This window comes from Microbulbifer elongatus (assembly GCF_021165935.1).
GTDB lineage: Bacteria > Pseudomonadota > Gammaproteobacteria > Pseudomonadales > Cellvibrionaceae > Microbulbifer > Microbulbifer elongatus.
Window position 1 is genome coordinate 115,343 of sequence record NZ_CP088953.1, and the last position, 56,469, is coordinate 171,811.

The window sequence follows — 56,469 nt, forward strand, 5'->3', positions numbered from 1 at the left end:
CGTGACGGGCGCGCAAGGCAAAGGAAAAACGCTCACCCACGGCTTCGATACCACCGAGACGGCTTTCAAACGCCTTCTCCAGATTCAGGGCGAAAGCCTTGTCGTCCAGCATCACCAGCTCGCGGGCAAGGCTGTCGTCCGCAGACCAGACCACCGCGCAGTGGCGGTCATCGCCCAGGCCGGACAGCGGCAGAAAGGCCAGCGGCCCGGTATCCAGAAAACGCTGCCAGGCAGTATTCTGATGAGACTTTTCACAGCGCGCCACACACACCAGCGCTGTCTGCTGATACTCCACGTCCCGCGTGCGGATACGCAGCAGGTCCCGCACCCGCGAGCGCACACCATCGGCCCCGACCAACAGGCGCGTGGTCAGCACCGGAGCCTGTTCCTCCAGCCCCTCGACCTGCCCGCGATTGGGGTTGCGCGACTGCAGATGCCAGAGGCCGCAATCGCGCCACCAGCTCTCCAGTTTGAAGCCGGTCACCAGATCCACGTTGGGCAGCTCATCGATACGCTGGCGCAGGGCCTGAAGGATTACGTTGTTTTCCACAATATGCCCGAGATTTGGCAGCTTCACATCGCGGCAGTCGAAATACACCGAGCCGGTTCCCTCCGCATCCCACACGCGCATCTGGGTATAGGGGCACTCGCGTTTACCGGCAATCAGTGACCAGGCGCCGGTCTCTTCCAGCAGTTCTCGCGAGGCTTCGGTGAGAGCCACAACCCGCGCGTCGTAAGTGTCGGGACGCACCTGCGGTGTCACCGGCGATGCTTCCAACAGCGAAATCCGCAACTGTGGATAACGCACCGCCAGCAGGGCCGCCTGTGCCATACCCACCATGCCACCACCGACAATGGTTACGTCCATTCGCTGTCTGTTCATACGCAGATCGTCTCCGGAATGAAGAAATATGAAGGTATTGAGTGACCGCTGCATCGGTCATACCGAGAATCCGAACCTTTATAGTGTGCGGCGCGCCTAAGGAGTAATTCCTGCTGCCTGGCGGGCAAATGCTCCACGGCCCGCCGGTGTCAGCGCCAGCCCCAGCAGCCCCAGCTGCCGCAACCCACTGGTCAGAAGACTGCGCGAGGCGAACAGTGGGGGAATCTTGTCGCTGAAGCCGATAGTGAGCTGCTGGTCATGTTGACGTTCGCGCCAATAGGCCTCCAGTAAGTCTAGCTCGCCCGGCCCGCTATGGGCGAAATCCGGGCCTTTCTCCGCCATTGCCCGACCAATGGTACGAGCCAGACCGTCGCAATCCCGCAGTGTCAGATTAAAGCCCTGCCCGGCCACCGGATGCAGGAAGTGGGCACTGTTGCCCACCAGTACCACACCGCGGCGCACCTGTTCACGGGCCAGGGACAATGTCAGGGGATAGTGATGCAATTTGCCCGTGCGAATGATTCTGCCCGCACGCCAGCCGAAGGTACGCTGCAGTTGCTGAATAAATTCAGTCTCCGGCAGTGTCGCCAGAGACGAGTACCCACCGTTCTCACAGGTCCAGACCAGCGCCGCGCGATGCATGCCCGCTCTTTTCGGCAGAGGCAGCAGTGCCATGGGGCCGGTTTCGGTAAAGCGTTCAAACGCGATGCCCCGATGATCTTTTTGCAGCCCCACGGTGGTAACCAGCGCCTGCTGCTGGTAGTCCACCTTTGACGTGGCGATACCGAGGCGTTCACACAGCGCGGAGCCCGCGCCATCGGCGACCACCAGCAGGCGGGTCTGCAGGCGCGCGGTGTTACCCGCACGGGAAACCTCCAGCTCGGCCCCCGGCGCGCGCATGGCTACTGCGCCGACTTCCGCATTATCCACCACCTGCACCGGAGTGTTTTTCAGCGCCCGATACAGCAGTGGGCCGAGCGCGGCGTTTTCGATAACCGCACCGAGCATACCGTCAAAACTCGCGGCTTTTTCCCGCCCCGCATCGAGACTGGCTCCAAGGCTGTGACCGCGATCGGAAACCTGCACCTGGCGGATGGGCGCGGCGAATTCCCGCAGGGACGGCCACAACCCCAGTTGCGAAAAAATCCCCAGGCTGCCGGCTGCGATAGCGGTAGCGCGGGTGTCGAAACTTGGCAGATTGAGCGGCGCATCCACCCCGCCAACCGGCTGACGTTCCAACAGGGTGACGCTCAGCTGCGGGCAGTGATGGGTCAGTAACAGTGCGAGGCTGGCGCCGGCCATACCGCCACCGACAATCGCCACATCCGTCGTCTGCATAGATGCACTCACAGCAGCGCCTCCTGAACAAGGTCACCCGCACGCATCAGATGTTCGATATCGCCAATGGTTTTCGGCGCTGCGGCAGAAAGCACGGTGTTCCCCGTGCGGGTTAACGCCACGTCGTCTTCAATACGAATGCCGATACCGCGGAATTTATCCGGCACCGAGGGCATGTCCACGCCGATATAGATTCCCGGTTCCACGGTCATGACCATTCCCGCCTCCAGCTGTCGCCACTGACCGTGCACCTTGTAGTCCCCCACATCGTGAACATCCATACCCAGCCAGTGGCCCACGCGATGCATGTAAAAAGGCCGATAGGCACCGGACTCGATAAGCCCGGATACTTCCCCCTGGAGCAGCCCCAGGTCCTTGAGTCCCTGCACGATAACTTCCACACTGGCGAGGTGTGGCTGATCCCAGTCATTGCCCGGCGCACACTGCTCGATGGCCGCCAGCTGGCTGGCGAGTACAATTTCATACACCGCTTTCTGCGGCCCACTAAAATGCCCATTCACCGGGATGGTGCGGGTGATATCCGCGGCGTAACCGCGGTATTCACAGCCCGCGTCGATCAGTACCAGGTCACCATTTTTCAGGGCCGCGTTATTGTCGATGTAGTGCATCACCAGAGCATTGCGGCCACTGCCAACAATGCTGGGGTACGCGGGCTCACGGGCACCGGCTGTGGCGAAGGTGTGCAACAGCTCGGCTTCCAGCTGGTATTCGTACAAGCCTGGGCGGCACAACTGCATCGCTCGACAGTGTCCCTGCGCACTGATTTCCGCAGCCCTGGCCATCAGCCGAATTTCCGCGGCGCTTTTGTACAGACGCAGATCGTGCAACAGCGGGTCGAGACTGCGCATCTGCGGCGCGCCACTGCTTCCGGGGGCATTTTCTATAGCGTGTAGATACGACTGCAGGCGCCGATCGAGCTGTGGAAAACGGCCCATGGTGTAGCAGATAAAGTCTCTGCCCTCCAGCAGTCCCGGCAGAATGTCATCGAGGTCGCCGATGGGAAAAGCATCACTCAGCCCGCACTGTTCAGCGGCCTGCTCTGGCCCGAGACGCGGGCCGTCCCACCGCTCTTTTTCTCCATCGCGCTCACGGCAGAACAGCAAGGTTTCCCCCTGAGCCCGCCCCGGAGCAAGCACCAACAGAGATTCGGGTTCATCAAACCCGCTCAGGTAGAGAAAATCACTGTCCTGACGAAATCGAAAATAGGTATCCCGGGAGCGCAGCTGTTCCCGCGCAGACGGCACAATTGCCACGCTGTTTTCCGGCATGGCGTCCAGCAGACGCTGGCGACGGCGGGCGTATTCGGCTTTGGTAATGTTCATTCGCAGACCACGGAACTTGAGTCAGGGAAAAGTCGCTAAGCGCCCCGCGGAGCTTCAGTGCAGGGTGGGCCCGGCAGCCCCATTATCCGCGGCTCCCGGCTTCCGGCCGGCGGCGCTATTGCACTCCACAAAAATATTCAGCGCTCCCATACGCACATATTCCTGCACTTCGAACAGCTGGCGCTCCTGCTCCACATCATTTTCCATACCTTCGGCATCCAGTTGGGCAATCTCAGCCATATCTTTCAATGCCTCACTGCTGGTGGGCAACAGTTCACCGGTATATTTACCGACACCGAAACCATGCAGAAATCCCTCGCACCAGAGGCACAGGGTCTGACCGCGCTCGGCCAGCTCATCGCTGTCGCTCAGCAATGGCTGAAATGAAAAATCTTTATCGGTGAAATCCGCCAGACTCTGGTCAACCAGCGACTGTATTGCGAGGTCGAGATCTGCAGGCACCGCCTCCAGATCGAGAAAATCCGCCGTCTCTTTCTGCCAACGCGACGCACTTGGACGGGCTCCTGCCGCCAGCACACCGCAAATAAATCCATGCAACTCGCTGGGGCCAATGTTGCCGCCGGCGGCGACAATCGGGTTTGCCAGGTCGTCGAACGCGATTTTCTTTACGGGCTTTGCAGATCCAGCGGACATAAACACTCCAAAAACATAGACGCTACGGCAAACGATATGCCGAAAATTTGAACGGCCGCCAAGAATTCGCACAAGTCTCACGGGATAATCCGACGACAACAACCGAATGTGTGATTATTTCACCAAACTGGTGAAATATTGGCTAGGCAACGGCCGGCGCGAACTTGAGTACGCACAAACCGTAATAGTAGGTAATTGACCCTAAAATTCACCGGCAATATAGTAGCGGAATCCCCCGGCTAAGGAACCTTTGTCAGGTTTTTGTCAGGTTAACGGAGCGGGCGGCGCACTGAATACGCAGGAATTATGGACAAGATACAGGCGTTAGAACTCAAGCTGGATACTCTGATCCAACAGTATCAGCAGCTGGCTGCCGATAACCGTGCCCTGCGCGAGCAGGAAGGTCAGTGGCAGGAGGAGCGGCAACGGCTGATTAAAAATAATGAAATTGCCCGCACGCGCGTGGAAACCATGATCAATCGCCTGAAGGGCCTGAGCCAAGAAAACGCATGAGCAGTAAACCCAATCACTCCGTCGCGGTCACCATACTCGATAAAGAGTACCGGGTAGCCTGCGCCGAAGACGAGCAGGCCGGCCTGCAGGCATCGGCAAAACTGCTCAATGAGCGCATGGCCAAGATTCGCAACGGCGGCACCGTGATCGGCGCGGAGCGTATTGCCGTAATGGCGGCATTGAATATCGCCCACGAACTGATCCAGGCCAAAGCCGGTCTGGCGCGCCAGCCAGTGGAAGAACAGATGCTCGACCGCCTGCATGAAAAAGTTCAGGCGGCACTGAGTAAATTCGACAAACCCTGAGTTACACAAATAGCCAATTGCCTTCCCTGAATTCGCTGCAGTTCGCTGCGTTTCGCTCCACTTCAAATGCTTTTTCTTCCATCGCAGTCGGCACCCTTGACGATTGCGAAAAAGACCGTTTTGGCGCGAAAGTGCGTTTAGCCAAGACACGCCTCAAGAGGTATACTGCTTACTCGCCCTGAAGTGTTGGCCAGTTGACTATGTCCTGAGCCGATAATTTCACCCTGGAGGTTCCCAGCGAGTGTTGGTGTGCAAGTCCGCCATGTAGCGGAAAGCCTTATGCATTCCGGGAACCGCCACCTTGAGCCTTACGGTTCAAGGCTATGTCTTCAGCCGCATCTTCGGGGCTCCTAATTCTTGATGCCATGACGGTGGAACCCACACCTCCATGACCGCACCCTCCGCGTCGTTTACGCCCGCATCCAAAGCCCAACTGCGCAAACAGATTCGCACCGCTCGGCGCGGGTTGACGCCGAATCAGCAGCGCCAGGCCAGTCGGCGCCTGTGCCAACGCCTGGCACGCAGCCCGGAAATACGACGGGCACGTCACATCGGCATCTATTGGCCGATGGATGGGGAAATCGATCCGCGCCCGCTGCTGGCCCGCTTTCCGGGCAAGCATTTCTACCTGCCCGCGCTCCCCCGCCCTGGACGCACCACCATGACCTTTATCCACTGGCCCGGAGCACAGCTGCGCTACCGCAACCGCTACGGGATTCCGGAGCCGGTAGTCGGGCGCGGCGCAATCCGCGCCCCGCAGAAACTGGATCTGGTGCTGGTTCCGCTGGTGGCCTTTGATCCCACCGGAGCACGTCTGGGTATGGGCGCGGGCTACTACGACCGTACCTTTGCTTTCAAACATTTGCGCCCCGGGAGCGGTCCGCAGCTGGTGGGCGTGGCGCACCAGTTACAGTGCGTGACTCGGCTGCCGGCCGAAAGCTGGGATATTCCTCTGGCGCTGGTTGCCACGGATCAACGCCTGTACCGCTGCCGCTGACTGACCCGACCGCCGATATTCGGATACAAAAAAGCCGGCCTCTGTTTCCAGAGTCCGGCTTTTTTGCTTGGCATAGAACGCCTGCGGGCGGAGTGGTCAGCGAGTGACCACTCCCTGCTGAAGGGCTGCCGGGACGTCGGCCTCTTCCTGGTCGGAGGAGAACACCTCGGTCAAGCCGCTGCTGCTCAGCAGTACGCCCGCAACAAAGACAACTACTGCGAGTGTCAATGCATCGGGTTTCATGGGGACCATCCTGTAGATCTGAATTCTTGTTGTTTTCGGTATCTTTTTTACGCCTGGTGATCTGCGCCACCAGTGGTGATTTGGACCATCGCCATTCGGAAAGTTCCACAACGCCAGAAATATCTGCGCCGTTGATTTACCGGTCCGAATATGACTACCAAGGGCCAATCACCGGTCAAAAGATACTCGATCAGTGGCCAAATAGTAACCCGTCAAGGGCTTTTTTTTGAGAGATCCCTCACAAATTGAAGACTGCAAGTTAGACAGAGCCAGTTTGGTGATCTACCCATCGCGAATATTGGCGACAGGCGCACATTTCTCTGCCGCATTCAGCCCTTCTGCGCCAGGAAAAAGCGGTACGCCGGGTTTTCCGTCTCATCCCAGAAGGGGTAGTGCAAGCGGTCGAGCAGCGCATTGAGCTCCGCGCGCTCGTCTTCCGCCACTTCCAGCCCCACCAGCACACGGCCGTAAGCGGCGCCGTGGTTGCGGTAGTGGAACAGCGTAATGTTCCAGCGCCCGGCCAGCTGCTCGAGGAAGTTTCGCAAGGCACCGGGGCGCTCTGGGAACTCGAAACGGTACACCACCTCGTTATCCACACCCGGGGCGCGACCACCCACCAGGTGGCGGATATGCAACTTGGCCATCTCGTTGTCGGTCAGGTCCGCGACCTGATAACCGTCGCCCTCCAGCTGGCTCACCAGCTGGGCACGGTCCGCATCGGTGGCAACCTGCATCCCCACGAAGATATGCGCTTCACCGGAATTGGCGTACCGGTAGTTGAACTCGGTAATCGCGCGATCGCCGAGATCGCGGCAGAACTGCAGATAGCTGCCCGCCTTCTCCGGAATGGTCACCGCCAGCACCGCCTCCCGTTTCTCACCGATTTCGGTGCGCTCGCTGATGTAGCGCAGGCGGTCAAAATTGGTATTGGCGCCGCTGCACACGGTCGCCAGGGCCTGGTTTTGCTCGCCACTCTGTTCGGCGTACTTTTTCAGGCCAGCGAGGCCCACGGCGCCGGCGGGCTCGGCGATGGAGCGGGTATCCTCAAAAATGTCCTTGATCGCCGCACAGATCTCGTCGGTAGTCACCGTAATGACACCGTCGATGGTCTCCCGCAGCACCCGATAGGTTTCCTCGCCAATCTGTGCCACCGCCACGCCATCGGCAAACAGGCCTACCTGGGGCAGACGCCCGTCGCGGCTGCCCTGGTCCATGGCGAGTTTGAGACAGGCGGCGTCTTCCGGCTCCACGGCGTACACCTTGATCTCCGGGCGCACATACTTGATATAGGCCGCCATACCCGCGGCCAGACCGCCGCCACCGACCGGAATGAACACCGCATCCAGATGGCCCGGCTGCTGCCGCAACAGTTCCATCGCCACAGTGCCCTGGCCGGCGATCACGTCCGGATCGTCATAGGGGTGGATAAACACCAGGCCGCGCTCTTCCACCAGCTGTCTGGCCAGGGCCGCGGCCTCGTCAAAGGTGTCCCCATGCAACACCACTTCCGCGCCGCGCATGCGCACCGCGTTGACCTTGATCGCCGGTGTGGTGGACGGCATCACAATGGTGGCGCGCACGCCCAGCTGCTGCGCCCCCAGCGCCAGCCCCTGGGCATGGTTGCCGGCGGAAGCGGCAATCACTCCTTTGGCCCGTTGCTCTGGAGGCAACTGCAGGAGTTTGTTGTAGGCGCCGCGAATCTTGAAGGAGAACACGGGTTGCAGGTCTTCCCGTTTCAGCAGAACACGGTTGCTGAGACGATGAGACAGCTGACGCATGGGCTCCAGCGGGGTTTCGATGGCGACATCGTAAATGCGCGCGTCTAAAATGCGCTTGATATAGGACTTGGGCATGACAGAAATCAGCAGCCGATGGATGTTTACAAGCCCGCCAGTCTAATCGCTACACAGCAGCAAAGCCACCAACGAGCCACTTTTGCGCGCAAAAATATTCATTCGCGGGCATTTTGATGGCAAAAATTGCACAAGGACGCATATTTCCTTATGAATCAGGATCAACTCAAGCAGGCGGTCGCCCGCGCCGCGGTGGAATACATCACCCCCATGCTGGAATCCGACACCATTGTCGGCGTCGGCACCGGCTCCACCGCGAACTTCTTTATCGACTATCTGGCGGAGAAAAAGGGCCTGTTCGACGGTACCGTCGCCAGCTCCGAAGCCTCTGCCGAGCGTCTCAAGTCCCACGGCATCCCGGTGTATGACCTGAATGCGGTCGACGGCATCCGCGTGTATGTGGACGGTGCCGATGAGACCAACCCACTGCTGCAGCTGATCAAAGGCGGCGGTGCCGCACTGACCCGGGAAAAAATCGTTGCCGCCTGCTCCGAGGAGTTTGTGTGCATCGCCGACGAGAGCAAGTGGGTAGAAGTATTGGGCAATTTCCCCCTGCCGGTGGAAGTCATTCCCATGGCGCGCTCCTATGTGGCGCGGGAAATCGTCAAACTCGGCGGCGACCCGGTGTATCGCGAGGGTGTGACCACCGACAATGGCAATGTCATCCTCGACGTGCACAATATGCAGATCGCCAAGCCTCTGGAACTGGAGGACGCCATCAACAATATTACCGGTGTGGTGACCAACGGACTGTTTGCCGCGCGCCCCGCGGACGTACTGCTGCTCGGCACCGCCGACGGCGTCAAGACCGTAACGTCCAAGGTCTGACCGGCCCCGAAATCTGTAGTTGCAAACGCATGATTCAAAACAATAAAAAACGCGCGCTGGCACTGCTCGCTCTGCCCATTCTGCTGGCAACGGGCTGTGCCACCACACCGCCGAGTAATACCGACGACCTGTGCGCGATCTTCCGCGAGAAGGATGACTGGTACCACGAGGCGGCGGAGTCCGCGCGCAAGTGGAACACCCCCATCGCCACCATGATGGCCACTCTGCACCAGGAATCCCGCTTCGTGCACGATGCCAGACCGCCGCGCACCAAGATCCTGTGGATAATTCCCGGACCACGCCCCTCCGATGCCTACGGTTATGCCCAGGCCCTCGGTACCACCTGGAAGGGTTATCAGCGCTCCACCGGCAACTACCGCGGGGATCGCGACGACTTCGAGGACGCAATCGATTTTGTCGGCTGGTACCACAACACCAGCCAGCGCCAGTGCCGTATCAAGCCCAACGATACCTATCATCTTTATCTCGCCTACCACGAGGGCCAAGGCGGATTTAACCGCCGCACCTTTCGCAACAAGCAATGGCTAAAAAATGTGGCCAAAAAGGTATCGGCGCGGGCACAGACCTACCAGCGGCAGCTCAACAGTTGCGAGGCCTCGCTGAAAAAACGGAAAAAGTTCCTGGGGCTGTTTTGACCCGGTGATTACCAAGCCGAGAAAATTCGCCGGTCAGCGGAGGAAGTGGCGGCGAATCTCCCAACCAGCCCGGAATAACAACTACCCTTTGCAGACAGTGCTTTGCCGCACACCCTCGATGAATTTCGATGCCAAGGCTCTGTAGCCCTCACCTGACGCTGGGCGTGCAATTCCGCACAGATGCGTTTTACCCCGATAATGAGAGGTGCTCATGAAGCCGACCGTCATCTTTTCCGCCGCTCTCGCATTGGCTCTCGCTGTTTCCAGCGCCTTTGCCGAAACCGCCATCTCCGAAGCGCAGCTCCAGAAGTTTGCCGATGCCTACCGCTCCATTGTGACCCTGAGCCAGGAATACGCGCCGAAAATCAAAGCCGCCGCGGATGCCGCCGCCGCCGAGGCAATCAATGTAGAAGCCCAGAGCAAAATGGTTGCCGCGGTACAGAGCGCGGGCCTGAGCAAAGAAGAGTACCAGGGTATCGCCACCCAACTGCGCAACGACCCTGAACTGCTGAAAAAAGTGAATGCCATTCTGCAGAAGGCCGCGGCGCCACAATAACTGGCACACCAGGCCCCGAGCTCAATCCGGCGCCGGGATCTGCTCCGGCGCCAGTGCCAGCACCTCGGCAATCGCCACCAGGTTGCTCCGCACCCAGTGGCGGTCGATCGACCCCCAGTCTTTCAGTTCGTAGTAGCCATCGTTATTGCGCACCCCCTGTTGTACAAACGCTACCTGAGTCCCGTGCCCCGGCAAGCCCTTGGCGATCACATCCTGAATAGTGCGGCGAGGCCAGCCAGTCACCTCCTCCAGTGCGGGATTGTTCGGTCGCGGCAGACGCTCGATCAGATACGCCACCAGTAACCGGCGACAGATGGTGGGGTTGAGACCGCTGTTCAGGGATTGAGACATAACGCTTCCTTGTAAAGGTCGATCAGGGCGCAAACCACTTGCCCGCCTTCCCCCTTTGTAGCACACCGGCCACACATTCAGCCACGGTCCCGGCCCGCACCAAAATCGATCACCTACCCGACAGGCGCGACTTTTTATGCACCTTTTTGCATAATCCAGCCACAAGTAACCAAGTAGCCAACAGCGGGAAGTGTGACCGTGGAGACAGAAGAGAAGCCTCAGGAAGTCGAGCAGCACCAGGAACCCGGTATCCTGGCCGCCGCCGTGTATGCCCATCTGGCCGGGCCGCGCGCCGCCGGTGTGGACTGCGACCAGCTGTTGCTGGGCGCCGGCATCGACCCGTCCACTGCCGCAACCCCCGGCGCCCGAATCGGCCGCGAGCAGCTGGCGCACCTGTTGCGGCAGCTGTGGGATCAACTCGAAGATGAATCCAGTGGCCATCTGGCGCGTCCCTGGCTGCCCGGCACCTTCGCCATGATGGGGCACGCCACCATCACCTGCCCCAGCCTGCGCCGCGCGCTGCGGCGCGCTGCACGCTTCGTGGCCATGGTCAGCGACGATCTGCACATCAAACTGGTAGAAGACGGTGAAGAAGCCCGGCTGATTTTCCATCACGAAAATCGCAAACAGCTGCCCAACCAGAACTTTGTCGAATCCCTGTCGGTCATCTGGCTGCGCTTTTTCAGCTGGCTGATCGACCGCACCATCCTGCTGGAGCGGGTCCATCTCGCCTTCCCACCTCCGGATTACCCGGAAGAGTACGCCGACATGTTCCCCTGCCGGCACTACTTTCACCAGCAGGAAACCTGCCTGGTGTTCAACACCCGCTACCTGAGCATGCCCCTGGTGCGCGACGCGCAGCAACTCAACGAATTTCTCGCCCGCGCGCCAGAATGCCTCCTCAGCCAGTACAAGTCCGATAACAGCTACACCGGCCGAATCCGGCGTATGCTGCAGAGCGATAACAGCATCGAGAATCTGTCGCTGGATGATGTGGCCGAGCGCCTGCACACCTCGCCCCAGACCCTGCGTCGGCGCCTGAAAGACGAGGGCAACAGCTGGCAGGACATCAAGGATTCGGTGCGCCGGGACATGGCCATGTACCAGCTGAAGGGACAGGACACCGCCGTGGCAGAAATTGCCGAGCGACTGGGCTTTTCTGAACCCAGTGCGTTCAACCGCGCCTTCAAAAAGTGGACAGGACTGGCGCCGGGCGCCTACCGGGAAAAATACCGGGGGTAATACGCACGCGCTCTCCCCCGGGGCAGCGAGGCTCAAACAAAAAACCGCGGCTGGCCGCGGTTTTTTTTCTCCGGGAATTACCCGTCACCTCCTCAGGCACCCTTACTGGGTAAACGAGTCCACCTTGACCACAATGCGGCGGTTTTTCTGTTTGCCCTCTTCGGTGCTGTTATCCGCAATCGGGTTGGCCGGGCCCATCCCCACCGCTTTGACACGGCTCGTATCCACACCGGCGCCGGTCACCATCAGCATCACCGCCTGCGCGCGCGCCTCGGACAGTTTCTGATTGGCTCCGGCATCGCCGTCACTATCGGTGTAACCCTCGATAACGATATTGAGCCCCGGGTTTTCCTGCATGACTTTGATCAGCGCCTGCACATCCGGTAATGAGTCGGTATTGGGCATGCTTCCGTCAGCGGGAAACTCGATGCGCAGAGGGAATTCCTTGCCGGGCTCCCGGGTCGCGTCTGCCAGATAGGCACGGAAATCCGTCGCGAAATCTCCGCTGGCGGAATCCATTGGTATTTCTTTCTGGGTGTCCGGCGTCGTCATGGGGTCATCGGCAGAACCTGCGGGAGCCTCTTCGACCACCACCTCATCCTGCTCCATCACCACCCCACCGGTGCCATCGTCCACCTTCTCTTTTTTTGCACACATATTGAGAGCCCACAGTACCCCCAGGGCAATCAGCAGTGGCCACAGCCATTTGCCAATGCCACTCCTGCGCGCCGGCGGCGAGGTGTGAGCCGCGTGGGCTGTCTCACGGGGGGTGGTTTCCACCACCGTGCGTTCGGCCATTTCATCCAGACTGTCGGCACCGAGTTCATCCAATAGCCCAGGCGGTATCTGATCTTTGATATGGGTTTTCTGACCCAGCAAGAGCGCGGCCAGGCCTTCCATATTCAGCCCTTTGCTTTTCACCAGCTTGCCCACCAGCGACATCACCACCGGTGCGGCAATTCGCATCAGGCTGGCGCTTTTGGTGCTGTCCAGCCCAAGCGCATTGGAAATCACATTGAAAATGCCATCTTTCTTGTCGCCGAACAGTGCGCCCAGAATGTTGCCACCGACATCCTGCAGACTCCTCATCCGGTCCGGGTCGGAGAAAATATCTCCCGGTGCAGAGAGATCCATACTGGTGCTTTTGGTGGCCATGTTGAGCAGCGAACCCAGGCCACTTTCGCTGCCGGCCTTATTCAGCATACCGGCCAGAACCGAGGCGGCACCGGTGGAAAAAGCAGACTCGGATTTGCCCGCTGGCAGCCCCAGCGCATTGCCCAATGCACCGAGCCCCGAAGATCCAAGGTGGCGTACCGCCATATCCAGAATATTGTCAGCCATGTGTACCTCTTTGCCTGATTCGCCTTGCTGCGACTTGCTCGAACGACCGCCCTGGTACGCTGCGCGGGACTCCGGCGGCGGTCGAGCGTATTCATTCCATCACTCCACTCAGTGTACGGCAGCAAAAACCACAGGTTAGGTCGATTCCGAATAAGAGGCAGAGAGCGCCATCAGCATTCTGAATGGCCTGCGGCCGGCGGTGGCGAGGCTTCAGTAGTCAACAATCTGGCGCGTGCGGCAACCATACAGCCTTTATAAAAATTTCACTTTCTGGTCATAATTCCGCAACGCAACGCTTGTTGCGAACGCCCCTCCCCTCCTGCGGAGATGGGCATATATTCCAAGGACTGAAACAGGGACGTTTCATGGGAATCGACATTGCGCCAAGGTTGCCGCAAAAGGTGGTGATCGATGGCATCTACGAAACCAATAAGGTTCTGCTCAATATCGAGCAAGACCGAGTGGTGAAGCGCTTTAAAACACGCTCGAAAACCCACCGACGCCGCTATTTTACCGAGAAGGAGGCGCTCCACCGCCTGCGCGGGATCCGCGAAATACCGCAGCTATTGGACAGTGACGATCGCCGGTTCACCCTGCAGATGTCGCGCCTTCCGGGAGAATCCACAGCGCGCCTGAGTTCCGAAAACCTCAATGACCTCGGCAGGATTGTGGAGCAGATGCTGGACGCGGGGGTCGCCCGTCATTCAATGCCGGTGCGCGATATCGTGATTGACGCGCAGGGCCGGCTCGGATTGGTGGACTTCGAACGCGCCAGCCTGCGTCCCCGCTACTGGCGGCCGGACTGGCCCGTGGCCAGGCTGGTTGCGCGCTACCACCTGTACCGCCTGATCGCCGAGCACCAACCCCATCAACTGACCGCCCGGCAGGCGCGGCTGGTGGCGATCGGCGCACGACTCAGAGGCCTGGTAGCCTTTATCCACTCGCTCACCAAGCGCAGGCCACGCAAGCTCAGCTGACGTTCTGATCCCGGTACTGTTTGGGGCTCACCCCAAACTGCTGGTGGAAACGGCGGCTGAAATGACTGAGGTGACGATACCCGAGATCAAAGCACACCCGGGTCACCGATTCGCCCCGCGCCAAGCGGTCTTTTGCCGACTGCATACGCAGGTGCTGCTGGAACTCAGCCGGCGTACACCCCAGGTGCTGCTTGAACTCTGCGTAAAACCGGCTGCGACTCATACAGGCAATTCTGCTGAGTTGCTCCGTGTCCAGCGGTTGATCCAGATGGGACTGGATATGATGGATCACTGCCCCCAGGCCATTGACCTCGGGATTGTTGGCGCAGACCTTCAGTAAAAAGGTACGCATCTGCTCCCGCAGCATCCGCACCACCAGTTCACTCACCCCCAGATCCACCAGAAAATCCCGGTCGCTGGAATTCTCCGTAAAGGTGGTGACCAGCCGTTGCAGCAGCTCCTGCGTCGCGGGACTGTGCCGGGTATGGATCAGCGAATCCGGCCGGTAGCGCCAGTCTTCAAACTCCCGCTGCAGAGGCGCCGCGCTGTTCAGACGCGAACAGATATTCTCCACCCGATCGCGGGCAATCTCGATGGTGAGACAGGAGGTGGGCGACTCCATACGCGCATCGGGAAAATCAATTTCCACATGCTCTCCGGGCGCCATCACAAAGGATTCCCGCGGCAGAAACTCGGCGGCGTAATTGTTCTGGGCATGCATGATTTTGCGACCGGTGATCATGCCGCAATACAGTAGCTCACCGGCAGAAAGTCCAACACGCTCCGCCGGCAGGTAGGTGTCGTAAACACTGAGTTCCGAACTGGGGCCAGCGAACGACACCCGGTTCTCGATCAACTCGCGGGGCTGTTGCCGACCGCGGACCATCGCTTCAGTCATATTTTTATTGTCGTAGTAAATTGTCGTTGCAGGCGCTGGACTGTGGGTCAACGAATCTGTACTCAGAGGAAAGTACCCCCCCTCCGGAGCCTCTATTTTCATTCCTCGACAGCACAACAACAGGAACAAGCAACCGGACTCAGCACCGGACTTCCAGATTACTCCCCGCACCCCCGGATAACAACGCTACACCGGCCCCCGGGGAGCAGAATAATCAGCCCAACGAGGAATTCAGCGATGATCTATGCACAGCCCGGACAGGATGACGCCCTGGTCGACTTCCACCCCCGCTACGAAAATTTTATCGGCGGTGCGTGGGTTCCCCCGGTGGAAGGGGACTACATGGAAAACATCTCACCGGTTACCGGCGAAGCCTTCTGCGAGGTCCCGCGCTCCGGTGCCGCCGATATCGAACTGGCGCTGGATGCCGCACATGCCGCCAAAGATGCCTGGGGCAAAACCGCCGCCGCGGAGCGCGCCAACCTGCTGCTGCGGATTGCCGACCGCATCGAGCAGAATCTGGAGGCCCTCGCCGTTGCGGAAACCTGGGACAACGGCAAGGCGGTGCGCGAAACCCTCGCCGCGGACATTCCCCTGTGCGTCGATCACTTCCGCTACTTCGCCGGCTGCCTGCGCGCCCAGGAAGGCAGCATGGCCGAGCTGGACGAGCACACAGTTGCCTACCACATTCACGAACCCCTCGGTGTGGTGGGCCAGATCATTCCCTGGAATTTCCCGATCCTGATGGCCGCGTGGAAACTCGCCCCGGCACTCGCCGCCGGCAACTGCGTGGTACTGAAACCTGCCGAGCAGACTCCGGTCTCGATTCTGGTCATGATGGAAATGATCAGCGACCTGATTCCCCCGGGGGTGATCAACATCGTCAATGGCGTTGGCGACGAAGCGGGCCAGGCCCTGGCCAGCAGCAGCCGCATCGCCAAAATCGCATTTACCGGTTCCACCGCCGTCGGCGGGCATATTCTCAAGTGTGCCGCAGACAACCTGATCCCCTCCACCGTAGAGCTGGGCGGAAAGTCCCCCAACATCTACTTTGCCGATGTCATGCAGCAGGAAGAGGCCTACATCGACAAATGTGCCGAAGGCCTGGTGCTGGCGTTCTTCAACCAGGGGGAGGTGTGCACCTGCCCATCCCGCGCACTGATTCAGGAATCCATCTACGACGATTTTATGCAGCACGTGCTCGCCCGCACCCGCACCATCGTGCGCGGCAATCCGCTGGATACAGAAACCCAGGTCGGCGCCCAGGCATCGCTGGAGCAGTTTGACAAGATCATGACCTACATCGAAATCGGTCAGCGCGAAGGGGCGCAAGTGCTGTTTGGCGGCGGTGCGGAAGATCTGGGTGGAGAGCTGCAAAAGGGGTATTACGTACAGCCCACGCTGCTCAAAGGGCACAACCAGATGCGCATTTTCCAGGAAGAGATCTTCGGGCCGGTGGTAGGTGTCACCACCTTCAAAGACGAAGCCGAAGCCCTGGCCATTGCCAACGATACCGAATACGGCCTCGGCGCCGGCGTATGGACCCGGGATATGAACCTGGCCTACCGCATGGGGCGCAATATCCAGGCGGGCCGGGTGTGGACCAACTGCTACCACCAGTACCCGGCGCACGCGGCCTTTGGCGGCTACAAAAAATCCGGTATCGGGCGCGAGACCCACAAGCGCGCACTGGAGCACTACCAGCAGACCAAAAACCTGCTGGTCAGTTACGACACCAACCCGCTGGGTTTCTTCTAACCCGGCCACCAGTCCCCACGGCGGGACCCATCCTGTGAGACATTGCGGGGAGCATCAGCTCCCCTTTTTTATTGCGGATTCCCCTTCGAGGGCCAGCCAAAACGCGCTTACCACGGTTGTTCACACGCCCACTCAAACGGTGAACGGCGAGTCTCTTCGGTGCGGGTCCGCCTGTAAGCAATTTGTGCCAGGGAGATAGAGCGTGCGCCAAAGATGATTCACGCGACAATAATGAGACATTCGTTGCATTTTTACTGCCAACCAAAGCACAGCAATTGATTGCCTTATACGCCTATTGGTAAAACAGCTCGCAATACGAATTACAACCAATTTCACGCAACCAGCCAAACCAAGAATGGTACACGAGTACCACCCAGCACACTCTCAGGATCAAACAGTGTTCAAACCGAAACTCATCATTATCCACGGTATGGGTCAACATACTGCGGACAGCTTCAAGGAGGAATTTGTAGAGGGCTGTCGTGCCGCCTTTAGTCTCTACGATGGATTCAGGGGGAGCTCGCCCGAACATTTTGTCGAAATCATTCCGGTCACTTACAGCGATCTGGTAGACGACTACCGACTGCCGGTTGCCAGCTTCCCCGGATCGTTTCGCGAGGCCATCGAATCCATTCCGGAGATCCGTACGCAATTACTCCCCGGTGCAGAGGCGGCATTCATTGCACTGGAAAAAGACCCCAGTAAAGCCGCGCTGCTGAAAACCCACGGACTCGATGCCTTCCTGTACCGCTATTCCCGACTCGGGCAGATCGCCAGAGAACGCCTGGGCCGTGCTGTTGCCCAGGCGGCGCGCAGCATCCACGGCGGCGTACAGAATGTGCATCTGCTCGCACACGCACTGGGCACCTCGGTACTCCACGACACCCTGAGCCAGCTGTACACCCCGCCACCTACCCTGGCGGATCTTGGCAACCTCGACACCAGCCACCACAAGCTCGGCAGTGTGCATATGGTGGCCAATATCAGCCGGCTGATGGCGTCCTCGATCAAGGTCAATCAATCCCTGGTAAAACCGTCCAACAGTGGCTGTATCTACAATTACCGGGAATACCGCCACCGTTACGACCCCATCACCTGGGCACGGCCGTTCAACCCCAAAAATGATGGACGCTGGATCTCGAGTGGTGACTGGCAGTTTGAGGCCTACAAACTGCTTGAGTTTGACGACGTGACCGACGAATACGGCAACACCCACAGTCTGCACAATTATCTGAACAACCCACGGGTGCACCGGGAGCTGTTCCGGCTCGCCTTCGGTATCGAGTTCGACGAAGAGCAGACCGCCCAGGGAGACGACCGCTACTTCTGCCAGACCCGCACCCAGATCACCGAATATATGCAGGCGGCATTTTCCCATCTGCGCAATCTCAACAGTCTCGACGGCATGATCAGTGCCGCCGCAGAACTGAAGGACTTTGTAGAACAGCGCGGCGGGCAGTTCCGCCTGTAACGCGGTTTACCCCCAGACGAACACCGGCTCCCGCACCCTTTCACTCGGGCACACGGGAGCAGGCTGTTCATCAGGGCTGGCTGCGCTCCAGCAATGTGACCTCACCGAGCTCCAGAGACTCAAGTGGTGCGAACTGGGTCGCACGATCTCCAACCATCAGCCAGATCATGGAGTCCGGCAGCAGATATTCTGCCGCGATCTCCTGAACTCTCGCGACCGTCATGTCTTTCGCAATGGCCTCGCGCTCACGTACATAATCTGCAGGCCAGCCATAATCGCTCATATTTTCCAGCAGCCCCAGCTTCGCCCGCGCCGTCTCGAACGCACGGGTGTTGGCCCGCACCAGGTAAGAACGGGATACCGCCAGATCATTTTCCGTATAGGTCGGCCCGTATTGCTGGAGAATCTCCTCGATCAACTGTAGCGATTCCGCGGTCACATTGGCACGCACCCCGGTGCCAATGGAAAACTGGCCGCCGGTCTTGTCGCCACTGAAACTGGAGCCAACCCCGTAGGTGTAGCCCTTGCTCTCACGCAGCTCCTGAGTCAGGCGCGAGGCAAAGCCGCCACCACCGAGTTTGTAGTTGGTAAATACCGCCGGGTAATAATCTTCCGACACCACCGGCATCGCCAGCCGGCCAATGCGCAGTATCGACTGCTTGGAACCGGGCACATCCACAAAGTAAATACCCGGCTTGGCGGGCTCGGATTTCGGGTCGGGAATGCTCACCGGCTTTGCCGGCCAGCTCTTCGCCAGCTGCTCCGCCACCGCGAGAAAATCACCCTCGGCGATATCCCCCACCACATGTGCCCGTGCCACCGAGGGTGACAGGTAATCTCGGTAATAGGCCTTGAGATCATCCATGGTGATGGCCGCCACCGACGCTTCGGTGCCGAGACCGCTATATGCGCGGATACTGTCTTTGCCATACAGCAGTTTCGCGTAGGCGCGACTGGCAATGGCATTGGGCTCCGCCTGCGCACGCTTGATCTGGCTGGTAACACTCTTCTTCGCCAGTACCAGTTCCTTCTCGTCCCAGCGGGGTTCCAGCAACATCTCCTGCAACAGCGCAAACACCTCACTGAAATTGCGCGCCAGGGTGGTCACATCAAAACGGAAGGCATCCCCCCCGGCGGACACACTGATATTCGCACCTAGTTTCTGCACCGCGGTTTCCAGTTCTTCCGGTGTGCGGTTTTTGGTACCGCGCTCCATCAACATGGCCGTGAGATTGGCCACCCCGGTTTTATCGATACGCTCCTGCAGCTGACCACCGTCGATCACCAGACTGAAAGTCACTGTGGGCACCTCACTGTTTTCGATACCGAAAACCTCGATGCCATTGGATAAAGCCCCCTGCCACACATCAGGCACAATCGTCTGTGCCGGCTCGCCATAGTCGGGCTCTTTACTGCGGTCAAAGCGCGACGGGGTTTTTTCATATTCGGCACTGGCGGACGTATCGAACTGCCCCTCGGCACCGCTCACGATTTTCTCTTCCACCACCTTCGCGGGGCTGGAATCCGACAGGGCAAGCGCTTTCTCCCCCTTGGGCACAAAACTGGCCGCCACATAGGGCTTGCCCTTGATGTACTTGTCGTAAACCCGCTTTACATCCTCCGCGGTCACCGCCAGTAAACGGTCAATATCCTGGCTCACGTAACCCGGGTCATCCGCATAAATCTGGTACTGAGCGAGCTGAAACCCCTTGCCCAACACGCTGGACAGGCTGTTGTAAAACGCCACCTCCTGCCCCGCCTTGATGCGCTCCAGGTCTTCCTCGGCGATGCCCTCTTTTTCAAACAGCGCGAATCCTTTTTCGATGCCCGCGTACACCGCGTCCAGATCGCCGCCGGCAAAGGCCTGCACCGTCAACTGCAACTGCCCGGCCAGTTCCGACTCGTAGGCAAACATGGAGACACTTGCGGTGAGCTGCTCATCCTCCACCAGCACCCGGTACAGGGGCGCGCGTTTGCCATAAGCCAGATATTGCAAAAGCACCGCCAGGGGATAACTGTCAGCGCTGTAACGGGGCACCGTGGGCCAGGCCATGGTCAGCTGCGGCAGGCGCGCGAAATTGTCCTCGTAATACAGCCGCCGGGTCTCCTTCAGTTTGGCCGGCTGCTTGGGCGCCCGCTCCACCGCCTCCCCCCTGGGGATCTCATCAAAGTATTTCTCTACCAGCGCCTTCGCCTGCTTCGGATCGAAATCTCCCGCCACCACCAGCGTCACATTGTTGGGCACATACCAGCGGCGGAAAAAGGTCTTCACATCGTCCAGCGTGGCGTTCTGTACATCCTCCAGTGAGCCGATCACCTGCCAGCTGTAAGGGTGCCCCTGGGGGTACAGATTGCTGTCGATCACATACTGGGTATGGCCATAGGGCCGGTTATCCACACCCTGGCGCTTCTCGTTCTTAACGACCTGCTTTTCCTTCGCCAGCACCGGCTCGGTCACCGTATTGATAAACCAGCCCAGCTTGTCCGCCTCTGCCCACAGCATCTTCTCCAGCGCATCCTTGGGCACCGTCTGGTAGTAATTGGTGACATCCCGCGACGTAGAACCATTCGCCCCCGCCCCGCCAATCCGCGCACTCATCGCATCCAGCCCGCCCTTGCCCAGATTCTCCGACTCCAGAAACAGCAGATGCTCGAACAGATGGGCAAAGCCGGTACGCCCCTCCTTCTCCCGCGCCGAGCCCACATGGGCGGTGAGCGACACCGCCACTACCGGGTCGGAGCGGTCGATGTGGAAAAGAACGTTGAGGCCGTTGTCGAGCTGGAACTGTTCGTACTCGATGGCGAATTCAGGTTTTGGGACGTCTTTAGAGGGAGTGGCAGTCTCGGTGGCTGACTGGGCCTGTTGCTCGGGTTCCGGTTGCGAGCGGTCGCAGCCGGACAGGGCCGCGATGGAAAGTGTGATCACAATTGCCAGGGAGACAAACAGATTGCGGGGCATGGGGCATTCCTTAAAAACGCGTCACAACCAACATGCGACACATATCACACTGCGTGTCAGTACCTAAACAAGAATTTATAGAGCTTATGCGTTGCGTAGAACAATAATGTGGAAAGATGAGAGTAGCAGCTACCGCTCTAAGCCAACATAGCTACCACTGTTCTATGCATTTCAGATCGACTACATCTAGAACCAAAGACAGAGCGCATTTAGCGAATCTGTCTAAATATAGGCATCAAATTTCCAGATCTAGAGATTATCTCTACATCTGTGATCTTTTGAATAAACTGTTAAATTTAGCAAGGATTGAGCATGTATACCGGTTTTTGGATTGATGATGGATTTATTTGGGGGCCTACTGAATCTGGAAAGTTCTGGATAGACGATGGCTTTGTCTGGGGTCCATACAATTCAGGGAAATGGTGGATTGAAGATGGCTATATTTGGGGACCATCGGAAGGAGGAAAGTTCTGGATTGATGACGGCCACATCTATGGTCCTTCAAAAATTTTACCTTGGATAAAAGGCTGAGGAAGAGCGCCAAATGATAGAGTGGAGCCATGTACAGTCATCTGCAATTCGCAGAGTTGGGTATAACTCTAAATCAATGCAGATGTATATTGATTTTGAGGATAGTGACCCTGTCTACACGTTTTGCCATGTACCCGAGTATATTTTCAGAGCATTTATCAATGCTTCCTCAGTGGGGCAATACTACCATCAGTATATCAAAGATCGGTATGACTGCTGAGCGCGGCACTCCATTCCAAATTTAATAAAGTGCTGCAGCCGGCGCCTTACTTTATGCGCCTTTTACGCGGCCGTCACCCTTCCATTTTTGCCCAAAAGGCGCATAAAGTAAGCCGCCGCTGCGCATGTCGTTAAGCACCAGCGCTAATAAGGAAAATCCATTTTAATATAAAGGAGAAGAAAATTGAGTCTTCCAAAGTCCTATCTCACTTCAACGAAGCGGCTCCCTGAAATTCTAGAAGCTATACAATCCGCGCAGGCTCCTGACCAATTTACAGTTCGTTTTTTGGAACAACTGGGTTTTAAGTCAAAAGGAGACCGCTTGATTATCGGGGTACTGAAAGATTTAGGGTTATTAGAGGAAAATGGAACTCCAAGAAAACGTTACTATGAATTCCTTGATCAATCTCACTCTGGCGCCGTTCTGGCGCAGGGGGTGAGGGAAGCTTGGTCTGACCTTTTTGCAGTAAATGTAAATGCGCACCAGCTATCCAAGTCTGATTTCATAGGAAAGCTTAAAACTCTGTCAGAAGGCAAGCTTTCGGACAGAGTGCTCGATAGCCACTATATGACATTTAGTGCATTAGTGAAAAATGCAGATTTTACAAGCCACACTCCCTCACCCAGTAAACCAAAGGTTGAGCACAAAGGTGCGGTGCAGCCCCCCTCAGAGGAATCGAGCAAGAAAATTGACATTCCATCAAATGCAGGATCAAAAATTGGTGGTTTAGTCTACAACATTCAGATTGTCCTTCCAGAGTCAAGAGACCCCTCCGTCTACGACGCATTATTCAGAAGCCTTAAGGAACATATTCTATGAAAGGTGCTTTTGGAGAAGTATATGATTTTGTCTTCAAGGGCTTATTAACTGAAGAGGCCCTAGATAGAGCCGGACGAAAAAACCGCAGTAGCCTTTTGCTATCCGACGAAGAGATTGCGAATACTCTATCAATATCCTCATTGCCTGACGATCTAGTAAATGAAGCACGTCAAATGGCAATGGTTTATACGGCTGTGGCTGCCTTTGAGAATGCTGTGCGTGAATTGATATCTGGGGTACTTTTAGAGTCAAAAGGCGAAAGTTGGTGGGAAGAATCAGTATCTCAAAAAATACGAGAAAGGGCTGAAAAAAGAAGAGATGATGAGTTGAAAGTAAAATGGCATACCCAGCGTGGAAGTGCCTCGATAAATTATACAACCATGTCCGATCTCATAAATATTATGCGAAATAACTGGGATGATTTTGAGGCACATATTCAATCGATTGATTGGGCTGCTAACGTATTTGACGCAGTAGAACGTTCTAGAAATGTCATTATGCACAGTGGAACGTTAGAAAATGGTGACATTGAGCGTTTGGGCATATTTATACGAGACTGGGTGAAGCAAGTTGGCACTTAACAAGACCACAAAGCCTGGGGTCAAATCTTGCAGAACAGTATAAAACCATGAACTTCGACCCACTTATCAGTCAAGTATTTCCACTAGCCCAATGGCTTATCCCTATCGCCCTGATCGCCGCGATTATAAAATCCCCTTGGTTCAAAGGTCTCTGGGGCGAGGCGCTGGTCAGTTTCTTCGGCTGGCTACTACTGCCATCCAGGACTTACCGGCGACTGCACAACGTAACGCTTCGCACGCCGGACGTGCACCACACAGATAGATCATATCTTCGTATCCCGCTTCGGAATTTTCGTGGTGGAAACCAAGAACATGCAGAGCTGGATATTTGGCAGTGAACGCCAGGCGCAGTGGACACAGAAGATCTACAAGAAATCATCTAGATTCCAGAACTCGCTCCAGCAGAACTACAAACATGTTAAAGCGCTGGAGACACTGCTTGATGTAACACCGGATGTTGTTCACTCGGTGGTGGTCTTTGCTGGTAACTGCACCTTTGAAACACCGATGCCCCCCGATGTCACTTAGGAAGGCGGGTATATCCGCTATATCAAATCTTTCACCACCCCGGTTCTTGCTGAAGAGAAAGTCGAGATAGTTACCGGCAGAATTCAGTCGAGGCGGCTGGCACCAACGCGGGAAACCCACAGGCAGCATGTAGAACAGCTAAAGGCCCGCAGCCATCCGGATGCCAAAAGGCTCTGTCCGAAATGTGGCACCAAGATGGTCAAGCGGGGACCGAATGCGGGTAGCCAGTTCTGGGGTTGTTCGTCATTTCCCAAATGGAGGGGCACGCTCGCTGCCAATTGATCCCTTTCAGAACCGGTTTTTCAGGTGGAAAACACTAGGCCCCGCTTCAGTATAAACTCGGAGCGCTAACAACCAGTGCGCTATCACATCCCTAGAATTTCACTTTCTCACCGCCGGCCGTGCGCATCAGGTTACAAGTCTGCCATTCCCCTATAGAATGGTCTGAGTCGTATAGCTGTCCGCACCATTCTCAGAATGGCAAGCATCCCTCACCGGAAGCACGCTGATGCGACCGCCTGCTCCTGCCGAGACAGGTGCCCGGCGCACAATATCAACAATAACGAAAAGGGCTATTTACATGGACCGTATTATCTTAGGCGTCATTACCGCTGTGCTCGCGGTATTTTCTTACTCACTTTGGGACAAGAACCAGGATCTTGAACAGGAAGTAAAACGCGGGGAAATCTCCATTGACTCCACGATGCTCTCCAAAGCCACTGAGTTTACCTTTATGAAAGTGGAAAATCAGTTTACATATTATATGAAGGAGAAAAATATCGGGCCCAGAAATGGAAAATGGGAAGCTCTTTATACATGGAGTTACCCGTTCAATTTTGGGTACAAGATCGAAGACAACTGGGACTGGTGTATTGATATAGACCAGGAAGAAGGTGTCATCTCGATCAATGCGCCAAAGATCACGCAACTCAACAGGTCTGACGCATCGCCAAAGGCAGAGAAAATCTTCAATGGCGGCTTCAAGGTCACCCAGGTTGCCGCGCAGGAATGGATGGTGAAAACGGCAAACAAAAAAATGAAAGACACGGCGTCTCGCTACCTTGAAAATACCACAGTTCAGGAGTCCGTTAAAAAATCTCTTTCATCCTTTTTTCGTGAGATTTTGAATGATGCCCATGAAGGGGAAAACCCGATCAACGACGTCATCGTCAATATCACCGACGACAGCACTTGCAATACGGCAAACATCTAGGACCGGAGTAAAATTCCGCCATACAGCCGCAAGAGAAGATCTGTGTATCAGTCGCGATGATGAGTAGGGCTTTACATGCACTTATTAGACAGAGGTGGCCGCTACTGACCAATGCGGCGAAGCCCCCAGATACAATCTTCATCAACTAATGACTTGGAGAAGTAATGGAACATGAAATTCTCAGAATATTCCTAGCCAACCAGTGGCTCACCATACCAATATTCATCATCCTGGTAATCGGCGTTACGCTCTTCTGGTTCGGTGGCCTGATGGCAGCGCTGACGGCGCTGGGTAACAACCGCTGGGGCTGGGGGTTATCGTCACTTGTTCTCGGCCCGATCACGGGATTTCCATACTCCCTGATCTACAACGAAGCCGAGTACCCGAAATCACTGATGATCAAGGGTCTGCTTTTCTTGCTTGCGGCACTCGCTCTATCGCTCCTCGCATGGGCGATCAGCTGAGCGCGCTCATTAGTATGATAGTTTCTGTTCGGAGTATCCAGGATGGTAAAAATAAGCGGAAGTAAAGACTGCGGAAATTCTCCCAAGAATCAGCTGGTGGAGAAAGTGGCTATCGCTATTGAGGTAGGTGATCTTTCCTTTCTGGAGGAGTATCTGGACGATGAAATTATCTGGGAACGCTCAGATAATTTCCTCGCAGAGGGACAAGAGGTCTCGGACCTCATCAAGAAAAGAAAAAATAAACTTTCTTCAGTAACGATTACGCACGTCATCTCGCACGGAAAAATTGGTGCAGTAAATGGGGTCAGCACCAACAACCAGGGAGAGAAGATCCATTTCTGTCACGTCATCGCCTTCTCAAGCGTAAAATTCACCAGAATCAGCAGGCTGTGTAGCTACGGAAGGTTCTAGATTTCAAGTAGTCCGATTTAGCGCCAGCTACCTGTGCTGGTACCACTGCGGTAATCCCGGTTATTTCTGCTGCACATTAAAGCCATCCGGATGAACCAGTTGCGCCCCATACGCAGGGTCTACAGCCGCGACCGTGGAGTAGATGTCGGAAAAGGTGGAGGCGATCCATTTCGCCTCCGTTTGACGCATATTCTGGCCGCGCCAGGGGTCGTGGTAAATCACATGGTTGGCATCCACACCGATCACCACCACCCAATGCCCCGCCACACTAAATCGGACACTCTGCGCATAGGGCCCATAGTTGGATAACGCTCTATACACCATGGGAACACTCCAGCGCCCCACGGTCGGCTCCAGGCCCCACGCTTGCAAGCCGCGACCGGTGATAACATTTGCCACATCATCATCGTTCGCGCCCGACAAAACACCACGGGGATTTACGCGCATACGCCAGGAGTTTGCATGACCGCCATTGGCCTTCAAGGGCGCTGCAGGGTTCTTGCCATGAAAGAGCAACAGCATTTCTGCAGAGGAATCACCACATAGATTACAGTGGTTCTGGTGTACGAAGGGTACCAGGTACTCGAGGTTACCGAGATCCACCGCGTGGCGGTTATGATCCCGCTTGGACATACCAAATATTTTGCGAAACGGCCCTTTAAGACGCACGGATTCCCTCCTCCGGATACCAATTTTCCTTTTGCTGTGCACCAATATATCACCCGCCCCAATTGATTGACACGGAACCGCGCAAGATCCAACGAACGGATTTATACAGATAAACCATACCTTTAGACCTCTTTAGCGGTTTGCCACTGGACACCGAAAATCGCCCCTGCGGCGTCGGCTGGGCTGATCTGGGCGAGCGCTGAGTCACGCCCAAAGATGCATTGCCCGCCATTTTTTCCGGATTAGCGGTTCTTTCTGGCCACCTGATACGCCTACTTAATATCAGCGCGCAAAATATTCATCCATTGCGGGCGGTGTTTTCGCGTCTTTCGCCACGGCATTGGCGGCCCGGTGTGGTTGCGCCGCCTGTCTGCCGCACAACAACAATAAAAAAACGGAGCGAGCCATGTCTTCGCCAGATCTACAAACCTCCTATCAGGAACACGGGAATCCCCGCCTCGCCCGGCTCGGTGTCGGCGAGAAAGCCGGCTTCGCCATTGGGGATTTCGGATTCAATCTGTACTGGACCTGTATCGCCTCTTTTCTTGCGGTTTTCTATACCGATGTCTTTGGCCTGCCAGCGGCCATCGCGGGCACGCTGTTGCTGGTTACCAAGCTTATTGATGCGGTAACCGATCCACTCATGGGTGCCATTGCAGATCGCACCCGGAGCCGCTGGGGCAAGTTCCGGCCGTACCTGCTGTTTGCGGGCCTGCCCATGGCCGCGGCCTCGGTGCTTACCTTTACCACGCCGGACCTGGACGAGACCGGCAAGATTATCTACGCCTATATCACCTACAGCGCGATGATGCTGGGGTACACCTTGCTGAGTACGCCCTACGCGTCTCTGTCCGGGGTGATGACTGCGCACCCCCAGGAGCGCAACACGCTGATCAGCTGGCGGTTTATCGCGGCGTTTGTGGGTATGACCTGCGTCAATAAATATACCTTGCCCCTGGTGGAATGGCTGGGGCGGGGAGACGAGCAGCTTGGCTGGCAGCTCACCATGACGGTGTATGGCGCTATTGCCTGTGTCATATTCGCGGTGACCTTTTTCACCACCCGCGAACGCATCGTCCCCTCTCCGGTACAGAAAACCCGGCCGCTGGACGACATCCAGGATCTGCTGCGCAATCGCCCCTGGCTGATTCTGGTGGGACTGCAGATGGTCATCATGCTGACCATTACCCTGCGCGGCGGCTCCAGTTATTACTACCTGATGTATTACGTGGAGCGTCCGGAGCTGATTTCCAACTACCTGGCCGTGCAGGCACTGGCCCTGGCGGCCGGCGCGGCGATCACACCACTGCTGACCCGCTATGTGGACAAGGCCCGCCTGATTGTCATTCTGATGGCGGTGGTCGGCACCCTGTCCCTAGCCTTTTATTTTGTTCCGAAAGATGCGGTGTGGTTGATGTTTACCCTCAACATTCTGATCAGCCTGGCGTTGGGGCCCAAGTCTCCCCTGGCGTGGTCCATGTTTGCCGACTGCGCCGATTACACCGAGTGGCGCAGCGGCCGCCGCGCTACCGCGATGACATTTTCCGCCGCCACCTTTTCCATGAAACTGGGCGGCGCCATGGGTTCCGCATTGATGCTGTGGGTGCTGGCCGGCATCGGCTATGTGGCGCGGGAGGCCCAGAGTGATGCCTCGCAAACCGGTATCGCCCTGCTGCAAACGGTCATACCCGGCGTCTTCGCGCTGCTCGCAGCCGCAGTGGCAAGTTTCTATCCATTAAACAATGCGCGCCTGGCGCGTATACAGGAGGAGCTCGGCAGGCGGACCGCAACCGCTCAGCCAGATGCAGAAGAATTCACCCACGCGTCTGGAAAAAATCCGCCCCCGGAAAATCCATCCATGGGCACCGCAACATCGTGAGGATAGTTTCCGTATGAAAAATGCCACCGGTCATTCCCCGCTGGTAACCAATAGCGAAGATGGCGCACGCTGTACGCTCACAAGCCCCACCGCCATGCCCGCGGCCAGAGCCTTCCTGTGGAACCGGCGTATGCTGTTGCAGGTAAATTGCCGGGGCTTTGTGGTGGCGCGCCATATGCAGCCCGAGCCCGCCGCCTACGCTCACGCTCCCAATCTTGAAGCCAAAACCTTTATGCAGCCGGAGCAGCCGTTCTATGCGCACCACCCGGGGCGGTTCCTCTATGTAAAGGACGAGGACAACGGCGCGCTGTTTTCCTGCCCGTACGAGCCGGTGCGCGCGCGCGCCGACCAGTTCGCGTTTTCGGTCGGCGCCGACGAGATCACCTGGCGCCTGCGCCAGGCCGGTCTGGAAATTACCATGACGCTGCGTGTGCCCGTCGACGACGCGGTAGAGTTGTGGGAATGCACCCTGCGCAATCATTCCCCCGGGCCACGACGGATTTCCGCCTACCCCTATTTCCCGGTGGGTTATATGAGCTGGATGAATCAGTCCGGCGAATATCGCGCGGATCTGGGTGGCATCGTCTGCTCCAGTATCACGCCCTACCAGAAGGTGGATGATTACTTTAAAAATCAGCACCTCAAAGACAAAACCTTTCTGCTCCATGAAACCACGCCGGACGCCTGGGAAGCCGCCCAATCGATATTCGAGGGCGAGGGTGGACTGCACAATCCCGATGGTGTACGCCAGCCATTGCTCGGTGGTGGCGATGCCCGTTATCAGGTACCGACGGCGGCCCTGCAATACCAACTGCAGCTGGCTCCGGGCGAGGAGCGCACTCTGCGTTTCCTGTTCGGCCCGGCCCGGGACGACGAGGAAATGTTCGCGCTGCGGGAGCGTTATCTGTCCGCCACCGGATTCGCCACGGCCGCTGACGAATATCAAAAGTATCTGGCCCAGGGGCGCGGCTGCCTGCAGATCGAAACCCCGGACCGGGCGCTGGATGCGTTTGCCAATCACTGGCTGCCACGGCAGGTGTTCTATCACGGTGACGTCAATCGGCTGACCACAGACCCGCAAACCCGCAACTACCTGCAGGATCAGCTGGGCATGGCCTATATCCGGCCACAGACGGCGCGTTCAGCGCTGCTGCGCACCCTCAGCCAGCAGAAGGCGGACGGCTCCCTGCCCGACGGCATTCTGCTCAGTCCCGAGGCCGAGCTGAAATATATTAATCAGGTGCCCCATACGGATCACTGCGTGTGGCTGCCGATTTTTCTGCGTGGATATCTGGATGAAACCGGGGATCACGCACTGCTCGACGAGCGGGTAATCCCCGAGGGCGAAGATAAAGTTGACGGTAAAGGTCACGGGCGCAGCGTATTTGAGTGTGTCAGCCGCGCCATGGACTGGCTGGCAGCGGCCCGCGACGACCGCGGCCTCAGCTATATTGGCCAGGGGGACTGGTGCGACCCGATGAATATGGTGGGTTACCGGGGGCGCGGCGTATCCGGCTGGCTTTCCCTCGCCACCGCCTATGCTCTGAAACTCTGGGCGGAAATCTGCAGGCAGCAGAATCAGCTGGGGCCTGCGGAAAAATATGTCCGCGTTGCTGCGGAGCTCAACAGCACGGTCAATCGCCACCTGTGGGATGGCGACTGGTTCGCCCGCGGTATTACCGATGACGGCAAGATTTTCGGAGTGAGCGAGGATCAGGAGGGACGTATCTTCCTCAATCCACAGAGCTGGGCGCTACTGAGCGTCGCCGCCGATGACAATCAGCGCAAGCGACTGCTACGCGCGGTGGAACAGCAACTGGCAACGCCTTTTGGGCCGATGATGCTGGCTCCCGCTTACACAGGGATGCGCGAGGATGTTGGCCGTGTTACCCAGAAATTTCCCGGCTCGGCAGAAAATGGCTCTGTGTATAACCACGCGGCGGCGTTTTATATCTATAGCCTCTTTACCATCGGCGAGAGTGACCGGGCCTGGCGCTTGCTGCGGCAGATGCTTCCCGGCCCGGATCGTGAGGATCTGGTACAGCGCGGTCAACTACCGGTATTTATCCCCAATTACTATCGTGGCGCCTGGTATCAATACCCTGCGCACGCCGGCCGTTCCAGCCAGCTACTGCATACCGGCACCGCGGCCTGGATCTACCGCTGCCTTATCGAAGAACTGTTCGGTTTGAAAGGTGAAGGGGAAGGGCTGCGCATAGCTCCCCAGCTACCCTCCCACTGGCCGCAGGCACAGGTGCAGCGGCGCTTCCGGGGTGCGGTGTTTGACGTACAGTTTGAGCGCTGCGTCCGTGGTGATGGCCTGCAGGTTTATGTTGATGGCGAACCGCTTGCCGAGCCCTTGATCAGCCCGGTTGAGGCCGGGCGCGTTTACCACTTGCGTGTATTATTGCCGCCAGTGGAGAGCTCTGCCCCCACGGAAACAATGAAAGAAGAACGCAACACGGAAAATACCCACCCCGCCTGAAAAAACCGCTGCAGCGTCGCTGTCCGGCGGTGCTGCAGCGGCTGGGCGGCCACGCAAGTCTGCGTCTTTATTTATTTGTCACACTCTCTGTGCAGAATTCGTTACGCTCGCCGCAAGCACGCATTTGACCTTTAATCCAAATACCGGAATTCACGCCATGAAGACAATAAATGAACTCACCGAAGCGCAATTCAAAGAACTTCTCGACGATTACTTCGCACCACCCGAGCAACGGCAGAAAATGACCGAGGAAGAAATTCGGGAACTGGCCGTAAGACTGAATGACAAGGTGGATGTTCCCCTTGTGTGGGAAACTGCCGAAGAGAAAATCCTGATCAAGGTTGTTCTGAAAGTAGATACCTTCCTCTACGACAACCTTCCCAACGAGATCTACGACCTGGTAAGAAGCCTGGACAAAGGCATTACCGAAAGCGAGGCCTCACGCCTGATCAACCGCCTGTCGGTTCTTGCCAACAAGAAAATCGAAATTCCCTATATTCCAGAAGCCGCCGAATACATCGCCATTCGCTTTGTGATCGGCGTGATCATCAACGCTGCGCGTAAAGAGTGGAATTTCGAACTGGCGAAAGATGCGCCGGAATCCGAATTGATTACCGCTTAATCGGACGCTTAAAAGTCAGGTGCCAAGAAACTTCTGATCAAGTCATGGAGACATGCTTGGCGCCTGACCACCACAACCTGCCACTATCACAGAATCCCCCGCCGATCGCCTGTTCCTGTATATTGCTACCTGAGGCAGAATTCCGTTACCGACGTCCTGGTAGCTCACACACAACAATATCCGGAGGCAGAAGTGGAGCGCAAAGACCGATCACCGATATTTTTAGCGCCAGGTGAGGGGCGCGCTTACTCCATGGGGTCGATGCAGGCGCTGTTTAAAGCGGACGGCGAAGAGTCATTGGGTAAATACGCGATTTCCGAATGGTGGCTGGATGCCTACTCCAAAGGTCCAGGCCCCCATAGCCACAGCGAAGACGATATCTTCTTCGTGCTCGAAGGAACCATGAGTTTTCTGGTGGGCGACGAATGGATAGACGCCCCCAAGGGGAGCTTTGTTCTCGCGCCAGGAGGCTCTACCCATGATTTCGAGAACCGCTCGGCCGAGCGGGCCGGGATACTGAACATTTCCGTACCAGGTAGCTTTGAGCAGCATATGCCCCAGATTGTATCCTGGTTTGCGAAAAATCCCCTGGGGTCAACACAGCCCACAGAAGAGTACTAGCGCAAAAACTCATCAATCATTTCGCCGCCACCTGTCGATTTCCCATCATCTCAATCGACTATCTATCACCAACACAATCCGGTGTTGCCGTGAATTGAGGAAATACCATGTCCAGAATGATGTTTGTAAATCTGCCGGTGGCAGATTTGGGGAAGTCCATCGAGTTCTTCTCCCAGCTCGGCTTTGCATTCAACCCGCAGTTCACCGACGAGACAGCCACGTGCATGCTGGTGGGTGAGAGTAGCTTTGTGATGCTGCTGACAGATGAGAAATATCTGAGCTTTACCCCAGGCCTTACACTCTGCGACACAGGCAAGAGCTCGGAAGTGCTGGTGTGTCTGTCGGCCGAGAGCCGGGAAGAAGTGGACACGCTGCTGGACCAGGCCGTGGCCGCCGGTGGAAGCCCCTATCGGGAACCTCAGGATCACGGCTTTATGTACGGCCGCGCCTTCCGGGATCTTGACGGACATATCTGGGGGACCCAGCGGCAGTACAGTAGGCAACGTCTGCCCACGGACCGAATGTGAATCGGGCGGCCCGGGCCGCCCAATATTTTACAGGTGCCGGGTTTCTTCCGGCACGTTCATCCAGTTGTCATTGCGTCCGTCGAAGTACTGCACCGGCGCTTCGAGCAGCTCCGCTGGGGTGACGTTGTCCAGCGCCGAGAGATAGACGGAGACAAACTCCCCACCCAGTTCTTCGACATCGCCATTGCCGAAGCTGCGCACACCACAGTGTTTGCAGAACGGGTGGTGAGCCTGCAGGGTACCGAACTGATAGTCACTCAATGCTTCCTTGCCCCTCAGCAGGCGGAACGCTGCCGGTTTGATAATGGCGCCCCACTCGCGGGTTTTGGTGCAGATGGAGCAGTTACATTTGCCGGTGCCCGCCGCCAGATCGATATCCGCTTCGAACGCCACTGCGCCGCAGTGGCAGCTGCCTGTGTAGGTTTTTTTCACTGGACAGCCTCCGCGAGTGCGTCGTCCTTGGCATTGGCGCGCTTGTAAGCCTCGCGCCCGGTGACCCGGTTTGCGTAATCAATAAATTCAATGCGTTTTTCAATGGTGCCGAACTGCAACCCCCAGGCGATCTGGGCACCCACATAGACATCGGCGGCGGTAAATCGCTCACCTGTGACATAGGTGTGTTTCATAAACCAGCTGGACAGTGTATCCAGCACTGCGGCATAGCTTCCGTAACCCACCATGCGCTGCTTTTCAGCGTCAACTTCAATACCCAGCATTTTGCTGTCGGTGATCGCGGCCTCCAGTGGCCCTGCGGTGAAGAACAACCAGCGGTAATAACTGGCACGCTCTTCCGGCGTGGGCGCCAGCCCGGCTTGCGGGAACGCCTCTGCGAGGTAGGCGCAGATGGCGGAGCACTCGGTCACCACCTGGCCCTGGTGTACGATCGCCGGCACTTTACCCATGGGGTTCAACTTCAGGTATTCCGGTGCTTTCATGCTGCTGTCGTAATCCAGTATTTCTACCTGATATGGTGCGCCCAGCTCTTCCAGCATCCAGCGCGCGGTGCGCCCGCGGGATTGAGGGTGGGTGTAGAGCGTTACGTCGTTGGACATGGGATCTCCCTTCGTTCGGTTGCCTGGTGTCTGTTGAAAACGTGAAAGGACTGTAAAGCCCAATTAGGCTATATTCCGCCCTAATAAAATCAGGCGGAATGCAATTGATGTCGAATCCAACGACAAGGGTACTGGCATTGCTGGAACTGCTGCAGTCGCACGGTAACGCCACCGGTAGTGAACTCGCGGGAAAGCTGGGTGTGGATGGACGCACCCTGCGGCGCTATATCAATACCCTCGAGGAAATCGGTATCCCGCTGACCAGCGAGCGCGGGCGCTACGGCGGCTATCGACTGGTCTCCGGCTATAAACTGCCGCCAATGATGTTTACCAATGACGAGACCCTGGCGATCTCTCTCGGCCTGCTGGCGGCGCGCAGCCTGAACCTGGGGGATATGGGCTCTGCGGTGGCCAGTGCCCAGGCCAAACTCGAGCGGGTAATGCCGCAAAAGCTGAAGCAGCAGTTACGGGCGTTGGATGAAAATATCACGCTGGATTTTTTACCCTCCCCGGCGCCGGCCAGCGCGGTGCTCGCCACTCTGGCATCCGCCACTCAGGAGCGCTGCCGCACGGTGTTCGAGTACACCAGCATCACTGACAAGGCAGCCGGCACCGAGATCACCTTGCGGCGGGAGTTTGATCCCTACGGACTGGTGTTTCGTCGCGGCCGCTGGTACGCGGTGGGCCACTGCCATCTACGCGGTGAGCTGCGCACCTTTCGCCTCGACCGTATGAGCGCCCTGCAGCGCGTGGATATCCCGTTCGAACGTCCGCGGGACTTTGATGCAGCGTCTTACCTCAACCGGAGCTTCTCGCAGATGGACTCCGCCGTAGAAGTGGAACTGCTACTGCACACCAACCTGGCAACTGCCAGCGCCATGCTTGGTCACGAGGAAGGGCTGCTGACACCGCAGGGGGACGCGGTACACTGGCGAGCACACACCGGTTGCTTGGGCTGGTTTTCCTCACAACTGATGCAGCTGCCCTGCAGCTTCGAAATTCTCTCACCATCAAACCTGAAAGCAGAGCTCCACCGCCAGGCCAAACGCCTGATGGCCATGGCGGCAGAATAACGGCTCTAGTTGTAACAACGTGTCTATTTAACCAGTTCCACTTCCGTGGGCCGCCAGCTTTTATCGAAGAAAGGTTGCAGTGGACTGTACAGCCGCAGAACCGGGAAGTAGCTCTTACCCGGAATGGTCTGTATCCAGTTTCCCCGCGCCACCCCTGCAGGCTGCTCCGGACCAAAGAATATTGTTGTGGAACCTGCGGTTCCCGGCTCCGCTGCGGGAGAGGGATAGCCCTGGCTGCCGGCGCGGGGATACCGCTGCGGTGTTTTCAGCATCGAACGGGTCTGTGTATCGTAGAGAGTGAATGACCAGAAGCGCTCCGCTGGGACATTCTTCGGCAGCGTCACCTTGTATGTCTTGGCACCATCGAAGTAATTGTTGTCTGCATCCACCATCGTCCACAAATAAGTAGAGCCGATACCGGTGAGCCGCATGGCCATGGCCGGAGTAATACCGGTTACTCCGTAAAAGAACGCGGTCCGCGCATCCAGCTTGCGATAACCGGTGGTAGGGAATGGCTTTACGCCGTCTTTGGTAATTTCAGGAATCGGTGTTTCGAACTGATAGCCGGTATCAAACAGCATGTTCTGCCAATTACTTCCCTTGTAGTAATACCAGCTTCGATCACGGGGGCTCATAAATACACTGCGCGCGGTGGCATTGGCGAGCTGTAAGGCATCGGTGAGAATTTTCTTCATACGCGCATCGGGTTTGAAAGGTTTGCCTTTGACAATACCAATCGCAGCAATGGGTCCCATAAGCTCGGGATCAAGCGCGGTCGCAGGCTCCTGCTGTACCACTTCGTTCAGCATTTCATAGAAGCGCCAGTCGTTGGGCGGGACGGTGTTCATCACCTTGCCACTGCCTTCATGAAATACTGTCTCCGGCGCAGATTCCAGCTTTGTGAGCTCTGACTTACCCTCCAGAAACTCAGCAATCGGGGTGCCGAGCCCACCGGGCTTGTAGGGATAGATCTTGGTGAGTTTGCGAATACGCTCCACCGCCGGCTTGGGGTCATCGTTTTCCAGAAATGCGCGGGCAAACCAGACACCGTAATTCGTCTTGGAGTGCGCGACATTGTATTCACCCTCCGGCAGAGCGCCCTCGTAGTCAGGTGGCACGATAAGGTACCGCCCGCCTTCACCGCGATCCGGCCCAGGTAAACCCATATCGATCACCCAGCGGAACCAGGCATCCTGCACGGTACCGAGGACTCTCGGTGGCACCTCGATCACCATGGGGCCTTTGGTCAAATCGAGTCCACCAATCAGGTAGATGGTGTCGGCATTGGCGGTGAGAAACAGCGAATTGGCATCCATCAACTCGGAAAAGAGGATGACTTCGTTGTCCTTTACACCGACCTCTTCCAGCCCCTTGCGCAGCGCATGAATACTCACACCGCGCAAGGACTCGGTGAAGGTGCGAAAGGCATGGTGAAGGTCCAGGTGGTCATAAATCTTGGCGGCGGTTTCCTCCGTTGGCATACCGTCCTCAAACTCCAGCGTGCCCAGTTGGGTTTCCACCTTCTCTGGGGTTGTTATTGACGCGGGAATATCTTCTCCAGACTGTGCCAGGAGGAGATCTGGGCCAACCAGTAGCGTGGACGCACACACTACTGCCAGAGACTTGATCAAGTTCTGCATGAGAATACCTTCGGCGTTGAGGGCAGGAGTTGAGAGACAGATTTTGGGGTCGCTAAAAAGATAGTTGCCGCTCAGCAGGCTGCCAGAGAACGGCGCCTACTTCTTTTTTACTAAAATTGACATTACAACAGCCAACTGAGCGACGGTGCGTGTGAAAGCTGTACTCTTTGTAGTTATTTGTATCTTCTCAGACATTGTTAGCGGTACGACATTGGCTGAACGCAGAGAAAACCTGGAGCAAGTGGCGGTTTACGACCGCTTTCGTATCTTCTACTCCCTGTCGGGGGAAGACGCACTCCCCCCTGCGCGCCGCGCAGATGATGATAACGACGGAATACCGGAGTACGTGGACCAGCTCGGGCGGCGCTTCCTGCAGACAGATCGCTTCTATCGCGATGAAGTCGGCCTGTTATCCCCGTTGGACGGGGAACGCTATAAGGGTCACGCGCACTATATTGACGTGAATCTGCTGAACATTCCCAGAAATGGGATCGCTTACGACGGAACACCAAAGCTAGACCGCAGTGTTTCCCATCAGAAATCGGTTCCTGTACTTCTGATTGACCTATCCAATTCACTCAACTGGGGCAACAAGACCCCGGAACACGAGCTGTTTCATATCTATCAGAATGGCTACACCTATTTTAAAAACCGCTGGTATACCGAGGGCACGGCACGCTGGTCGGAAAACATTCAGAGCGGACAGGTGGGAAAGGGGGGATTTCTACCGGTAAGTCGCGGTGACCGCGAGGCGCTGTTTGGAAAAACCTACGACGCCAGCCAGTTCTGGAACGAGCTGATTCTGCGTGCGGATAACGGCACCCACGGCAAAACGTTTATCCGGCACCTGCTGGAGACACTGCGGGAAATGGACGAGGTGGCGGCCAGAGAGCGCGGGATCAACCGCGCCAACTGGCCGGAAGCGGAGCAGCGTAGTGAGAAAAATAACCCGTATATCTGGCGGGCGATTCAAAAAACACTGAAAGAAATGGGCTATACCTCTGCGGAGGATGGCGAAATAAAAACGCTATTCGGCCTGTAATTCCGCGATACAGAATCTCTGTGGCTCACTCCGCAAACCCTCCCATCTCTGCAAAGCCCTGAGCGATCGTCATCGGCGCGGCCGGTCTGGCGTACATTTCCTGCAGGTACTCGGTCAGTCTGGGGGAATCGTCCAGCAGCATTTCTTCCCGCGCCCAGTCCAGGGTGTAGGCGGCGTTGAAGTCAGCCACACTGAGTCGATCCCCGGCCATGAATGCACGATTTTTCATATGCTGCTCAAGCACGGCCAGCATCGCTTTACACTCCAACTGAGCCTGTTCGATATCCTGCGGGAGCCGCTTGTGTTCTGGGTAAAGAAATGTATTGCGGCTGATTCGCCACAGGGGCTGCTCGATCTCGGTCATCAGAAAAAATATCCAGCGATACATCTGTGCCCGGTCTTCCAACCCCTCGGGAATCAGCCCGGCTTGAGGATACTTTTCGGCAAGGTAAAGCTGGATCGCGGCAGATTCCGTCAAGACAAGATCACCATCCACCAATACCGGCACCTTACCTGCCGGGTTGAGTTGCAGAAACGCCTCGCTTTGCCCCTCTCCTTTCAACAGGTCTACCGGGTGGATTTCATACTCGACACCCAGTTCATTCAGTATCCACAGCACCCGCGTAACGCGGGTTGGCGGTGTTCCATACAACTTGATCATTCTAAGTCCCTTAGTTCTTCGCGATGTCGCTCTCAGGTCTGAATGGAATGGAAAGGGCAGACTGACACGGCCCTTTTATATTCCCACACATTCACGGATGGTATTCACAACGACACCTAGGGAGTGGGCATCGGCATACACTCCATGACTTCCACACAATCGCCGGGGAAAATGCTGAAGTGCGGGTGGTTTTCAAACAGCTTCGCCGCCTCGTCGTGCGTCTCGGCCTCGATAATCACGTATCCGGTCATGTCGTTACTGGTGTCGCTGATACCCTCGGGACCGATCCGCTTGGTTTTCCCCAGCGGGCCGCCGGCAGCAACAAGAATGTCGCTGTGCTTTTCCATCCAGCCTCCCCAGGCGGCCATACCTTCCTGCATGCGCTGTTCGCGCTGTTGTTCTGAAAGATGCTCCCAACCTTTCATGGATTTGGGGGCGCCCAGATACATGGCGAGATAGTGTTTCATGACGATTCCTTTTCTTTACAGACTGATTACTGATTGATTTCCGGTTCGACAAGACGCGCCAATGCGGCCAGTGATTCCTGCCACCCGAGGTGACACATTTCCACCGGAATTACATCCGGTATGCCTTCCTGTAGGAGTGTCAGCTCTGTTCCACAGGATACGGGCGTCAAGGTGACCGTCATGGACATTTCACCCGGCATATTGGGGTCGTCAAAGCGATCGGTGTAACGGATACGTTCATTTTCTACCAGCTCGACATACTCCCCACCAAAGGCGTGCTCCTCGCCAGTCGTGAAATTGACGAACTTAGCCTTGTAGGTACCGCCTACTCTGGCCTCCAGATCGTCGTAGACGCCATAGAAGCCATCGGGCGGCGACCATTTCGCCATGGCGTGGGGGTTGATAAATGCGCGATAGACGCGCTCCGCGGGTGCACGCAGTACGCGATGCAGCTTTACCGTGCCAGGCATGTGATTACTCCCTGCATTTTCTGTTGATTCAGTGCCTCAACCGGCGTCTCCGCCCGCCTGGTTGCCTTCTGACACCAGCTCCCGCGCGGGGCGGACCTCGATGGAGCCGTAGCGGGCCGGCGGTATCTTGCCGGCCAGGGCAATGGCTTCATTGAGATCCCGGGCTTCCAGCATATAAAAGCCCGCGAGCTGCTCCTTGGTTTCGGCAAACGGGCCATCGGTCACGGTGACGCGCTTGTCCCGCACACGCACGGTGGTGGCTGCGCTGGTGGGCATCAGCGGGCTGCCGGTGATGAAATGACCACTCTCACTAAGCCCTTCTACACAGGCTATACATTCCTGATTCAGTGCATCCCACTCCTGCTGAGTTTTCTGCGCCATCAGGTTTTCGTCGTAGTAAACCAGTGCCAGGTACTTCATCTTGATCTCCTTAGGTGACAGCAATTGAGGCTGTTTCATGGGGTAGTCGAATGGGAGAGAGGGAATTCGACAGGGATTAGAAATTTTTTTGATTTATTTTTCCGGCACCCTATTCGGTGTCGATTTCGGCCAGGCGACGTGCCAGGAAACGCTGCTCAGGCCCCTGTCTGGACAGCGCCAGCGCCCGCCGGTAGGCCGAGCGTGCCTGTTCAGTCTGACCCAGGCGGCGGAGCAGGTCGGCACGCGCCGCGTAGGCCAGGTGATAGTCACTGAGGGCGCCGCCCGCGAGCAGCTTGTCAATCAATTCCAGTCCCGGTTGTGGCCCATCGCGCATTGCCACCGCAACCGCCCGATTGAGCTCAATCACCGGCGAGGGACTCCGCACAAGAAGGGCGTCGTAGAGGCCGACAATCTGATGCCAGTCGGTTGCTTCCATGTTATCCGCCTCCGAGTGCACTGCGGCAATGGCGGCCTGCAGGGTATAGGGACCGAATCGGCGGCTGGCGAGCGCCTGTAATACCAGATTGCTTCCCTCTTGGATCCGCTCCCGATTCCACAGGCTCCGGTCCTGATCTTCCAGCAGGACCAGATCACCCTCCGCCGATACCCGCGCGCGGCGACGGGCATCCTGGAGCAGTAGCAACGCCAGCAGCCCCCGGGCTTCCGGCTCCGGCAGCAGCTGACACAAAAGACGCGCCAGACGGATGGCCTCGCCACACAGGTCCTGACGGATCAGTCTTTCGCCCGCTGAAGCCGAATAGCCCTCATTAAAAATCAGGTAAATCGCATGCAGCACACTGGCGAGTCGCTCCTGCAGCTCCTGGCCTTCCGGAACCGCATAGGGAATATTGGCATCGCGGATTTTCGCTTTGGCGCGCACGATGCGCTGGGCAAGGGTTGGGGTTGAGGTGAGGAAAGCACTGGCGATCTCCTCGGTGGTAAGACCGCACACCTCGCGCAGGGTCAGCGCCAGTTGCGCTTCCGGCGCGAGACCGGGGTGACAACAGGTAAAAATCAGCCGCAGGCGATCGTCTTCAATCTCCTGCGGTGCCTCATCTTCACAGGCCAGTTCCGCTTCCAGCCGATCGGCGACTTCCTCAAAGGACACATCGAAGCGCGCCTTGCGGCGCAACTGATCGATGGCCTTGAAGCGACCGGTGGAGACCAACCAGGCACGGGGGTTATCCGGCACACCTTCCCCAGGCCACTGATTTATCGCTGCGGCAAAGGCATCGTGCAGTGCCTCTTCCGCCAGTTCAAAGCTGCCCAGCAACCGTATCAGGGTGGCGAGAACCCGCCGGGACTCCTGATGGTAGATTTCCTGAATGCGCGCGCTAAAACTGTCCGCCATTGGTACGCTCGTCACCTTTTCATTCTGCGAGTGAATTATTGTGCACAAAGCATATCAGTCCCGGCGGTCTACTGACCGAAAAGTTCTCTCACTAGACTTCCGCGGGATGAAAGTTCGACTCCTGTCTGAAAATGTTCTGCTAAATCGCAATCTTCACTCTATACCTGTTCTCTCACCGCCGTCCCCTGTGAACTCTTTGAAACCGTTTGAGTAGACACTATGTGTACAAGAACTCTCTGGCTGGAAAGTGGGCAAGGGCCCATTGCCGGGCGCAATATGGACTGGGCACAGAGCCTGGGTACCAACCTATGGGTACTACCTGCCGGCGCCGAACGAACCGGTATTGAGAACGACAGCAATCCACTCAAGTGGACCTCGACCTACGCCAGCCTTGTAGCCACCGCCTATGACCTGGCCTCCGCCGATGGATTGAACGAAAAAGGGCTCGCTGCGCATATTCTGTGGCTAGCGGAATCGGACTACGGCGAGCGCAATACATCCCAGGCCGGTTTGTCGGTGTCACTCTGGGCGCAGTTTTATCTGGACCAGTTTGACAGTGTCGCGGCCTGTGTCGAGTACACCCGCAAACACCCCATCCAGGTTCGCCCCCAGGGCGACCCGGTATCCGGACGCTGGTCCACCGTGCACCTGGCACTCAGCGACGCAAGCGGTGACTCTGCGGTTATCGAAATCATCGATGGTGAGACCCAGATCCATCACAATCGCACCTTCACCGTGATGACGAATTCCCCTCCCTTTGCGCAACAGCTGGAGCACATCAAACAGTATCAGGGTTTTGGTGGTGAGCTACCCTTGCCGGGAACCACCGAAGCCGCAGACCGGTTTGTGCGGGCGAGCTATTACCTCTCCAAGTTGCCGCCAGCCGACACTCCCAAACGGGCCTACGCGGCGCTGTTGAGCGTAATGCGCAATGCTGCGCAACCATTTGGTGTTCCAGACCCGGCGCGTCCGAATATTTCCATGACGATCTGGCGCACACTGATCGACTTGCAGCGCGGGGTTTACGCCTTCGAGTCCTCTTTCAGTCCCGACATCGTATGGGTGCAATTGAACAAAATGGACTTAACTAAGAGCCGTAAACTCGACCTGAGTCAGGACGGCCTGGTGGGTGATGTGACCGAACGGTTTGTGGAAACCCCCGCATTCAAATTCTTGTCCGCGTGACCTGTTTCTCCCATCCTGCTTTTTACACGAAGGTATTCCGCAATGGCATTACACCGGAAGAGCAAACGTAAACATCAAACCGGTTATATCGGTGAAGATATTTTCAGCGCGAATGCTGAACATCACAGTGTGCCCCGATACAAAATGCCGAAGCACAGCATGCCGGCGCGAACCGGTTATCAGCTGGTGCGCGATGAGCTCTATCTGGACGGCAACTCGCGACAGAATCTGGCAACCTTCTGCACCACCTGGGCTGAGGATGAAGTACAGCGGCTGATGGCGGATTGTTTCGATAAAAACATGATCGACAAGGATGAGTACCCGCAGACTGCGGAGATCGAATCCCGCTGTGTACATATGCTCGCGGATTTATGGAATGCGCAGGACAAAGATGATTCCACTGGCTGCTCGACAACGGGCTCATCCGAAGCCGCAATGCTGGGTGGTCTCGCATTAAAGTGGCAGTGGCGCAAGCGACGGAAGCAGGAAGGGAAAAATACCGATAAGCCGAACCTGATCTGCGGCCCGGTACAGGTTTGCTGGCATAAATTCGCTCGCTATTTCGATGTGGAAATTCGCGAGGTTCCGCTGGACGGAAATGAGGTGTGCCTTAACCCGGAAAAAATCCGAGATTATGTGGATGAGAACACGATCGGCGTAGTCGCCACGCTGGGTGTCACGTTTACGTGTGTCTACGAGCCGGTGGAAGAAATCGCCCGCGTCCTTGATGCCATTGAAAAAGAAACCGGGCTGGTTATTCCCATCCATGTGGATGCAGCCAGCGGAGGGTTTATAGCACCATTCGTCCAGCCAGACCTGAAATGGGATTTCCGCATACAGCGGGTCAAATCCATTAATACCTCTGGGCACAAATTCGGTCTGGCACCATTGGGGGTCGGCTGGGTCATCTGGCGCGACGCCGCAGAGCTTCCGGAAGAGCTCATTTTTCATGTGGACTACCTCGGCGGCGACATGCCTACCTTCGCCCTGAACTTCAGCCGCCCCGGTGGTGAGGTTGTTGCCCAGTACTACAATTTCGTACGCCTGGGCATAGAAGGTTACAGGGAGGTTCAGCAGGCCTGTATGGACACCGCGGTATGGCTCGGTGAACAGGTGGCCGATATGGGCCCATTCGATCTTTTCTACGACGGAAGAGGTGGTTTACCGGCCATCGGCTATTCCCTCAAGCCGGGTAAATGGGGGTTCGACCTCTACGATCTTTCCGATCGTCTGCGTATGCGCGGCTGGCAGATCGCTTCCTACCCTCTGCCGTCCAACCGCAAAGATACGGTAATCCAGCGCATCATGATCCGCCACGGGGTGAGCCGGGATATGGCCGCACTGCTGGCGCAGGATATTCGCCGGGCCATCGACTATTTCTCTACTCATCCGGCGACGCCCTCGGAACCGCGTCCGACCAGCAGTCACTCCGGACGAAAAAGCCCCGACTGAGTGGACAGACTTTGCAGGCGCTCGCGCCTGCGTGTAAGCAGAAACAGTATGCCGCCGTACAATATGCACTGCGCGGCCAGGGTAATCAGTGGAACAACCACTGACTCAAATCCGACACCCAACTGGTTGAGTCGCACAAATCCCTGTACTCCTGCGGAGCTGGGAATTAGGTAGGACAGCGCCCGCAATGGTGCCGGGACGCTTTCCAGCGGCCAGGAAAAGCCCGAGAGGAAAACGATGGGTAGTGAGGTAAACAGCAAAAACGGAATGACATCCTCCGCACTCTGGAACAGTTCGGCCACCAGCAGTCCGAGCAGCGAAACGGACAGCAGAAACAGCGCTAGAAACGGAAGCAGCTCCACCGCCTGCCCTACCGCGGGTAAATGGTAGACCGGAAAAATGATCCAGCGAATGACCAGGAACTGCAGAAGGTAGATTCCTACCCAGGGGAGATTTCGCCCCAGGGTCCATGCGATGGCCGAACCCCAAGTGGACGGCATTGGCGTTTTCAACTGACGCCGCGCATCGCACAGTAAGCCCAGCCCAATCAGCATGGTCTGCTGTAAAATCACCATGGCCACGGCGGGCACCACAAAGCTGGCGTAGCCACCGCCAGGGTTGAACAGTTCCACAACCTTTAACTGAAATGGTGCCTGGGTAACCGCCGCCAATGCCGGTTTTCCAGAAGTTGCCGCAAACGCGACCGCGCCCAGCTCTCCCCCGGCTTCAAGTACCGCGTCCGTAGCAGCATCGGCCAGCTGGCTATAGGCGAGCAGGTAGCCGGCATTGGCCAACAGCCCGACTACCGGTGATTCTCCTCGCACCAGATCCCGCTGTAACCCGGCGGGGATCTCGACAATCCCCAGCACTTCCGATGCCTCCAGTGCGCGCCTCGCAGCCAGCGGGTCGGCGGACCGATCGACAATATGCAACAGGTCGGCGGCATCAATGTGTGCAAGTAACTGGCGCGACAGCGCGCTGTTATCCATATCCAGCGCATAGATCGGCATATCGCGATAAGCCTGGGGCGAATAGGGACCGGGATAAATCGCGCTGTAAAACAGTGCCGCGCCACCGAGAATCAGCAGGGTGGCCGGCGCCAACAGCAATGCGCGAATTTCGTAGCGGGCACCGGCAAACAGGGCTTTCATTCTGCCTCCCGGTTGCTTCTGCGGGAACGCCACAGAAAAACGCCGAGGGAAAAGGCGGTAAAAACTGCTGCAAAGCCAAACAGGTGATACACCTGCGGCAACGCATATTGAATAGTTACCCGCTCGGTAACCAACTGGGTCTGCAGGTGCAGAAACCAGGTTACCGGCAGGGCCTCCCCGAATAGACGCGCCGCCACAGGCATGGCGCCCTGCGGAAACGTAACCCCAGAAAATGCCACCGCGGGCCCCGCCAGAACACTCACACAGGAGTAGGCTACATGGGAAGGGAACGCCATGGCCAACGCGGACCCCAGCCCCAGGTAAGCCACTACCAATGCCGCCCATCCGATAACAAACCACAGGGGCTCCGACATGGGAGGCAAGTCCAACCAGGTAAAACACAACTGCAGTAACACAATGCCGATGAACAGCCACCACGCAAATGCGATTGCCAGTTTTCCCCAAAGTCGGCTCCAGCTCTTGGCGTAAAGCCACTTGGAATTGTCGCTGGCGATACAACGGGCACCGTGCAGAATCACAAAGCAATGCAGGCTCGCTGCAACCAGAGCGACACCGAGATACGCGGCGTAATCGAGCCCGGGATTGAACAGGGGGTGAGCCTGGGTGCGCAGAGCCTGGGCCTGGGATTCTGCCTCCAGCATCGGCACGCCCATTGCTATGCGCTGGGTCACCGATTGCACGCCCATCTCGGTGAGCAGCACCGTCTGCACATCACTGCTTATGGCTTCCGCGGTGGCCAGGGACTGCTCGTTGAGCAGCAGTGCAACCGTGGGCTGCTGTCCGCGTACCATATCCCGGCTGAATCCACTGGGAAAGGCAACGATCCCGTAAATTTTTCCCCGCTCCATCTGCGCCTTGGCGGCTTCCATGGAGGTTGTAGTCTTCGCAACCCGGATCGCGGGGGCCGCATCCAGGTCGGCCCGGATCTGGCGCGTTAACGCTGAATTGTCCGGGTCAACAACGGTTACCGGCAAATCGGTAATGGTGCGCTTACTGAAAATACTCAGCAGCAGGATACACGCGATGATTGGAAGCCACAGTATTAACCAGTGGGTGGTTTTCTCGCCGCGCCAGCGTTGCAGCTCGCGATGGATGGCTGCAGAAAATTCATTCATGGCTGCGACCGCAGTTCGCTCTTCGCAACCAGTACGGTCATGCCAGAGCGCAGCCCGGCAATGGCTGACTGCGGCCGTGCGCGCACCTCGAAAGTACGCAGATCAAAGCTGCCCAATGCGCGAGTCGAGGTCCAGGTGGCAAAGTCACCCAGCACAGAAATCTGGTACACACGCAGTGCAATCGATTCCCCCCGCTCCCCCAAGGCAGGTATTGACGCAGTCAGTCGGTCGCCAACCTTGAGACCCTTCAGCAGATCTTCACGCACGTTAAAGGCGATCCAGGGCGTGTCGGTTTTTGCCAGCGTGGCGATGGGAATTCCCGCAGCGACAATTTCTCCTTCGCGAAAGTTGATTGCAGTGATCTCACCGTCCGCCAGCGCCACAACCTGTTGCTCGGCAAGGGCGGTTTCCACCAGTTGCCGTCCGCCTTCGGCTTCCCGGGTCACTGCAGCCGCGGTTGTCTTGTCCTGTGGGCGCAACCCCGAGGCCACCAGCTGGTAATTGGCTTTCGATGCCTGATACACAGACCAGGTAGAGCTTTGCGCGGCAATCGCCTCATCGAGTCGCTGGCGCGGCACCACACCCTGATCAAACAGACGCTGCATCCGCCCTGCGGTAACCCTGGCCAGCTTCGCCTGCGCAAGGGTGGCCTCCATGGCAGCGTGCGCGGACTCCACCTCTTCCGGGCGTGCGCCCTCATTGGCTTTCGATTGCTGTGCGGACGCGCCCTTCACCATCGCATCGGCCTGCACCAGACGCGCCTGTGCTTCCGGATCGTGAATCTCCGCCAGCAGTTCGCCCTTGCGCACCTTCTGGCCCTCCTCGGTATTCAATCGGGCTAGCCTTCCCGGATATTTGGTAGCAATGTTGAGTTCGCGCATTTCCACACGCCCCTCGAAATAACTCTCCTGCCGGCAGCCCGCGGTAAAGATGGCGATACCAAGGGCAATTGACACGGGAAAGTAGATACCTTTATTTAACATTGGGCACCGCTCCCGGTCGGGCAAGTACGTCCAGTACTGTCGTTTCATGACCGCTTGCCAGCATCAGGCTGGTCCAGGCTATTAGGCTGTCATAGTCCGCCGCAAGCCGTTGCAGGCGCGCTCCGGCCAAGGCATTTTCCGCATCAACCACATCGATGGAGCGCCCTTCACCTGCGGCAAAGGCGGCGCGCTGCATCCGCAGGCTTTCCGCTGCCAGCCGTTCGGTTTTACGGGTCACCTGCGCGCGGCTCTGAGCATCCAGAAGCGCGGAATAGCGTGTTTCCACATTCAGCTGCACGCGGTCTTCTGCTTCCTTCGCCAGGGCCCGTGTCGCCCGCCACTCTTCCTGAGCCAGTGATACTCCCGCCCTGCGCGCACCACCGTCGAAGATCTTGAAAGTCAGATTGGCAGTTACCGTCCAGTCCGGAATCAATTCCGGCAGCTGATAGCTGTGTAATTCGAACCCACCGATGATGGTCACATCCGGCCAGTATTCCGAGCGCGCTACACTAACCACCTGTTCCGCCTGTCGTGCTGTGGCATTCAACTGCCGGATCAAGGGGTTGGCGCGCTGCGCATCCGCGAGCAACTGCGGTAAGCCCTGTGGCGACGGCAGTTGACTGGGCGGCGCCGATGCCACACTGACCGCCCTATTCTCCAGTCCCAACAGGCTGCTTAACCCGGCACGGGTATTTTCCAGAGCGTGCCTGCGCTCCTGCTCCAGCACTTCGGCCTGGGCAAGGGCGACTTCCGCGCGCATCCGGTCTGCGGCGGCGATTTGCCCCTCATCTTCCAGTGCGCGGGCATGTTGCAGGTGTGTACGCAGGCTTCCCACTACCGCAGACTGCACCTGCAGCGCGCGTTCACTGACAGAAACACCAAAATAACGCGCGGTGAGATCCAACATCAGGGTATTTTCCGTGACATCCTGCCCCGCACTGGCCACCTCAATCCCGATGGCGCTGGCTTGACGCAACGCGCTGGTACGCCCGCCAGTGAATACCGGCCAGGTCAGCGTTGCCATGGTGAAAGCAAAGTCGCGAGGTTGCAGAATCGGGTTGGGAATTTCCGGTATGGCAGGATCAATCGAGTCCAGTACCTGATTGAGAAAACCGAGATCCACTTCTACCGCGTCAGAGAAATTCCCGTACGTGGATATAACCCCCAACTGGGGCAATGCCAATGCACGGGCGGCACTACTTTTTGCCTGCGCACCCGCCAGCTGTGCGCGACCGGCCTCCAGCAGTGGATTCTGCTGCAGGTACTGCATCGCTTCTGCGAACGTCAGGGGCTCTGTTGCCGAAGCCGCGCTGCTATTCGCAAGCGGCAGCAGCAATAGTAAAACCTGAAATACCCTGCTCACTCTGCTCACCCGGCTAGATATTCGGATTCAGCAAGACTCATGGTTACAAATGCATCCATACTTTTTGCAAAACAAGAAAAAGAAACGCGGTGGAACAACCAAACATCAATACACCATTGATTGCCACCAACGGACCCAGCATTCGCCAGGGCGGTGGCTGCACAACGTCGCCGTAGCCCAGGGCGGTGATGGATGTAGTGGTGTAATAGAGAGACTCCCCCAGGGTATCAATCAATTTTCTACGCCAGATGAAAATCGCCCAGGCCAGTGACTCGAGAACATGTGTAATAAACAGGATGATGAAACACATAGGAATCAGGATTCTTCCTGCATTCTGTGGGCCGTGTCGGGCGGCTAGCCAACTGTGGACATCGTTCAATAGCCGTGTCGCCTCCAGTAAGACCATGGCGTGAAATAGAAATACCGCTGCCGCCAACAACATGGCGAGAAAAAATGTTCGGCGCCAATGATGCACTTCAATTCTTATATCCAATAGAAACACCCACTGATGAACGCGATATCCCCTAGTCCTGCCGACATCTTCTGATCCTGCATTAGAAGTCCCCGCCCAGAGCGAGGTGCAACTGAATCCGATTCGCCAGACGCTGGTTTTCCAGCTTGATCACTTCCGCCTGTGCCACCAGTTGTTCGGTTTGAAGAATTTCCACCCACAGCAGATCCCGCTTCCCTGCCTGATACTGATCAATCGCAATTTCCACTGCGCGATCTCTGTCCGCTAATGACGACCGCGCAAAGCCGAGTCGCTGCTCCAGCAGCCGTTCACTTTCCAGCGCATTTTCCACTTCGCGAAAGGCACTCAGCAGACTGCTGCCGTAATTGGCCACCGCCTGTGCCTGCTGCGCCGTAGTGATGCGTACATAGGCGCACAGGGCACCGCCCTCATAGATTGGGATGATCGAACCCAATTGTGCAGAGGCGCGATCCTGGCTCAGGTGTAACTGCTCCAGCAGATGATCCCCCAGACGCTCTGCGGTCAATGAAAGGGAAAAGCTTGGGCGCAGAGCAAGGCGTGCGACCTCCTGCCGGCGAAAGGCGGCGAGTACAGCGTATTCGGCGGCAAGAATATCCGGCCGACGGCTGACCAGCGCGATGGGCGTATCTGCGGCCACCACCGGTGGAACCGCGGGGTAGTGGCTGGCGGCGGCAAGTTCCGCCGCCGGGTATCGCCCCAGCAAGACTTCCAGACTGCGCACCGCACGCCCAAACGCGATACGCGTGGACTGGAGAGTAGCCTGGGCCGACTCCACCCGCGCGCGGCTGTCCGCCACATCCAGTTGAGAGGTTTTTCCGCTCTGGTAGCGAAAGTCCGCCAGGTCGTAAAGACGTGTGTAAATTCCCACGGCGTGTTCTGCCAGAGAAAGTAACTGTTGCGCCTCACTCACCAGATACCAGTTCAATGCCACGGTGGCGGCCAGGGACTGGCGTGCGTAGGCGTAGTCCAGTGCCGCCACTTCGTAATCGATTGCTGCCGCCGCACGCTCCGCGCGCAGTCTGCCCCACACTTCCAGCTCCCAGTTCAGGCCAAGCGCGATCAGTGTGTGGGTGAACGAGTGCTTGACGTCATCGCGACCGCCAAAGTCATAGGTACGCTTGCCGCCCAGCTGACCACCAATCTGGGGCAACAGCTGCGCACCTACCACGGCTATCGTCTCCCGAGCTATGGCAACCGCCTCTGCGGCCGCTAGCAGGTCTCGGTTGTTCGCCAGAGCCTCATTGACCAACGCGACCAGTGTCGGGTCGTTGAACGATTGCAGCCAGCCACTGTGAACCGGCGCCGAATTGGTGGCGGCCACCCACTGCTCAGGAATGCCTGTCTGCGGTGGTAACGCCTCGTCGAGTACTTCCTTGGGTGCGGGAAGCGGCTTCAGCGCACACCCTGCGATGGTCACGACAACGGCCGCGGGAAAGATCCAGTTACGACAGTTCATCCGGCGAAGGGATAAAGCCAGTTGGACCAGGAATAGGCGCGAATACCAATTTTGCGCAGCACCACAAAACCGCTAGAGGGATCGGTGTAGATAGCGGCGCGCCCCTGAGTACCAATAGGAAATTTGGACTGATCTTTATCGTCGATTCGGATAGCAACCGCAAACTGTCCCTGCGGCAGTTCCGCAGGCTTATAGACAAAATGCGGCAGGCGACCGCTCGGTAGCATCTGCCCGCTGCCACTGCCGCGCCAGATCGCCTCTACCTTGCCGGTAAATATCTGTCCCGGATAGAGATCGAGCGCCACCTCGACTTCCTGCCCTTCCTTTACGTGCTTGAGGTTTTCCTGAAAATAATTGGCCAGCAGATAGCGGTCTGAGTCACAGATAAACGTGGCGATGGCTCCTACCCGCAGTGCCCCTGCTACCATACCCGGGCGCACCTGCAGATTGATCAGGTAACCATCTTCCGGCGCCACCATCAGGGTGTTGTCGAGATAAAACCTGGCCAGATCCAGTTTGGCCTGAATACTGGCGACGGTGGTGTTTACCCCGTTGATTTCCGAGTGGTATTCAAGTTCGGCGCGCGCCACTTGGGCCTGGGCCTCCCGTACCGAAGCCTCATTGGCGGCGACCTTAGCTGTCCATTTTTGTACATCTTCCTCTGGCCCGGCTCCGCGACCGGCAAGCTTTTGCGACAGTTCCCGCTCGTAACGCGCGTACACCAACTCACTCTGAAGCCGGACCACCTGCTGTCGCGCTACCTGTACATCCGCGGCTAACACCTCGACATTCTGTGTTGCCTTCGCCAGTTCCGCCTGCAGCTCTTTTACCTTGAGTTCATAGGGGCGCCGGTCAAACTGAAAGAGGGGCTGCCCTTTCTTTACCGGAACATTGGGCTGCACCAATACGTCTGTCACCAGAGTGGGTTCATTGAGACGTGGGGTCAGCTGGATGGTGTGCTGTACGAGGCGGGCATTGGTGGAGTACGGGGTCACGAATCGCAGCCCGATCATGAATATAAGTAGCAGATGCAGCCCGACAGAGACCGAAACCAGGCCCCAGACGATGTTGAACTTCATCCATTTGAACTTGAAAAAAGTGAGCCAGACGGCAATCACATACACAAACAGGAGAACAAATCCGAACAGCATGGCCTGGTTCCCTAACTGGTTGCATCGCTATCAGGCGCTTGTTTGTTCTGCCCGTTTATTGGCGCGGGCTTATCGTCTTCGCCACGCAGGCGGGCTATTTTCTCTTCGATTTCGCGTGCTTCATCTTCGGGGAAGTTGCGGATATCGATGGTGTCCGTGGGTTTGAATGCCCAGATAAACGCGTTGATCCAGGGCACCACCGCAAGAAACCCGGCATACCCCATAATCTTTACCGCTTCCGCATCGGGATGTTTACGCGAGATGGCAATCTTCCCCGGAAGCCCGGCAATCCAGATCAGGATTGCCATGATCGCTATTCCTGCACATACGATCACGAGGAAGGTCAGATAATCCCAATGTGTCAGCTTGAACCCCATCTGAGCGCATCCTTGAGCAGAGCCGATTACTGTTGATTATTTCTCATTGGCAAGAAAGTCATATAGCTGAAGCCTGGCGATATCGCCAATCAGGGTTGTTGATTTTGGTGCAGTATTGTCGCAGTCTATCGGACATCCCACCTGTTTATCCGGAGAATTCAGCGAAGCTGCCCATGATCGATTTTGAAAATAAAAGCCTGTTCAAGCTCAAGCAAAACGCGGGGTTTGCAGAGAAAGTAACGCCACTCCTGATTGATGGCGAGGAAGTACTTGACTCCTTCAAGTCCATGCGCGATGGCGTGGTATTTACCAGCAAACGCATTATTGCGGTCAATGTACAGGGCATTACCGGTAGCAAAAAGGATTTCACCTCCCTGCCCTATAAAAACATCATCGCCTACTCCGTGGAAACCACCGGCACACTGGACATCGACAGCGAACTGGAACTGTATTTCTCCGAGCTAGGAAAAGTCCGATTCGAATTCAGCGGCAAGTGCCGCCTAATGGATATTGCGCATTATATTGCGCGATATGCGCTGTAACAGTGACGCTCTCATCCCAGCGCAAATCGGCGATTATCTCGATAATATTCTTCGGGTTGCTTTCAGTATCTGCAGCATTTGGTCTATTACCGCTGGCGGTTCTTATTTTTTATATCATTATGAGCTTGATAGCTTATCTCGTTTACTATTTTGATAAATCCGCCGCTCGCCGTGGCGGCTGGAGAACCAAGGAAAGCAGTCTGCACTTACTGTCTTTACTCGGTGGCTGGCCGGGCGCACTGCTCGCCCAGCAGCGCTTTCGACATAAAACACGAAAGCAGCCTTTTCGATTCATTTTCTGGCTAACGGTACTTGCCAACCTGGGAGCTCTCATATGGCTACACACGGAAGACGGCGCTGACTTCCTCCATAGATTACTGGAAACCTACGGTAATTTTTCCTGATACAAAACCCCGGACACCCAAAACGAGACGCAATGAAATCCATATTTATATGCCTGGCCCTCATCGCCACAGCACAAGCATCAACCGAGACGAAAGATCAGAGTCCGGGCTTCGTCATTGAACATGACTCGCAAGTGGCCGCTCAACAGGCCGGCCCGCATAAAGGTGGCGGAGAGACTACGGGGTATTCTTTCTTTGCTGGCGTGCCCAGCATGGATCTCGTATTTAAAAAGCGCATTCTCCACCCGGGGGCAGCGATCGGCTATCATGAGCAGCACAAAGATGAGATCTACTATGTGATCAGTGGTACCGGCGAGCTGACCATGAATGGAGAAAAGTCTGAGGTGGGCCCGGGTTCCGCAATTCTGACACGGCCGGGCAGCTCCCACGGTCTGCGACAAACAGGCACCGAGGACCTTGCGATCTTTATTGTTTACAGGAAGTAGGATCAAGCGCATTGCGATGACTACTTGGCGAACCTGCTATTATCCGCCTGTAGGGATACCCACTTCCTTTCAAATCTCGAACCCTACATGAAATTGGCCAGCTTTCGCGGAGAACTCACCGAAACAGCTTCCATTTTTTACGCCTCATAAAAACTGAATTTTTCCGGCCAGGACAAGTACACCGTGTCACTCCTATTTGAAGAAATCGATAGCCAGCCCTCAGCGCTGGGCGAAATCTCTCTACGCCGGCGGCGCATTCCGGCGCTGGGTGACCGCGACATCTACGAAGTGAAGCTCGGCGATGAGTTTTTGATGTCGAGTATGTTTGTAGAAGCGGAGGAAGCACTGTCGACGCTTGGCCTGGCGCAAACCCAGGGCGATGCGCTTGACGTGGTGGTTGGCGGACTGGGACTGGGGTATACCGCGGTGGCAGCACTGCAGGATGCTCGGGTTGCCGAGCTGCTTGTTGTGGATGCCCTGGGCACGGTGATTGGCTGGCACAGGGATGAAAAGGTTCCACTGGGAAAAGTACTCAATGCGGATAAGCGCAATCGCTATGTGCACGGCAGCTTCTTCGATCTGGCTACCGACCCGGCGACAGGATTTGACCCAAAGTGCGCCGGGCGTAAGTTTGATGCCATTCTCCTGGATATCGATCACTCGCCAACGGAATATCTGAATGCGGACAACGCCGGCTTCTATACCACTAGAAACCTTTCTTTGATGGCAGAACAGCTGAAACCCAAGGGGGTCTTCGCCATGTGGTCACAAAATTTGCCGGAAGACGATTTCGTCGCCCTGCTGAAAACGGTATTTGAAACGGTGGATACCCATGTGGTCTCTTTCTACAACCCGTTTCTCAGTGGGGAGTCCACCAACTCGGTGTATGTTTGCGTAAAAGACTAAGCTGGGATTATTCGATACCGCGATCGGGCATTGCTGGTACCATGCGCGGCAATTCCCGGCGCGGCCGCCGGCCCCGCCAAGCAGAGACACCAGATGACCTTTCAATCATTAGGATTGGGCACCCCAATCCTGCAGGCCCTTGAAGAAAAGGGCTATACCACGCCCACCGAGATTCAGCGCAAAGCGATCCCCGCCATCCTCAAGGGCCGGGATATTATCGCGACCGCACAGACAGGTACCGGCAAAACCGCGGCTTTCGTGCTACCGATGCTTGCGGCATTGAGTGGCGAGCGCAAGCGGCGGGCCAAACGCTTCCGCGTACTGGTTCTTGTTCCCACCCGTGAGCTGGCCATGCAGGTGGAAGAGAATATCCAGCAGTATGGAAAGCATCTGACCGTTGCTTCCATGACGATGGTGGGTGGAGTGGATCTTGAACCTCAACGGCAGCGTTTGATTGAGGGTGTGGACATTGTGGTCGCCACCCCCGGGCGCCTTTTGGACCTGGCGCACCAGCGCGCACTCTACTTTGATGAGTTACAGGTGGTGGTGCTGGATGAGGCCGACCGAATGCTCGATATGGGCTTCATCGACGATCTCAACAAAATCATCGACCGCCTGCCCGCACAGCGTCAAAGCCTGCTGTTTTCCGCCACGCTGTCCAGCCAGGTTGGAGCGCTGGCAAAATCCGTGGTGGATAATCCCGTTGAGGTCGCCATCGCCGGGGACCAGAAAAGTGCACCGAAGATTGCCCAGTGGCTGGTGGCCGTCGACAAGCACAACAAATCGGCCCTGCTCAGCCATTTGATCAATGCGCGGGACTGGAGTCAGGCCCTGATCTTTATTCGCACTCAGCACGGCGCAGCCAAGCTGGTCAGCCAGCTGGAAAAGCGCGGTATTCAGGCGGAATCCATCCACGGAGGTAAGAGTCAGGCCTCGCGCAGCAAAATCCTGGCCGCGTTCAAGTCCGGCGAGATTCGTATTTTGATTGCCACCGGCGTTGCCGCGCGCGGCATCGATATTGACGCGCTGGCACGGGTGGTCAATTACGATATGCCCGACGATGCCGACGAATACATCCACCGCATTGGTCGCACCGGTCGCGCAGGCTCCTCCGGTGAGGCCGTGTCACTGGTTTCCAAGGATGACTTCAAGCGGCTGTGTGCGGTGGAGCGGCGGCTGGGTAAGATCATTGACCGGGTGCAGGTTGCCGAATTTCCGGTGGTGAAGGATTTGCCAGAATCCAACCTCAACTTTTCCACCAAAGCCCGAAATCAGCATTCCAGTGCTGGCGACAAATCAAAAAGCCGTGCGAAAAAGGCTTCAGAGAAGGCTCCCAGAAAGAAGACAATGGAAAAAGTACCGGAGAATCCGTCCGCGCAGTCATCGGATAAACCACAAGCTAAAACTCCCTGGGGGAGCCCCTGGGGTAGTATCAAAAAATAGAAAATCCCGATTTCACCGGCGCTATCTACCCGTTGAGCCCCCCAATGCCCCCCATTGAAAAGGGCCGCACACAGCGGCCCGTCTGCTCAATAATCAGACAACATTCTCGACACCCCACCCCAAGCCCCGTATAGTGCGCGGCCCGCCATCTCTCTGGATTATGGCGACGCCGGCTAGCCGCACAGGGCATATGCCGCCAACTATTCGCCTGCAAACGATTCACCTCAATACGCCCCGGGAAGACACTCTTGATCACCACCGCCAATATCACCATGCAGTTTGGTGCCCAGCCACTGTTTGAAAACATCTCCGCAAAATTCGGCAACGGCAACCGTTATGGACTGATCGGGGCCAACGGCTGTGGCAAGTCCACCTTTATGAAGATCCTGAGTGGAGCGCTGGCACCGACTTCCGGCAATGTGTCCATGGCACCGGGCTGCACTCTGGGCATTCTGAGCCAGGATCAGTTCGCATTTGAGGAGTACTCGGTAGTCGATGCGGTGATCATGGGCGATACACGCTTGTGGGCGATCAAGCAGGAGCGTGACCGTATCTACTCCCTGCCGGAAATGAGCGAGGAAGACGGGATGCGGGTGGCGGAGCTGGAAGTGCAGTTTGCCGAGCTGGATGGCTATACCGCTGAGAGCCGCGCAGGGGAAATTCTGCTGGAGGCCGGGATCGAGGAGTCCTTCCATTTTGGCTTGATGAAGCAGGTTGCACCGGGCTGGAAGCTGCGTGTGCTGCTTGCCCAGGCCCTGTTTGCCGATCCGGACATCCTGCTGCTGGACGAGCCCACCAACAACCTGGATATCCACACCATCCACTGGCTGGCGGAAGTGCTGAACCAGCGCAAGTCCACCATGATCATCATTTCGCACGACCGGCACTTCCTGAACCAGGTGTGTACCCATATGGCGGATATCGATTACGGCGAGTTGCGGGTATTCCCGGGTAACTATGAAGATTTCGTGGCCGCGTCCACCCTGATCCAGGAGCAGCTGCACGCTGAGAATGCAAAGAAGACCGCTGAGCTGGAAGAATTGCAATCCTTTGTCAACCGCTTCTCCGC

General features: G+C 57.0%; 61 protein-coding genes and 1 other RNA gene (2 of these 62 only partly in view). 35 read left to right on the forward strand and 27 right to left on the reverse strand.

The window, feature by feature from the left end; translation table 11 throughout:
• The 4 genes from LRR79_RS00505 to LRR79_RS00520 form a co-directional block, all read right to left on the reverse strand.
• A protein-coding gene (locus LRR79_RS00505) for a UbiH/UbiF/VisC/COQ6 family ubiquinone biosynthesis hydroxylase (RefSeq protein ID WP_231758491.1) crosses the window boundary here: on the reverse strand, positions 1-883 show its 5' portion. The gene continues 353 nt to the left of window position 1, outside the view; 883 of the gene's 1,236 nt are visible here — the first part of the coding sequence; it begins with the start codon at positions 881-883; its stop codon lies beyond the left edge, outside the window.
• 96 nt (positions 884-979) lie between these two features.
• Positions 980-2,233, reverse strand: coding sequence for an FAD-dependent monooxygenase (locus tag LRR79_RS00510; RefSeq protein WP_231758492.1), 1,254 nt, complete (start codon positions 2,231-2,233; stop codon positions 980-982).
• Positions 2,230-3,564 carry a Xaa-Pro aminopeptidase gene (gene pepP / locus LRR79_RS00515; RefSeq protein WP_231758493.1) on the reverse strand — a complete coding sequence of 445 codons (1,335 nt, stop codon included), beginning with the start codon at positions 3,562-3,564 and terminating at the stop codon, positions 2,230-2,232. The genes LRR79_RS00510 and pepP overlap by 4 nt, the downstream gene beginning before the upstream one ends.
• A gap of 54 nt (positions 3,565-3,618) precedes the next feature.
• Positions 3,619-4,218, reverse strand: a complete 600-nt coding sequence (locus LRR79_RS00520; RefSeq protein WP_231758494.1) for a UPF0149 family protein — start codon at positions 4,216-4,218, stop codon at positions 3,619-3,621.
• Positions 4,219-4,524: 306 nt separating this feature from the next.
• On the opposite strand from LRR79_RS00520, the gene LRR79_RS00525 reads away from it, so the two are divergent.
• From LRR79_RS00525 to LRR79_RS00540, 4 genes are all read left to right on the forward strand, one after another.
• Positions 4,525-4,731, forward strand: coding sequence for a TIGR02449 family protein (locus LRR79_RS00525; protein ID WP_231758495.1), 207 nt, complete (start codon positions 4,525-4,527; stop codon positions 4,729-4,731).
• On the forward strand, positions 4,728-5,036 hold the full coding sequence (locus tag LRR79_RS00530; RefSeq protein ID WP_231758496.1) for a cell division protein ZapA: 309 nt from the start codon (positions 4,728-4,730) through the stop codon (positions 5,034-5,036). The genes LRR79_RS00525 and LRR79_RS00530 overlap by 4 nt, the downstream gene beginning before the upstream one ends.
• Positions 5,037-5,208: 172 nt before the next feature.
• Positions 5,209-5,388, forward strand: a non-coding RNA gene (ssrS, locus tag LRR79_RS00535) — 6S RNA.
• 36 nt (positions 5,389-5,424) lie between these two features.
• The gene (locus LRR79_RS00540) at positions 5,425-6,033 is read left to right on the forward strand and encodes a 5-formyltetrahydrofolate cyclo-ligase (RefSeq protein WP_231758497.1); all 609 of its coding nucleotides are present in this window, start codon (positions 5,425-5,427) and stop codon (positions 6,031-6,033) included.
• Positions 6,034-6,129: 96 nt separating this feature from the next.
• Here the strand turns inward: LRR79_RS00540 and LRR79_RS00545 are convergent, their stop codons facing one another.
• Both LRR79_RS00545 and ilvA read right to left on the reverse strand, forming a co-directional pair.
• On the reverse strand, positions 6,130-6,276 hold the full coding sequence (locus LRR79_RS00545) for a hypothetical protein (RefSeq protein WP_197023877.1): 147 nt from the start codon (positions 6,274-6,276) through the stop codon (positions 6,130-6,132).
• Positions 6,277-6,605: 329 nt separating this feature from the next.
• A complete protein-coding gene (gene ilvA, locus LRR79_RS00550; protein WP_231758498.1) occupies positions 6,606-8,129 on the reverse strand; it encodes a threonine ammonia-lyase, biosynthetic in 1,524 nt (507 codons plus the stop codon).
• A 150-nt stretch (positions 8,130-8,279) separates the two neighbouring features.
• Between ilvA and rpiA the strand changes: the two genes are divergently transcribed.
• From rpiA to LRR79_RS00565, 3 genes are all read left to right on the forward strand, one after another.
• Entirely contained in the window at positions 8,280-8,957 is a 678-nt protein-coding gene (gene rpiA / locus LRR79_RS00555) for a ribose-5-phosphate isomerase RpiA (protein WP_231758499.1), read from the forward strand.
• 29 nt (positions 8,958-8,986) lie between these two features.
• Positions 8,987-9,613, forward strand: coding sequence for a transglycosylase SLT domain-containing protein (locus LRR79_RS00560; RefSeq protein ID WP_231758500.1), 627 nt, complete (start codon positions 8,987-8,989; stop codon positions 9,611-9,613).
• A 211-nt stretch (positions 9,614-9,824) separates the two neighbouring features.
• Positions 9,825-10,169, forward strand: a complete 345-nt coding sequence (locus tag LRR79_RS00565) for a DUF4168 domain-containing protein (RefSeq protein WP_231758501.1) — start codon at positions 9,825-9,827, stop codon at positions 10,167-10,169.
• A 21-nt stretch (positions 10,170-10,190) separates the two neighbouring features.
• Here LRR79_RS00565 and LRR79_RS00570 read toward each other — a convergent pair whose 3' ends face one another.
• Positions 10,191-10,520, reverse strand: coding sequence for a helix-turn-helix domain-containing protein (locus tag LRR79_RS00570; RefSeq protein ID WP_231758502.1), 330 nt, complete (start codon positions 10,518-10,520; stop codon positions 10,191-10,193).
• Positions 10,521-10,718: 198 nt separating this feature from the next.
• Between LRR79_RS00570 and LRR79_RS00575 the strand changes: the two genes are divergently transcribed.
• Positions 10,719-11,762, forward strand: coding sequence for an AraC family transcriptional regulator (locus LRR79_RS00575; protein ID WP_231758503.1), 1,044 nt, complete (start codon positions 10,719-10,721; stop codon positions 11,760-11,762).
• A 102-nt stretch (positions 11,763-11,864) separates the two neighbouring features.
• On the opposite strand, the gene LRR79_RS00580 is transcribed toward LRR79_RS00575, so the two are convergent.
• A complete protein-coding gene (locus tag LRR79_RS00580; RefSeq protein ID WP_231758504.1) occupies positions 11,865-13,103 on the reverse strand; it encodes an OmpA family protein in 1,239 nt (412 codons plus the stop codon).
• Between the two features lie 365 nt (positions 13,104-13,468).
• Between LRR79_RS00580 and LRR79_RS00585 the strand changes: the two genes are divergently transcribed.
• The gene (locus tag LRR79_RS00585) at positions 13,469-14,080 is read left to right on the forward strand and encodes a protein kinase family protein (protein WP_231758505.1); all 612 of its coding nucleotides are present in this window, start codon (positions 13,469-13,471) and stop codon (positions 14,078-14,080) included.
• On the opposite strand, the gene LRR79_RS00590 is transcribed toward LRR79_RS00585, so the two are convergent.
• Positions 14,073-14,978, reverse strand: coding sequence for an AraC family transcriptional regulator (locus tag LRR79_RS00590; protein WP_231758506.1), 906 nt, complete (start codon positions 14,976-14,978; stop codon positions 14,073-14,075). The two genes, LRR79_RS00585 and LRR79_RS00590, sit on opposite strands and share 8 nt — an antisense overlap.
• 237 nt (positions 14,979-15,215) lie before the next feature.
• Between LRR79_RS00590 and exaC the strand changes: the two genes are divergently transcribed.
• Positions 15,216-16,736: an acetaldehyde dehydrogenase ExaC gene (exaC, locus tag LRR79_RS00595; RefSeq protein WP_231758507.1), complete on the forward strand. Its 1,521-nt coding sequence runs from the start codon at positions 15,216-15,218 to the stop codon at positions 16,734-16,736.
• Between the two features lie 397 nt (positions 16,737-17,133).
• A complete protein-coding gene (locus LRR79_RS00600) occupies positions 17,134-18,207 on the forward strand; it encodes a hypothetical protein (protein ID WP_231758508.1) in 1,074 nt (357 codons plus the stop codon).
• A gap of 70 nt (positions 18,208-18,277) precedes the next feature.
• Here LRR79_RS00600 and LRR79_RS00605 read toward each other — a convergent pair whose 3' ends face one another.
• Positions 18,278-21,166, reverse strand: coding sequence for a M16 family metallopeptidase (locus LRR79_RS00605; protein WP_231758509.1), 2,889 nt, complete (start codon positions 21,164-21,166; stop codon positions 18,278-18,280).
• Positions 21,167-21,478: 312 nt separating this feature from the next.
• Between LRR79_RS00605 and LRR79_RS00610 the strand changes: the two genes are divergently transcribed.
• From LRR79_RS00610 to LRR79_RS00640, 9 genes are all read left to right on the forward strand, one after another.
• Positions 21,479-21,697, forward strand: coding sequence for a hypothetical protein (locus LRR79_RS00610; RefSeq protein WP_231758510.1), 219 nt, complete (start codon positions 21,479-21,481; stop codon positions 21,695-21,697).
• Positions 21,698-21,710: 13 nt separating this feature from the next.
• Positions 21,711-21,917 (forward strand): KTSC domain-containing protein, encoded by a 207-nt coding sequence (locus tag LRR79_RS17340; protein ID WP_407665223.1) that lies wholly within the window; start codon positions 21,711-21,713, stop codon positions 21,915-21,917.
• 183 nt (positions 21,918-22,100) lie between these two features.
• The gene (locus LRR79_RS00615) at positions 22,101-22,736 is read left to right on the forward strand and encodes a DUF5343 domain-containing protein (protein WP_231758511.1); all 636 of its coding nucleotides are present in this window, start codon (positions 22,101-22,103) and stop codon (positions 22,734-22,736) included.
• The gene (locus LRR79_RS00620; protein WP_231758512.1) at positions 22,733-23,317 is read left to right on the forward strand and encodes a Swt1 family HEPN domain-containing protein; all 585 of its coding nucleotides are present in this window, start codon (positions 22,733-22,735) and stop codon (positions 23,315-23,317) included. Before LRR79_RS00615 ends, LRR79_RS00620 begins: the two co-directional genes overlap by 4 nt.
• Before the next feature lie 297 nt (positions 23,318-23,614).
• The gene (locus LRR79_RS00625) at positions 23,615-23,845 is read left to right on the forward strand and encodes a nuclease-related domain-containing protein (RefSeq protein ID WP_231758513.1); all 231 of its coding nucleotides are present in this window, start codon (positions 23,615-23,617) and stop codon (positions 23,843-23,845) included.
• A gap of 195 nt (positions 23,846-24,040) precedes the next feature.
• Positions 24,041-24,127 (forward strand): hypothetical protein, encoded by an 87-nt coding sequence (locus LRR79_RS17345; RefSeq protein ID WP_407665233.1) that lies wholly within the window; start codon positions 24,041-24,043, stop codon positions 24,125-24,127.
• Between the two features lie 298 nt (positions 24,128-24,425).
• Positions 24,426-25,058, forward strand: coding sequence for a hypothetical protein (locus tag LRR79_RS00630; RefSeq protein ID WP_231758514.1), 633 nt, complete (start codon positions 24,426-24,428; stop codon positions 25,056-25,058).
• 164 nt (positions 25,059-25,222) lie between these two features.
• Positions 25,223-25,522 (forward strand): hypothetical protein, encoded by a 300-nt coding sequence (locus tag LRR79_RS00635; RefSeq protein ID WP_231758515.1) that lies wholly within the window; start codon positions 25,223-25,225, stop codon positions 25,520-25,522.
• A 42-nt stretch (positions 25,523-25,564) separates the two neighbouring features.
• A complete protein-coding gene (locus LRR79_RS00640) occupies positions 25,565-25,933 on the forward strand; it encodes a hypothetical protein (protein WP_231758516.1) in 369 nt (122 codons plus the stop codon).
• A gap of 60 nt (positions 25,934-25,993) precedes the next feature.
• On the opposite strand, the gene LRR79_RS00645 is transcribed toward LRR79_RS00640, so the two are convergent.
• On the reverse strand, positions 25,994-26,602 hold the full coding sequence (locus LRR79_RS00645; RefSeq protein WP_231758517.1) for a papain-like cysteine protease family protein: 609 nt from the start codon (positions 26,600-26,602) through the stop codon (positions 25,994-25,996).
• A gap of 406 nt (positions 26,603-27,008) precedes the next feature.
• Here LRR79_RS00645 and LRR79_RS00650 point away from each other — a divergent pair, with 406 nt between their 5' ends.
• From LRR79_RS00650 to LRR79_RS00670, 5 genes are all read left to right on the forward strand, one after another.
• Positions 27,009-28,481 carry a glycoside-pentoside-hexuronide (GPH):cation symporter gene (locus tag LRR79_RS00650; protein WP_231758518.1) on the forward strand — a complete coding sequence of 491 codons (1,473 nt, stop codon included), beginning with the start codon at positions 27,009-27,011 and terminating at the stop codon, positions 28,479-28,481.
• A 13-nt stretch (positions 28,482-28,494) separates the two neighbouring features.
• Complete coding sequence (locus LRR79_RS00655) at positions 28,495-30,966, forward strand: GH36-type glycosyl hydrolase domain-containing protein (protein WP_231758519.1); 2,472 nt, start codon at positions 28,495-28,497, stop codon at positions 30,964-30,966.
• A gap of 157 nt (positions 30,967-31,123) precedes the next feature.
• A complete protein-coding gene (locus LRR79_RS00660; RefSeq protein ID WP_231758520.1) occupies positions 31,124-31,588 on the forward strand; it encodes a hypothetical protein in 465 nt (154 codons plus the stop codon).
• Between the two features lie 192 nt (positions 31,589-31,780).
• Positions 31,781-32,209 (forward strand): cupin domain-containing protein, encoded by a 429-nt coding sequence (locus tag LRR79_RS00665; RefSeq protein ID WP_231758521.1) that lies wholly within the window; start codon positions 31,781-31,783, stop codon positions 32,207-32,209.
• Positions 32,210-32,316: 107 nt separating this feature from the next.
• On the forward strand, positions 32,317-32,736 hold the full coding sequence (locus LRR79_RS00670; RefSeq protein WP_231758522.1) for a VOC family protein: 420 nt from the start codon (positions 32,317-32,319) through the stop codon (positions 32,734-32,736).
• A 27-nt stretch (positions 32,737-32,763) separates the two neighbouring features.
• Here LRR79_RS00670 and LRR79_RS00675 read toward each other — a convergent pair whose 3' ends face one another.
• On the reverse strand, positions 32,764-33,168 hold the full coding sequence (locus LRR79_RS00675; RefSeq protein WP_231758523.1) for a GFA family protein: 405 nt from the start codon (positions 33,166-33,168) through the stop codon (positions 32,764-32,766).
• Complete coding sequence (locus LRR79_RS00680) at positions 33,165-33,788, reverse strand: glutathione S-transferase family protein (RefSeq protein WP_231758524.1); 624 nt, start codon at positions 33,786-33,788, stop codon at positions 33,165-33,167. Before LRR79_RS00680 ends, LRR79_RS00675 begins: the two co-directional genes overlap by 4 nt.
• Positions 33,789-33,895: 107 nt before the next feature.
• On the opposite strand from LRR79_RS00680, the gene LRR79_RS00685 reads away from it, so the two are divergent.
• Positions 33,896-34,861 (forward strand): helix-turn-helix transcriptional regulator, encoded by a 966-nt coding sequence (locus LRR79_RS00685; protein WP_231758525.1) that lies wholly within the window; start codon positions 33,896-33,898, stop codon positions 34,859-34,861.
• A gap of 23 nt (positions 34,862-34,884) precedes the next feature.
• Here the strand turns inward: LRR79_RS00685 and LRR79_RS00690 are convergent, their stop codons facing one another.
• Positions 34,885-36,501 (reverse strand): DUF1254 domain-containing protein, encoded by a 1,617-nt coding sequence (locus LRR79_RS00690; RefSeq protein ID WP_231758526.1) that lies wholly within the window; start codon positions 36,499-36,501, stop codon positions 34,885-34,887.
• 211 nt (positions 36,502-36,712) lie between these two features.
• Between LRR79_RS00690 and LRR79_RS00695 the strand changes: the two genes are divergently transcribed.
• Positions 36,713-37,543, forward strand: a complete 831-nt coding sequence (locus LRR79_RS00695; protein WP_231758527.1) for a hypothetical protein — start codon at positions 36,713-36,715, stop codon at positions 37,541-37,543.
• A 25-nt stretch (positions 37,544-37,568) separates the two neighbouring features.
• Here the strand turns inward: LRR79_RS00695 and LRR79_RS00700 are convergent, their stop codons facing one another.
• The 5 genes from LRR79_RS00700 to LRR79_RS00720 form a co-directional block, all read right to left on the reverse strand.
• Entirely contained in the window at positions 37,569-38,204 is a 636-nt protein-coding gene (locus LRR79_RS00700) for a glutathione S-transferase family protein (protein WP_231758528.1), read from the reverse strand.
• A 116-nt stretch (positions 38,205-38,320) separates the two neighbouring features.
• Positions 38,321-38,671, reverse strand: coding sequence for a YciI family protein (locus tag LRR79_RS00705; protein ID WP_231758529.1), 351 nt, complete (start codon positions 38,669-38,671; stop codon positions 38,321-38,323).
• Between the two features lie 26 nt (positions 38,672-38,697).
• Positions 38,698-39,141 (reverse strand): SRPBCC family protein, encoded by a 444-nt coding sequence (locus tag LRR79_RS00710; protein ID WP_043319519.1) that lies wholly within the window; start codon positions 39,139-39,141, stop codon positions 38,698-38,700.
• Positions 39,142-39,177: 36 nt separating this feature from the next.
• Positions 39,178-39,561: a YciI family protein gene (locus tag LRR79_RS00715; protein WP_231758530.1), complete on the reverse strand. Its 384-nt coding sequence runs from the start codon at positions 39,559-39,561 to the stop codon at positions 39,178-39,180.
• Positions 39,562-39,670: 109 nt separating this feature from the next.
• Positions 39,671-40,912 (reverse strand): RNA polymerase sigma factor, encoded by a 1,242-nt coding sequence (locus LRR79_RS00720; RefSeq protein ID WP_231758531.1) that lies wholly within the window; start codon positions 40,910-40,912, stop codon positions 39,671-39,673.
• Between the two features lie 219 nt (positions 40,913-41,131).
• Here LRR79_RS00720 and LRR79_RS00725 point away from each other — a divergent pair, with 219 nt between their 5' ends.
• Both LRR79_RS00725 and LRR79_RS00730 read left to right on the forward strand, forming a co-directional pair.
• The gene (locus LRR79_RS00725) at positions 41,132-42,097 is read left to right on the forward strand and encodes a linear amide C-N hydrolase (protein WP_231758532.1); all 966 of its coding nucleotides are present in this window, start codon (positions 41,132-41,134) and stop codon (positions 42,095-42,097) included.
• Positions 42,098-42,241: 144 nt separating this feature from the next.
• On the forward strand, positions 42,242-43,549 hold the full coding sequence (locus LRR79_RS00730; protein WP_231758533.1) for a glutamate decarboxylase: 1,308 nt from the start codon (positions 42,242-42,244) through the stop codon (positions 43,547-43,549).
• Here LRR79_RS00730 and LRR79_RS00735 read toward each other — a convergent pair.
• The 8 genes from LRR79_RS00735 to LRR79_RS00770 form a co-directional block, all read right to left on the reverse strand.
• Complete coding sequence (locus tag LRR79_RS00735; protein WP_231758534.1) at positions 43,522-44,700, reverse strand: ABC transporter permease; 1,179 nt, start codon at positions 44,698-44,700, stop codon at positions 43,522-43,524. The two genes, LRR79_RS00730 and LRR79_RS00735, sit on opposite strands and share 28 nt — an antisense overlap.
• A complete protein-coding gene (locus LRR79_RS00740) occupies positions 44,697-45,836 on the reverse strand; it encodes an ABC transporter permease (protein WP_231758535.1) in 1,140 nt (379 codons plus the stop codon). The genes LRR79_RS00735 and LRR79_RS00740 overlap by 4 nt, the downstream gene beginning before the upstream one ends.
• Complete coding sequence (locus tag LRR79_RS00745; protein ID WP_231758536.1) at positions 45,833-46,819, reverse strand: HlyD family secretion protein; 987 nt, start codon at positions 46,817-46,819, stop codon at positions 45,833-45,835. The genes LRR79_RS00740 and LRR79_RS00745 overlap by 4 nt, the downstream gene beginning before the upstream one ends.
• The gene (locus tag LRR79_RS00750; RefSeq protein WP_231758537.1) at positions 46,809-48,182 is read right to left on the reverse strand and encodes a TolC family protein; all 1,374 of its coding nucleotides are present in this window, start codon (positions 48,180-48,182) and stop codon (positions 46,809-46,811) included. Before LRR79_RS00750 ends, LRR79_RS00745 begins: the two co-directional genes overlap by 11 nt.
• A 43-nt stretch (positions 48,183-48,225) precedes the next feature.
• Positions 48,226-48,675: an ion channel gene (locus LRR79_RS00755; RefSeq protein ID WP_231758538.1), complete on the reverse strand. Its 450-nt coding sequence runs from the start codon at positions 48,673-48,675 to the stop codon at positions 48,226-48,228.
• Positions 48,676-48,736: 61 nt separating this feature from the next.
• The gene (locus LRR79_RS00760; RefSeq protein ID WP_231758539.1) at positions 48,737-50,092 is read right to left on the reverse strand and encodes an efflux transporter outer membrane subunit; all 1,356 of its coding nucleotides are present in this window, start codon (positions 50,090-50,092) and stop codon (positions 48,737-48,739) included.
• A 35-nt stretch (positions 50,093-50,127) separates the two neighbouring features.
• Positions 50,128-51,282, reverse strand: coding sequence for an HlyD family secretion protein (locus tag LRR79_RS00765; RefSeq protein ID WP_231758540.1), 1,155 nt, complete (start codon positions 51,280-51,282; stop codon positions 50,128-50,130).
• Between the two features lie 11 nt (positions 51,283-51,293).
• Positions 51,294-51,590, reverse strand: a complete 297-nt coding sequence (locus LRR79_RS00770; RefSeq protein ID WP_231758541.1) for a superinfection immunity protein — start codon at positions 51,588-51,590, stop codon at positions 51,294-51,296.
• A 242-nt stretch (positions 51,591-51,832) separates the two neighbouring features.
• On the opposite strand from LRR79_RS00770, the gene LRR79_RS00775 reads away from it, so the two are divergent.
• From LRR79_RS00775 to LRR79_RS00800, 6 genes are all read left to right on the forward strand, one after another.
• Positions 51,833-52,201 (forward strand): PH domain-containing protein, encoded by a 369-nt coding sequence (locus tag LRR79_RS00775; protein WP_231758542.1) that lies wholly within the window; start codon positions 51,833-51,835, stop codon positions 52,199-52,201.
• Positions 52,202-52,203: 2 nt separating this feature from the next.
• A complete protein-coding gene (locus tag LRR79_RS00780; RefSeq protein ID WP_231758543.1) occupies positions 52,204-52,605 on the forward strand; it encodes a DUF1294 domain-containing protein in 402 nt (133 codons plus the stop codon).
• 32 nt (positions 52,606-52,637) lie between these two features.
• Complete coding sequence (locus LRR79_RS00785) at positions 52,638-53,051, forward strand: cupin domain-containing protein (protein ID WP_231758544.1); 414 nt, start codon at positions 52,638-52,640, stop codon at positions 53,049-53,051.
• 183 nt (positions 53,052-53,234) lie between these two features.
• Positions 53,235-53,957 (forward strand): spermidine synthase, encoded by a 723-nt coding sequence (locus tag LRR79_RS00790; protein WP_231758545.1) that lies wholly within the window; start codon positions 53,235-53,237, stop codon positions 53,955-53,957.
• A gap of 93 nt (positions 53,958-54,050) precedes the next feature.
• On the forward strand, positions 54,051-55,400 hold the full coding sequence (locus LRR79_RS00795) for a DEAD/DEAH box helicase (RefSeq protein ID WP_231758546.1): 1,350 nt from the start codon (positions 54,051-54,053) through the stop codon (positions 55,398-55,400).
• A 248-nt stretch (positions 55,401-55,648) separates the two neighbouring features.
• Positions 55,649-56,469: the 5' portion of an ABC-F family ATPase gene (locus tag LRR79_RS00800; RefSeq protein WP_231758547.1), read on the forward strand. Its footprint extends 787 nt past the window's final position; 821 of the gene's 1,608 nt are visible here — the first part of the coding sequence; its start codon is at positions 55,649-55,651; its stop codon lies off the right edge, out of view.

Excerpts from the sequence above, each read along its gene's own strand:
- LRR79_RS00690 (WP_231758526.1), bottom strand. The coding sequence starts at position 36,501 with ATGCAGAACTTGATCAAGTCTCTGGCAGTAGTGTGTGCGTCCACGCTA.
- pepP (WP_231758493.1), bottom strand. The coding sequence starts at position 3,564 with ATGAACATTACCAAAGCCGAATACGCCCGCCGTCGCCAGCGTCTGCTG.
- LRR79_RS00540 (WP_231758497.1), top strand. The coding sequence starts at position 5,425 with ATGACCGCACCCTCCGCGTCGTTTACGCCCGCATCCAAAGCCCAACTG.
- ilvA (WP_231758498.1), bottom strand. The coding sequence starts at position 8,129 with ATGCCCAAGTCCTATATCAAGCGCATTTTAGACGCGCGCATTTACGAT.
- LRR79_RS00650 (WP_231758518.1), top strand. The coding sequence starts at position 27,009 with ATGTCTTCGCCAGATCTACAAACCTCCTATCAGGAACACGGGAATCCC.
- LRR79_RS00725 (WP_231758532.1), top strand. The coding sequence starts at position 41,132 with ATGTGTACAAGAACTCTCTGGCTGGAAAGTGGGCAAGGGCCCATTGCC.
- LRR79_RS00530 (WP_231758496.1), top strand. The coding sequence starts at position 4,728 with ATGAGCAGTAAACCCAATCACTCCGTCGCGGTCACCATACTCGATAAA.
- LRR79_RS00785 (WP_231758544.1), top strand. The coding sequence starts at position 52,638 with ATGAAATCCATATTTATATGCCTGGCCCTCATCGCCACAGCACAAGCA.
- LRR79_RS00660 (WP_231758520.1), top strand. The coding sequence starts at position 31,124 with ATGAAGACAATAAATGAACTCACCGAAGCGCAATTCAAAGAACTTCTC.
- LRR79_RS00685 (WP_231758525.1), top strand. The coding sequence starts at position 33,896 with ATGTCGAATCCAACGACAAGGGTACTGGCATTGCTGGAACTGCTGCAG.
- LRR79_RS00770 (WP_231758541.1), bottom strand. The coding sequence starts at position 51,590 with ATGGCAATCCTGATCTGGATTGCCGGGCTTCCGGGGAAGATTGCCATC.
- LRR79_RS00735 (WP_231758534.1), bottom strand. The coding sequence starts at position 44,700 with ATGAAAGCCCTGTTTGCCGGTGCCCGCTACGAAATTCGCGCATTGCTG.
- LRR79_RS00580 (WP_231758504.1), bottom strand. The coding sequence starts at position 13,103 with ATGGCTGACAATATTCTGGATATGGCGGTACGCCACCTTGGATCTTCG.
- rpiA (WP_231758499.1), top strand. The coding sequence starts at position 8,280 with ATGAATCAGGATCAACTCAAGCAGGCGGTCGCCCGCGCCGCGGTGGAA.
- LRR79_RS00620 (WP_231758512.1), top strand. The coding sequence starts at position 22,733 with ATGAAAGGTGCTTTTGGAGAAGTATATGATTTTGTCTTCAAGGGCTTA.
- LRR79_RS00605 (WP_231758509.1), bottom strand. The coding sequence starts at position 21,166 with ATGCCCCGCAATCTGTTTGTCTCCCTGGCAATTGTGATCACACTTTCC.
- LRR79_RS17340 (WP_407665223.1), top strand. The coding sequence starts at position 21,711 with ATGATAGAGTGGAGCCATGTACAGTCATCTGCAATTCGCAGAGTTGGG.
- LRR79_RS00560 (WP_231758500.1), top strand. The coding sequence starts at position 8,987 with ATGATTCAAAACAATAAAAAACGCGCGCTGGCACTGCTCGCTCTGCCC.
- LRR79_RS00570 (WP_231758502.1), bottom strand. The coding sequence starts at position 10,520 with ATGTCTCAATCCCTGAACAGCGGTCTCAACCCCACCATCTGTCGCCGG.
- exaC (WP_231758507.1), top strand. The coding sequence starts at position 15,216 with ATGATCTATGCACAGCCCGGACAGGATGACGCCCTGGTCGACTTCCAC.
- LRR79_RS00730 (WP_231758533.1), top strand. The coding sequence starts at position 42,242 with ATGCCGAAGCACAGCATGCCGGCGCGAACCGGTTATCAGCTGGTGCGC.
- LRR79_RS00680 (WP_231758524.1), bottom strand. The coding sequence starts at position 33,788 with ATGTCCAACGACGTAACGCTCTACACCCACCCTCAATCCCGCGGGCGC.
- LRR79_RS00520 (WP_231758494.1), bottom strand. The coding sequence starts at position 4,218 with ATGTCCGCTGGATCTGCAAAGCCCGTAAAGAAAATCGCGTTCGACGAC.
- LRR79_RS00655 (WP_231758519.1), top strand. The coding sequence starts at position 28,495 with ATGAAAAATGCCACCGGTCATTCCCCGCTGGTAACCAATAGCGAAGAT.
- LRR79_RS00545 (WP_197023877.1), bottom strand. The coding sequence starts at position 6,276 with ATGAAACCCGATGCATTGACACTCGCAGTAGTTGTCTTTGTTGCGGGC.
- LRR79_RS00630 (WP_231758514.1), top strand. The coding sequence starts at position 24,426 with ATGGACCGTATTATCTTAGGCGTCATTACCGCTGTGCTCGCGGTATTT.
- LRR79_RS00640 (WP_231758516.1), top strand. The coding sequence starts at position 25,565 with ATGGTAAAAATAAGCGGAAGTAAAGACTGCGGAAATTCTCCCAAGAAT.
- LRR79_RS00670 (WP_231758522.1), top strand. The coding sequence starts at position 32,317 with ATGTCCAGAATGATGTTTGTAAATCTGCCGGTGGCAGATTTGGGGAAG.
- LRR79_RS00565 (WP_231758501.1), top strand. The coding sequence starts at position 9,825 with ATGAAGCCGACCGTCATCTTTTCCGCCGCTCTCGCATTGGCTCTCGCT.
- LRR79_RS00590 (WP_231758506.1), bottom strand. The coding sequence starts at position 14,978 with ATGACTGAAGCGATGGTCCGCGGTCGGCAACAGCCCCGCGAGTTGATC.
- LRR79_RS00795 (WP_231758546.1), top strand. The coding sequence starts at position 54,051 with ATGACCTTTCAATCATTAGGATTGGGCACCCCAATCCTGCAGGCCCTT.
- LRR79_RS00705 (WP_231758529.1), bottom strand. The coding sequence starts at position 38,671 with ATGAAACACTATCTCGCCATGTATCTGGGCGCCCCCAAATCCATGAAA.
- LRR79_RS00610 (WP_231758510.1), top strand. The coding sequence starts at position 21,479 with ATGTATACCGGTTTTTGGATTGATGATGGATTTATTTGGGGGCCTACT.
- LRR79_RS00700 (WP_231758528.1), bottom strand. The coding sequence starts at position 38,204 with ATGATCAAGTTGTATGGAACACCGCCAACCCGCGTTACGCGGGTGCTG.
- LRR79_RS00745 (WP_231758536.1), bottom strand. The coding sequence starts at position 46,819 with ATGTTAAATAAAGGTATCTACTTTCCCGTGTCAATTGCCCTTGGTATC.
- LRR79_RS00720 (WP_231758531.1), bottom strand. The coding sequence starts at position 40,912 with ATGGCGGACAGTTTTAGCGCGCGCATTCAGGAAATCTACCATCAGGAG.
- LRR79_RS17345 (WP_407665233.1), top strand. The coding sequence starts at position 24,041 with ATGGTCAAGCGGGGACCGAATGCGGGTAGCCAGTTCTGGGGTTGTTCG.
- LRR79_RS00710 (WP_043319519.1), bottom strand. The coding sequence starts at position 39,141 with ATGCCTGGCACGGTAAAGCTGCATCGCGTACTGCGTGCACCCGCGGAG.
- LRR79_RS00775 (WP_231758542.1), top strand. The coding sequence starts at position 51,833 with ATGATCGATTTTGAAAATAAAAGCCTGTTCAAGCTCAAGCAAAACGCG.
- LRR79_RS00765 (WP_231758540.1), bottom strand. The coding sequence starts at position 51,282 with ATGCTGTTCGGATTTGTTCTCCTGTTTGTGTATGTGATTGCCGTCTGG.
- LRR79_RS00740 (WP_231758535.1), bottom strand. The coding sequence starts at position 45,836 with ATGAATGAATTTTCTGCAGCCATCCATCGCGAGCTGCAACGCTGGCGC.
- LRR79_RS00715 (WP_231758530.1), bottom strand. The coding sequence starts at position 39,561 with ATGAAGTACCTGGCACTGGTTTACTACGACGAAAACCTGATGGCGCAG.
- LRR79_RS00525 (WP_231758495.1), top strand. The coding sequence starts at position 4,525 with ATGGACAAGATACAGGCGTTAGAACTCAAGCTGGATACTCTGATCCAA.
- LRR79_RS00585 (WP_231758505.1), top strand. The coding sequence starts at position 13,469 with ATGGGAATCGACATTGCGCCAAGGTTGCCGCAAAAGGTGGTGATCGAT.
- LRR79_RS00635 (WP_231758515.1), top strand. The coding sequence starts at position 25,223 with ATGGAACATGAAATTCTCAGAATATTCCTAGCCAACCAGTGGCTCACC.